Origin of the sequence: Bacillus sp. LNXM65 (assembly GCF_002998575.1) — a bacterium.
Lineage (GTDB): Bacteria > Bacillota > Bacilli > Bacillales > Bacillaceae > Bacillus.
In genome coordinates, this window is sequence record NZ_PVRB01000006.1 from 1 (window position 1) to 56,321 (window position 56,321).

General features: G+C 41.6%; 62 protein-coding genes, 1 rRNA gene, 1 pseudogene and 1 CRISPR repeat array (1 of these 65 running past the window's edge). Of the genes and pseudogenes, 19 read left to right on the top strand and 45 right to left on the bottom strand.

The genetic code is table 11. The features are described from left to right. Both C6Y03_RS12590 and C6Y03_RS12595 read right to left on the bottom strand, forming a co-directional pair. Positions 1–130, bottom strand: a 16S ribosomal RNA gene (locus C6Y03_RS12590); the annotation flags it as partial. 315 nt (positions 131–445) lie between these two features. Next, positions 446–1,324: a nucleotidyltransferase-like protein gene (locus C6Y03_RS12595; RefSeq protein ID WP_034664951.1), complete on the bottom strand. Its 879-nt coding sequence runs from the start codon at positions 1,322–1,324 to the stop codon at positions 446–448. 189 nt (positions 1,325–1,513) lie between these two features. Here C6Y03_RS12595 and C6Y03_RS12600 point away from each other — a divergent pair, with 189 nt between their 5' ends. Next, positions 1,514–1,861: a YgzB family protein gene (locus C6Y03_RS12600; protein ID WP_003217804.1), complete on the top strand. Its 348-nt coding sequence runs from the start codon at positions 1,514–1,516 to the stop codon at positions 1,859–1,861. Between the two features lie 34 nt (positions 1,862–1,895). Here C6Y03_RS12600 and perR read toward each other — a convergent pair whose 3' ends face one another. Next, positions 1,896–2,333 (bottom strand): peroxide-responsive transcriptional repressor PerR, encoded by a 438-nt coding sequence (gene perR / locus C6Y03_RS12605; RefSeq protein ID WP_012009347.1) that lies wholly within the window; start codon positions 2,331–2,333, stop codon positions 1,896–1,898. Between the two features lie 157 nt (positions 2,334–2,490). Next, positions 2,491–2,958 (bottom strand): thioredoxin-dependent thiol peroxidase, encoded by a 468-nt coding sequence (gene bcp, locus C6Y03_RS12610; RefSeq protein ID WP_066031126.1) that lies wholly within the window; start codon positions 2,956–2,958, stop codon positions 2,491–2,493. 129 nt (positions 2,959–3,087) lie between these two features. Between bcp and C6Y03_RS12615 the strand changes: the two genes are divergently transcribed. Further along, complete coding sequence (locus C6Y03_RS12615; protein WP_034664957.1) at positions 3,088–4,383, top strand: glutamate-1-semialdehyde 2,1-aminomutase; 1,296 nt, start codon at positions 3,088–3,090, stop codon at positions 4,381–4,383. A gap of 246 nt (positions 4,384–4,629) precedes the next feature. After that, positions 4,630–5,703, top strand: a complete 1,074-nt coding sequence (locus C6Y03_RS12620; protein ID WP_106039502.1) for an FUSC family protein — start codon at positions 4,630–4,632, stop codon at positions 5,701–5,703. 229 nt (positions 5,704–5,932) lie between these two features. Here C6Y03_RS12620 and C6Y03_RS12625 read toward each other — a convergent pair whose 3' ends face one another. From C6Y03_RS12625 to fabL, 10 genes and pseudogenes are all read right to left on the bottom strand, one after another. Then, entirely contained in the window at positions 5,933–6,829 is an 897-nt protein-coding gene (locus C6Y03_RS12625; RefSeq protein ID WP_003217871.1) for an ABC transporter permease, read from the bottom strand. Between the two features lie 17 nt (positions 6,830–6,846). Then, complete coding sequence (locus C6Y03_RS12630) at positions 6,847–7,848, bottom strand: ABC transporter permease (RefSeq protein WP_060595826.1); 1,002 nt, start codon at positions 7,846–7,848, stop codon at positions 6,847–6,849. 61 nt (positions 7,849–7,909) lie between these two features. Continuing rightward, complete coding sequence (locus tag C6Y03_RS12635; RefSeq protein ID WP_060595820.1) at positions 7,910–9,496, bottom strand: ABC transporter substrate-binding protein; 1,587 nt, start codon at positions 9,494–9,496, stop codon at positions 7,910–7,912. Beyond that, the gene (locus C6Y03_RS12640) at positions 9,471–10,448 is read right to left on the bottom strand and encodes an ABC transporter ATP-binding protein (RefSeq protein WP_106039414.1); all 978 of its coding nucleotides are present in this window, start codon (positions 10,446–10,448) and stop codon (positions 9,471–9,473) included. Before C6Y03_RS12640 ends, C6Y03_RS12635 begins: the two co-directional genes overlap by 26 nt. After that, on the bottom strand, positions 10,417–11,439 hold the full coding sequence (locus tag C6Y03_RS12645) for an ABC transporter ATP-binding protein (protein ID WP_106039415.1): 1,023 nt from the start codon (positions 11,437–11,439) through the stop codon (positions 10,417–10,419). Before C6Y03_RS12645 ends, C6Y03_RS12640 begins: the two co-directional genes overlap by 32 nt. 112 nt (positions 11,440–11,551) lie before the next feature. Then, a complete protein-coding gene (locus C6Y03_RS12650; RefSeq protein ID WP_106039416.1) occupies positions 11,552–13,294 on the bottom strand; it encodes an ABC transporter ATP-binding protein in 1,743 nt (580 codons plus the stop codon). 94 nt (positions 13,295–13,388) lie between these two features. After that, complete coding sequence (gene ntdP / locus C6Y03_RS12655) at positions 13,389–13,919, bottom strand: nucleoside tri-diphosphate phosphatase (protein ID WP_012009337.1); 531 nt, start codon at positions 13,917–13,919, stop codon at positions 13,389–13,391. Between the two features lie 147 nt (positions 13,920–14,066). Further along, positions 14,067–14,327: a YgaB family protein gene (locus C6Y03_RS12660; protein ID WP_106031310.1), complete on the bottom strand. Its 261-nt coding sequence runs from the start codon at positions 14,325–14,327 to the stop codon at positions 14,067–14,069. A 174-nt stretch (positions 14,328–14,501) separates the two neighbouring features. Beyond that, positions 14,502–14,651, bottom strand: a pseudogene (locus tag C6Y03_RS12665) (gamma-type small acid-soluble spore protein); the annotation flags it as partial. A gap of 75 nt (positions 14,652–14,726) precedes the next feature. Continuing rightward, on the bottom strand, positions 14,727–15,479 hold the full coding sequence (gene fabL, locus C6Y03_RS12670) for an enoyl-[acyl-carrier-protein] reductase FabL (protein ID WP_024425211.1): 753 nt from the start codon (positions 15,477–15,479) through the stop codon (positions 14,727–14,729). An 81-nt stretch (positions 15,480–15,560) separates the two neighbouring features. On the opposite strand from fabL, the gene C6Y03_RS12675 reads away from it, so the two are divergent. Further along, entirely contained in the window at positions 15,561–15,785 is a 225-nt protein-coding gene (locus C6Y03_RS12675; protein ID WP_060595815.1) for a hypothetical protein, read from the top strand. On the opposite strand, the gene mutY is transcribed toward C6Y03_RS12675, so the two are convergent. After that, positions 15,772–16,872, bottom strand: a complete 1,101-nt coding sequence (gene mutY / locus C6Y03_RS12680; RefSeq protein ID WP_106039417.1) for an A/G-specific adenine glycosylase — start codon at positions 16,870–16,872, stop codon at positions 15,772–15,774. The genes C6Y03_RS12675 and mutY overlap by 14 nt on opposite strands. Positions 16,873–17,063: 191 nt before the next feature. Here mutY and C6Y03_RS12685 point away from each other — a divergent pair, with 191 nt between their 5' ends. After that, complete coding sequence (locus C6Y03_RS12685) at positions 17,064–18,044, top strand: metal-dependent hydrolase (protein WP_060595813.1); 981 nt, start codon at positions 17,064–17,066, stop codon at positions 18,042–18,044. A gap of 1,104 nt (positions 18,045–19,148) precedes the next feature. Here C6Y03_RS12685 and cmr6 read toward each other — a convergent pair. The 9 genes from cmr6 to C6Y03_RS12730 form a co-directional block, all read right to left on the bottom strand. Continuing rightward, on the bottom strand, positions 19,149–19,928 hold the full coding sequence (gene cmr6, locus C6Y03_RS12690) for a type III-B CRISPR module RAMP protein Cmr6 (RefSeq protein ID WP_223260756.1): 780 nt from the start codon (positions 19,926–19,928) through the stop codon (positions 19,149–19,151). Continuing rightward, a complete protein-coding gene (gene cmr5, locus C6Y03_RS12695) occupies positions 19,925–20,293 on the bottom strand; it encodes a type III-B CRISPR module-associated protein Cmr5 (protein ID WP_041090765.1) in 369 nt (122 codons plus the stop codon). The genes cmr6 and cmr5 overlap by 4 nt, the downstream gene beginning before the upstream one ends. Next, the gene (gene cmr4, locus C6Y03_RS12700; RefSeq protein WP_189318326.1) at positions 20,290–21,159 is read right to left on the bottom strand and encodes a type III-B CRISPR module RAMP protein Cmr4; all 870 of its coding nucleotides are present in this window, start codon (positions 21,157–21,159) and stop codon (positions 20,290–20,292) included. The genes cmr5 and cmr4 overlap by 4 nt, the downstream gene beginning before the upstream one ends. Before the next feature lie 13 nt (positions 21,160–21,172). Further along, on the bottom strand, positions 21,173–22,405 hold the full coding sequence (gene cmr3, locus C6Y03_RS12705) for a type III-B CRISPR module-associated protein Cmr3 (protein WP_106039420.1): 1,233 nt from the start codon (positions 22,403–22,405) through the stop codon (positions 21,173–21,175). Then, the gene (gene cas10, locus C6Y03_RS12710; protein ID WP_106039421.1) at positions 22,398–24,209 is read right to left on the bottom strand and encodes a type III-B CRISPR-associated protein Cas10/Cmr2; all 1,812 of its coding nucleotides are present in this window, start codon (positions 24,207–24,209) and stop codon (positions 22,398–22,400) included. Before cas10 ends, cmr3 begins: the two co-directional genes overlap by 8 nt. Beyond that, the gene (gene cmr1, locus C6Y03_RS12715; RefSeq protein WP_106039422.1) at positions 24,200–25,516 is read right to left on the bottom strand and encodes a type III-B CRISPR module RAMP protein Cmr1; all 1,317 of its coding nucleotides are present in this window, start codon (positions 25,514–25,516) and stop codon (positions 24,200–24,202) included. Before cmr1 ends, cas10 begins: the two co-directional genes overlap by 10 nt. 15 nt (positions 25,517–25,531) lie before the next feature. Then, positions 25,532–26,374 (bottom strand): DUF6602 domain-containing protein, encoded by an 843-nt coding sequence (locus tag C6Y03_RS12720; protein WP_106039423.1) that lies wholly within the window; start codon positions 26,372–26,374, stop codon positions 25,532–25,534. A gap of 1,394 nt (positions 26,375–27,768) precedes the next feature. Next, a CRISPR array of direct repeats spans positions 27,769–28,129; the repeat unit is 32 nt; unit sequence ATTTCAATCCACGCACTCATGTAGAGTGCGAC. Positions 28,130–28,941: 812 nt separating this feature from the next. After that, positions 28,942–29,163 carry a sigma-O factor regulator RsoA gene (gene rsoA, locus C6Y03_RS12725; protein ID WP_148666385.1) on the bottom strand — a complete coding sequence of 74 codons (222 nt, stop codon included), beginning with the start codon at positions 29,161–29,163 and terminating at the stop codon, positions 28,942–28,944. After that, positions 29,111–29,713, bottom strand: coding sequence for a sigma-70 family RNA polymerase sigma factor (locus tag C6Y03_RS12730; protein ID WP_106039424.1), 603 nt, complete (start codon positions 29,711–29,713; stop codon positions 29,111–29,113). Before C6Y03_RS12730 ends, rsoA begins: the two co-directional genes overlap by 53 nt. A 166-nt stretch (positions 29,714–29,879) precedes the next feature. Here C6Y03_RS12730 and C6Y03_RS12735 point away from each other — a divergent pair, with 166 nt between their 5' ends. The 3 genes from C6Y03_RS12735 to C6Y03_RS12745 all read left to right on the top strand — a co-directional run bounded on the left by C6Y03_RS12735 (position 29,880) and on the right by C6Y03_RS12745 (position 31,792). Then, complete coding sequence (locus C6Y03_RS12735) at positions 29,880–30,044, top strand: YvrJ family protein (protein ID WP_003217819.1); 165 nt, start codon at positions 29,880–29,882, stop codon at positions 30,042–30,044. A 94-nt stretch (positions 30,045–30,138) separates the two neighbouring features. Then, complete coding sequence (locus C6Y03_RS12740; protein WP_106037160.1) at positions 30,139–31,302, top strand: oxalate decarboxylase family bicupin; 1,164 nt, start codon at positions 30,139–30,141, stop codon at positions 31,300–31,302. A gap of 67 nt (positions 31,303–31,369) precedes the next feature. Further along, entirely contained in the window at positions 31,370–31,792 is a 423-nt protein-coding gene (locus C6Y03_RS12745) for a regulatory YrvL family protein (protein WP_106039425.1), read from the top strand. A 4-nt stretch (positions 31,793–31,796) separates the two neighbouring features. On the opposite strand, the gene C6Y03_RS12750 is transcribed toward C6Y03_RS12745, so the two are convergent. The 4 genes from C6Y03_RS12750 to C6Y03_RS12765 form a co-directional block, all read right to left on the bottom strand. Further along, the gene (locus C6Y03_RS12750) at positions 31,797–32,291 is read right to left on the bottom strand and encodes a DinB family protein (RefSeq protein WP_106039426.1); all 495 of its coding nucleotides are present in this window, start codon (positions 32,289–32,291) and stop codon (positions 31,797–31,799) included. Between the two features lie 48 nt (positions 32,292–32,339). Next, a complete protein-coding gene (locus C6Y03_RS12755) occupies positions 32,340–34,931 on the bottom strand; it encodes a YfhO family protein (RefSeq protein ID WP_106039427.1) in 2,592 nt (863 codons plus the stop codon). Between the two features lie 87 nt (positions 34,932–35,018). Next, entirely contained in the window at positions 35,019–36,002 is a 984-nt protein-coding gene (locus C6Y03_RS12760; RefSeq protein WP_034665005.1) for a glycosyltransferase family 2 protein, read from the bottom strand. Between the two features lie 290 nt (positions 36,003–36,292). Beyond that, positions 36,293–36,565: a YfhJ family protein gene (locus tag C6Y03_RS12765; RefSeq protein WP_034665009.1), complete on the bottom strand. Its 273-nt coding sequence runs from the start codon at positions 36,563–36,565 to the stop codon at positions 36,293–36,295. Positions 36,566–36,681: 116 nt separating this feature from the next. On the opposite strand from C6Y03_RS12765, the gene C6Y03_RS12770 reads away from it, so the two are divergent. Both C6Y03_RS12770 and C6Y03_RS12775 read left to right on the top strand, forming a co-directional pair. After that, positions 36,682–36,831, top strand: coding sequence for a small, acid-soluble spore protein K (locus C6Y03_RS12770; RefSeq protein WP_003217849.1), 150 nt, complete (start codon positions 36,682–36,684; stop codon positions 36,829–36,831). Between the two features lie 25 nt (positions 36,832–36,856). Next, on the top strand, positions 36,857–37,030 hold the full coding sequence (locus C6Y03_RS12775; protein ID WP_003217811.1) for a YpzG family protein: 174 nt from the start codon (positions 36,857–36,859) through the stop codon (positions 37,028–37,030). A gap of 132 nt (positions 37,031–37,162) precedes the next feature. Here C6Y03_RS12775 and C6Y03_RS12780 read toward each other — a convergent pair whose 3' ends face one another. Both C6Y03_RS12780 and recX read right to left on the bottom strand, forming a co-directional pair. Next, entirely contained in the window at positions 37,163–37,477 is a 315-nt protein-coding gene (locus tag C6Y03_RS12780) for a YfhH family protein (RefSeq protein WP_060595807.1), read from the bottom strand. A gap of 3 nt (positions 37,478–37,480) precedes the next feature. Continuing rightward, positions 37,481–38,272: a recombination regulator RecX gene (gene recX / locus C6Y03_RS12785; protein WP_060595806.1), complete on the bottom strand. Its 792-nt coding sequence runs from the start codon at positions 38,270–38,272 to the stop codon at positions 37,481–37,483. 94 nt (positions 38,273–38,366) lie between these two features. Between recX and C6Y03_RS12790 the strand changes: the two genes are divergently transcribed. From C6Y03_RS12790 to C6Y03_RS12800, 3 genes are all read left to right on the top strand, one after another. Next, positions 38,367–39,263 (top strand): TIGR01777 family oxidoreductase, encoded by an 897-nt coding sequence (locus C6Y03_RS12790; RefSeq protein ID WP_060595805.1) that lies wholly within the window; start codon positions 38,367–38,369, stop codon positions 39,261–39,263. Positions 39,264–39,315: 52 nt separating this feature from the next. After that, positions 39,316–39,426, top strand: coding sequence for a YfhE family protein (locus C6Y03_RS12795; protein WP_017358836.1), 111 nt, complete (start codon positions 39,316–39,318; stop codon positions 39,424–39,426). Positions 39,427–39,487: 61 nt separating this feature from the next. Next, a complete protein-coding gene (locus C6Y03_RS12800) occupies positions 39,488–39,643 on the top strand; it encodes a YfhD family protein (RefSeq protein ID WP_034665021.1) in 156 nt (51 codons plus the stop codon). Between the two features lie 39 nt (positions 39,644–39,682). Here C6Y03_RS12800 and C6Y03_RS12805 read toward each other — a convergent pair whose 3' ends face one another. Continuing rightward, complete coding sequence (locus C6Y03_RS12805; RefSeq protein WP_060595825.1) at positions 39,683–40,270, bottom strand: nitroreductase family protein; 588 nt, start codon at positions 40,268–40,270, stop codon at positions 39,683–39,685. Positions 40,271–40,543: 273 nt separating this feature from the next. On the opposite strand from C6Y03_RS12805, the gene C6Y03_RS12810 reads away from it, so the two are divergent. After that, positions 40,544–41,800 carry a transcriptional regulator gene (locus C6Y03_RS12810; protein WP_066031145.1) on the top strand — a complete coding sequence of 419 codons (1,257 nt, stop codon included), beginning with the start codon at positions 40,544–40,546 and terminating at the stop codon, positions 41,798–41,800. 36 nt (positions 41,801–41,836) lie between these two features. On the opposite strand, the gene C6Y03_RS12815 is transcribed toward C6Y03_RS12810, so the two are convergent. The 3 genes from C6Y03_RS12815 to mprF all read right to left on the bottom strand — a co-directional run bounded on the left by C6Y03_RS12815 (position 41,837) and on the right by mprF (position 45,851). Continuing rightward, on the bottom strand, positions 41,837–42,304 hold the full coding sequence (locus C6Y03_RS12815; RefSeq protein ID WP_034665027.1) for a thiol-disulfide oxidoreductase DCC family protein: 468 nt from the start codon (positions 42,302–42,304) through the stop codon (positions 41,837–41,839). A 336-nt stretch (positions 42,305–42,640) separates the two neighbouring features. Continuing rightward, entirely contained in the window at positions 42,641–43,189 is a 549-nt protein-coding gene (locus C6Y03_RS12820) for a thioredoxin family protein (RefSeq protein ID WP_034665029.1), read from the bottom strand. A gap of 91 nt (positions 43,190–43,280) precedes the next feature. Next, entirely contained in the window at positions 43,281–45,851 is a 2,571-nt protein-coding gene (mprF, locus tag C6Y03_RS12825) for a bifunctional lysylphosphatidylglycerol flippase/synthetase MprF (protein ID WP_106039429.1), read from the bottom strand. 168 nt (positions 45,852–46,019) lie between these two features. On the opposite strand from mprF, the gene C6Y03_RS12830 reads away from it, so the two are divergent. Continuing rightward, complete coding sequence (locus C6Y03_RS12830) at positions 46,020–46,499, top strand: MarR family transcriptional regulator (RefSeq protein WP_003217817.1); 480 nt, start codon at positions 46,020–46,022, stop codon at positions 46,497–46,499. Between the two features lie 22 nt (positions 46,500–46,521). On the opposite strand, the gene C6Y03_RS12835 is transcribed toward C6Y03_RS12830, so the two are convergent. From C6Y03_RS12835 to C6Y03_RS12850, 4 genes are all read right to left on the bottom strand, one after another. Continuing rightward, positions 46,522–46,812, bottom strand: coding sequence for a hypothetical protein (locus C6Y03_RS12835; RefSeq protein ID WP_060595804.1), 291 nt, complete (start codon positions 46,810–46,812; stop codon positions 46,522–46,524). Positions 46,813–46,824: 12 nt separating this feature from the next. Continuing rightward, positions 46,825–47,352, bottom strand: a complete 528-nt coding sequence (locus tag C6Y03_RS12840) for a YfiT family bacillithiol transferase (RefSeq protein ID WP_106039430.1) — start codon at positions 47,350–47,352, stop codon at positions 46,825–46,827. Between the two features lie 15 nt (positions 47,353–47,367). Further along, positions 47,368–48,375, bottom strand: a complete 1,008-nt coding sequence (locus C6Y03_RS12845; protein ID WP_106039431.1) for a zinc-binding alcohol dehydrogenase family protein — start codon at positions 48,373–48,375, stop codon at positions 47,368–47,370. 78 nt (positions 48,376–48,453) lie between these two features. Next, positions 48,454–48,957: a hypothetical protein gene (locus tag C6Y03_RS12850; protein ID WP_106037170.1), complete on the bottom strand. Its 504-nt coding sequence runs from the start codon at positions 48,955–48,957 to the stop codon at positions 48,454–48,456. A 15-nt stretch (positions 48,958–48,972) separates the two neighbouring features. Between C6Y03_RS12850 and C6Y03_RS12855 the strand changes: the two genes are divergently transcribed. Then, on the top strand, positions 48,973–49,083 hold the full coding sequence (locus tag C6Y03_RS12855) for a YnfA family protein (protein WP_106037171.1): 111 nt from the start codon (positions 48,973–48,975) through the stop codon (positions 49,081–49,083). A 59-nt stretch (positions 49,084–49,142) separates the two neighbouring features. Here C6Y03_RS12855 and C6Y03_RS12860 read toward each other — a convergent pair whose 3' ends face one another. The 4 genes from C6Y03_RS12860 to C6Y03_RS12875 form a co-directional block, all read right to left on the bottom strand. After that, complete coding sequence (locus tag C6Y03_RS12860) at positions 49,143–50,183, bottom strand: NAD(P)/FAD-dependent oxidoreductase (RefSeq protein ID WP_060595800.1); 1,041 nt, start codon at positions 50,181–50,183, stop codon at positions 49,143–49,145. Positions 50,184–50,335: 152 nt separating this feature from the next. Continuing rightward, a complete protein-coding gene (locus C6Y03_RS12865; RefSeq protein ID WP_034665049.1) occupies positions 50,336–50,965 on the bottom strand; it encodes a rhamnogalacturonan acetylesterase in 630 nt (209 codons plus the stop codon). Between the two features lie 151 nt (positions 50,966–51,116). After that, on the bottom strand, positions 51,117–51,581 hold the full coding sequence (locus C6Y03_RS12870) for a DUF6884 domain-containing protein (RefSeq protein ID WP_106039432.1): 465 nt from the start codon (positions 51,579–51,581) through the stop codon (positions 51,117–51,119). Further along, positions 51,578–52,126, bottom strand: coding sequence for a VanZ family protein (locus C6Y03_RS12875; RefSeq protein ID WP_106039433.1), 549 nt, complete (start codon positions 52,124–52,126; stop codon positions 51,578–51,580). Before C6Y03_RS12875 ends, C6Y03_RS12870 begins: the two co-directional genes overlap by 4 nt. A 173-nt stretch (positions 52,127–52,299) precedes the next feature. Here C6Y03_RS12875 and C6Y03_RS12880 point away from each other — a divergent pair, with 173 nt between their 5' ends. From C6Y03_RS12880 to C6Y03_RS12890, 3 genes are all read left to right on the top strand, one after another. Further along, positions 52,300–52,878 carry a TetR/AcrR family transcriptional regulator gene (locus tag C6Y03_RS12880; protein ID WP_060595824.1) on the top strand — a complete coding sequence of 193 codons (579 nt, stop codon included), beginning with the start codon at positions 52,300–52,302 and terminating at the stop codon, positions 52,876–52,878. A gap of 73 nt (positions 52,879–52,951) precedes the next feature. Continuing rightward, positions 52,952–53,296: a DMT family transporter gene (locus C6Y03_RS12885; protein WP_017358819.1), complete on the top strand. Its 345-nt coding sequence runs from the start codon at positions 52,952–52,954 to the stop codon at positions 53,294–53,296. Next, a complete protein-coding gene (locus tag C6Y03_RS12890) occupies positions 53,297–53,611 on the top strand; it encodes a DMT family transporter (RefSeq protein ID WP_003217878.1) in 315 nt (104 codons plus the stop codon). Between the two features lie 53 nt (positions 53,612–53,664). Here the strand turns inward: C6Y03_RS12890 and C6Y03_RS12895 are convergent, their stop codons facing one another. The 3 genes in view from C6Y03_RS12895 to C6Y03_RS12905 are tightly spaced (at most 21 nt apart) and all read right to left on the bottom strand, a layout consistent with a single transcriptional unit that may run on beyond the window. Further along, positions 53,665–53,991, bottom strand: a complete 327-nt coding sequence (locus C6Y03_RS12895) for a hypothetical protein (protein ID WP_060595798.1) — start codon at positions 53,989–53,991, stop codon at positions 53,665–53,667. Next, complete coding sequence (locus C6Y03_RS12900) at positions 53,984–54,586, bottom strand: class D sortase (RefSeq protein WP_066031777.1); 603 nt, start codon at positions 54,584–54,586, stop codon at positions 53,984–53,986. The genes C6Y03_RS12895 and C6Y03_RS12900 overlap by 8 nt, the downstream gene beginning before the upstream one ends. A 21-nt stretch (positions 54,587–54,607) precedes the next feature. Continuing rightward, positions 54,608–56,321, bottom strand: the 3' portion of a protein-coding gene (locus C6Y03_RS12905) for a SpaA isopeptide-forming pilin-related protein (protein WP_106039434.1). 4,430 nt of this gene lie beyond the right edge of the window; the window shows 1,714 of its 6,144 coding nt (coding positions 4,431–6,144); the start codon falls outside the window, past its right edge; its stop codon occupies positions 54,608–54,610.

Genomic DNA, 56,321 nt, shown 5'->3' on the forward strand with positions numbered 1-56,321 from the left:
AGGTTACCCACGTGTTACTCACCCGTCCGCCGCTAACATCCGGGAGCAAGCTCCCTTCTGTCCGCTCGACTTGCATGTATTAGGCACGCCGCCAGCGTTCGTCCTGAGCCAGGATCAAACTCTCCGAGGTATGCAGGATGCATATCACACATGCGTTGCTACACGAAGTAGCGAACTTAGCATGTGATCATTTCCTGCCTCGCCAGTTTGACTGACTACCTATGATGTATCATAGGATTTTTTATAAAAACTCGAATTAACAGGTACGTTTTGTCTTGTTTAGTTTTCAAAGATCATCTTCATTGTCGCTCAGAGGCGACTTTCTCAATATAACATTTCGGCGCTGTGTGCGTCAAGTGTTTTTTACAATTTCTTTTTGTCAGCTTTTCTTTCGAAGCAACTTGGTTGCTCGTTAGCGACGTATAATAATATACCATCATAATATTCATGCGTCAATATCTTTTTTCACAAAATATCCTCGATGATAGATTTTTTGTCCCTTTGTCTCAATCGGCTCCACCTGAACAATTCCTTTTTCCACAAAGAAATCAATCATGACGCTAAGGTCAGGCGTGAAATACTTGAGATCAGGATGCGCGAGAAGCTCGCCAAAAAGCCATATATCTTGCTGTTCCATGACATGACGCAAATGAGCGGCACCAATTTCTGCTTTTGAATGGATCAAAAAATCATTTGCTAAAAATAAAAGTTCCAAACGCTTATGCAGACTTTCGTGGCTTTCAATGAGTTCTGAATAAAGTTTATATACTTCCGGTTCCATATGACGCACCTGATTCCAAACCGTCACTTCTGGGTGGAAGCCTTTATCGATCACTTCAATACGTGCCAAATGATGCAGAGCATGCACAATTGAATTATATGCATCAAGGAATTGATTTGACTCAAAAAATGCTTTTCCTTCTATATATCTGCGAATGAGCTTGCCGTATTCTAAACCGATTTTAAGTTTGCGGTTTGAAAACGGGAATGTACTCAGTTCATCAATCAAGTTGAAAATATATTCATTTCGATCAAATAGGACTTTCCCATTTAAAATCCAATCAATGATTCGGCGGTTAGTGCCGAGGGTAATCCATTCCTTCAGCTGATCATCTGTGACAACATTTAAAGAAGCTGTTTGGTGATCGGATTCATAGTGCTTGATAAATAACGGCTCTTCCGCTTCTTTTACAATGACTAGAAGTGCTGCATCAAAGTTATCCGTCTCAGAAGATACTTTGTGTCTTCTTTCTACTATAATCACAGCTAATGTGTCTGGATGGCTTGCTCTCTCTTGATAAATAGGACGGAGAAGATTTTCCATAGTGATTCCTCCAATACTCGGGTGTAAAGTTCTTCTCTAATGCTATGTATTTCTCCTCATAGAATCAAAATTCCTTCAATACAAGAAAAAAGATCATTGAATCATTATAAGCAATTTATTCACAAAACTCTATAACTAATTCAAACGGAAAGGTAAAATGTGCTATATTGGAGACAAGGGGGACTAGGGATGGCGAAATACTCCAGTAAAATTAATAAAATCAGAACATTTGCACTTAGTTTGGTTTTTGTTGGCTTTCTGATCATGTATATCGGTGTGTTCTTCAAGGAATCGATTTGGCTGTCGACTTTCTTTATGCTGCTCGGCGTCTTATCGATCGGATTGAGTACAGTAGTTTACTTTTGGATCGGTATGCTTTCTACAAAGGCAGTGCGTGTTGTTTGTCCAGGCTGTGAGAAGGAAACAAAAGTGCTTGGGCGGGTGGATATGTGCATGCATTGCAGAGAGCCGCTTACACTCGATCCAGCATTAGAAGGCAAAGAGTTTGATGAATCCTACAATCGAAAAAAGTCATAAAAAAAGCTGACCATTTAACCGGTCAGCTTTTTCATTAATGATTTTCTTTTTTCGCACATTCTTGACAAGTTCCATAGATCTCCAAGCGATGATGACTGACCTTAAAGCCCGTCACATGGGATGCAAGCTGTTCAACTTCATCAAGGCCAGGATAATGAAAGTCCACTATTTTTCCGCAGTTTTCACAAATCGCATGGTAATGGTCAGATGTCGCAAAATCAAATCGGCTTGAGGAATCACCGTACGTTAATTCCTTTACTAATCCAGATTCCCGGAAGACTCGTAAATTGTTGTAAACCGTTGCGACACTCATGTTTGGAAATTTTCCTTCAAGTGCTTTATATATATCGTCCGCGGTTGGGTGAGTCATAGAATTTACGAGAAACTCCAAGATGGCATGGCGCTGCGGAGTAATTCGAACACCGGTTTCTTTTAAAGCATCTAAAGCGTCTTTTAGTTCGTGAGCAGCCATTTCATCATGCACCTCTCTTCAAAAATATTCTTATATTATAATCTTTATAAATAGTGTACCCCCAGAGCCGAATCTTTGTCAATTACAATCCTCTTTTTTACCTATTCTTCTTCACAAAAAAGACCGGCATGTCTGCCGATCTCATCCTGTGATGATATTAAGCGTGAGCTTTCAGTTCCTCAAGCGCTTCTTCTACGTGGTCTTTCACCTTGACTTTTCGCCATTCTTTCACAAGCGTTCCTTCTTTATTAATAAGAAACGTTGAACGTTCAATGCCCATGTATTCTTTGCCAAAGTTCTTTTTCAGCTTCCATACCCCAAAGGCTTCAGACAATTTCTGTTCATCGTCTACAAGAAGCAGGAACGGTAAATCATGTTTTTCTTTAAACTTTTGGTGCTTGTCCTGACTGTCTGGGCTTACGCCGATAATGACAGCATCTAATTCTGCAAAGCTTTGATGGCGGTCGCGGAAATCACATGCTTCTGTTGTACAGCCTGGTGTCATATCTTTTGGATAGAAATAAAGGACAATATGTTTTCCTTTAAAGCCAGAAAGCTTTACTTTCTCCCCATTGTCACCGGTTAATTCGATTTCAGGTACTTGCTGGCCTATTTCGATTGTCATGACACAATCCCTCCAACCTATTTTTTAATTAGCCTATCCAATTTTGAGAGGATATTCAACTAAGGACGCTTGCATCGGCATGTTAAAATAATGATAGACGACGTGATACGTTGAGATAGGAGGCTATTTATGAAATTCACAGAATCAGAAAAATTACATCAAGAGGCGCTGGAGCATATCGTTGGAGGTGTCAACAGTCCGTCTCGTTCATATAAGGCAGTAGGCGGCGGTTCACCTGTGGCTATGGAAAGAGGAGAAGGCGCTTATTTTTGGGATGTTGATGGAAACCGCTATATCGATTATCTAGCAGCATACGGTCCAATTATTACAGGACATGCTCACCCGCATATTACAAAAGCTATTACAAAAGCGGCTGAAACAGGTGTCCTTTACGGAACGCCAACGAAGCATGAAGTCACTTTTGCTAAAATGCTGAAGGAAGCCATGCCTGCTTTGGACAAAGTTCGTTTTGTCAATTCAGGAACAGAAGCGGTGATGACAACGATTCGTGTCGCGCGCGCATATACAGGCAGAACAAAGATCATTAAGTTTGCCGGATGCTATCACGGCCACTCTGATCTTGTGCTTGTGGCAGCTGGCTCTGGTCCTTCCACTTTAGGAACCCCTGATTCAGCAGGCGTACCAAAGAGCATCGCCAATGAAGTCATTACCGTTCCATTTAATGATATTGACAGCTACAAAGAAGCATTGGATCGATGGGGCGATGAAGTCGCAGCTGTCCTTGTCGAGCCAATTGTCGGGAACTTCGGCATCGTGGAGCCTAAGGACGGCTTCTTGCAGCAGGTCAATGACCTCACTCATGAAAAGGGCGCACTTGTGATCTATGATGAAGTGATTACAGCTTTCCGCTTTATGTACGGAGGAGCACAGGACTTGCTTCAAGTAAAACCTGACCTCACTGCATTAGGAAAAATCATTGGCGGCGGACTTCCGATCGGTGCTTACGGCGGTAAAAAAGAAATTATGGAGCAAGTCGCTCCTCTTGGACCAGCCTATCAAGCTGGCACGATGGCAGGAAATCCTGCATCCATTCTTTCTGGTATTGCATGCTTGGAAGTGTTAAAACAAGATGGTGTTTACGAGCGCCTTGATCAGCTTGGCGCTATGCTAGAAGAAGGCATTTTAGCCCATGCAAAAAAACATCAAGTAGATATTACGGTGAACCGCTTAAAAGGGGCTCTCACGATTTATTTCACAAAAGAAACCATTGTAAACTATGAACAGGCGGAAAATACGGATGGCGAAATGTTCGCCCGCTTCTTCAAATTAATGCTTTCTCAAGGGATTAACCTCGCTCCTTCTAAATATGAAGCTTGGTTCTTAACGATCGCACATACTGAAAAAGATATTTCTGAGACGCTGCAAGCAGTAGATCATGCGTTTGAACAGTTAAAACAATCATAATAGGGTCAAAAACAGGCGAAAAAAAATGCGCCTGTTTTTTTATTTATCAGCTCTTGTTTGTCAAAAGCGTGCGAATCTGTTACATTTCTTCTCAATACCTTCTTTTGATGTTTTCATGAACTTTCAAAAATCACTTGAATATTTCGGAAGACCGCTGTATATTACTTAGTTGTTCATCAAAATATTGATGATAAATGACGAGTGATCATCTATTATCAAAAAGAAAGGAATGCAGGGACAAAACCAATGAAACTTGGAGCCCGTATTTTAAAAACTGGTATTGCCATTGTACTCGCGCTTTACCTGGCAACATGGCTTGGGTTGCCAACGCCCGTCTTCGCGGGAATTGCAGCTGTATTTGCTATCCAGCCATCTATTTATCGATCTTTTTTAACGATTGTTGATCAAGTGCAAGCCAATATTATTGGAGCAGCACTTGCCATTACGTTCGGTCTGCTTTTTGGCACTGGGCCAGTCATTATCGGTTTAACCGCCGTCATGGTCATCGCCATTAATTTAAAGCTGAAGATTGAACACACGATTCCAATTGCACTTGTAACCGTCATTGCGATTTTAGAAAGTGCTGGGGATCATTTCCTTTCCTTTGCCTTAATCCGAACAGCTACTGTGGTGTTAGGGGTTCTTTCTTCATTTTTAGTGAATTTAATCTTCCTGCCGCCAAAGTATGAAACAAAGCTTGTTCATCACATTATGGAAAATACGGAGGAGATTTTAAAATGGATCCGTCTGACCTCCAGACAGTCTACTGATCATTCCACTTTAAAGGATGACATCGATCAAATAAAAGAACGCATGATCAAATTAGATCACATTTACTTGTTATACAAAGAGGAACGAAGCTATTTAAAGAAAACAACCTATGTAAAATCAAGAAAGCTCGTTTTGTTCAGACAGGCAATTATGACATCGAATCGTGCTCTGTACTTGCTGAAAAAGCTTCATAAATTAGAAAATGAGATTCATTTGATGCCAGAGCATTTCCGGGAAAGCTTAACGGATGAGATTGATTATTTACTGTATTGGCATGAGCGGACCTTGATGAAGTTTGTCGGAAAAATGAAGCCGCAGGATGATGAATTTCAAAACGAATGCTCTCTTCGCCTTGAAACGTTAACGAAATCATTTATCCAGCATCAGCAAAACCAAGAAAACGACTTGCTCGATTACAATATGCTGAATGTCATGTCCAGCATCATCGAATACCGTGATGAACTAGAGCATTTAGATACATTGATTACAAGCTTCCAGACGTATCACCCAAAAGACAGTGAAATTGAGACAGATGAAAAAGAAGCATAAAATGAGAAAAGACCGATTCCTAGAATCGGTCTTAGATTGTTGACAAAGGGCTAAAATGATCTTTATTTTAGCCCTTTGTCTTCTTTTCAGCGTGATAGAAAACCTTTGCAGTCTAGGAAGGACGAGTACCGGAGTGGAGCGAATTGAACATTCGTGAGCACCGGCACGCAGGACTGACACCGAATGCGAGGGTTTGTCTGCGCGCTGAGACCGATTCCTAGAATCGGTCTTATTTTATTTTCTTCATTTTAGGATCCAGTGTGTCTCTTAATCCATCTCCCATCAAGTTAAAGCCCAAAACTGTCAGCATGATCGCTACCCCTGGGAAAATTAATGTCCAGGGGGCTTGAACGAGATAAGGTCTCGCATCGGCGAGCATTTTCCCCCACTCTGGGCTTGGTGCCTGTGCACCCAATCCTAAAAAGCCTAAAGCGGCTGCCTCGATAATCGCCGTTCCGATCGCAAGCGTCGCCTGTACGATGACTGGCACCATACTATTTGGCAGAATGTGACGTAGCACGATGCGGCGGTGTGACATCCCAACCGCCTTTGCTGCTAGCACGTATTCTTCTTGTTTAATACTCAGCACTTTTGAACGAACGAGCCGCCCAAAGGTTGGGACATTAATAATCGCAATGGCAATAAGGGCATTTTGTAAGGAGGGGCCTAAAATGGAGACGATCGCAATCGCTAGTAGAATACTAGGAAAAGCGAGTAAAATATCAAACACTCTCGAGATCACAGCATCTAGCACTCTTCCGCCATAGCCTGCAATCAATCCAAGCAGTGTGCCTAAAATGACAGACCCGAGAACCGAGAAGAAACCAACCCATAAGGAAATCCGCGCGCCATGCACAACTCTTGAAAATATATCTCTGCCGAAATCATCTGTACCAAACCAGTGCGCAGCTGATGGTGCACTAAATCGCTGACCGAGAGATTGTTCATTGATTCCAAAAGGAGCAATGAGCGGTGCAAATATCGCTAAAATGAGAAATAAAAAGACAATCACACTGCCAATGACCGCCAGCTTGTGCTGAAAGAACAGCTTCATCGATTCAAGAATCAATGATTGAGAGCGCTCTTCTTTTCGTTGAGGTGGTTCAAGCTCTTTTTGCGCTTCCATGTTATCACTCTCCCTCCCTAATATTTAATCCTTGGATCAATGACCGCATACAAGATGTCCACAATGAAATTGATCAGGACAAATATGAGCGCAACGACGAGAATGCCTGTTTGAATGACTGGGTAATCACGATAGCTGATGGCGTCATATATATACCGCCCAATGCCCGGCCATGCAAAAATGGTCTCTGTTAAAATGGCCCCGCCTAGCAAGAGGCCTGTTTGAAGACCAATAATCGTTAAGATCGGAATAAGCGCATTTTTCAACCCATGCTGATAAATGATGAAAAATGAACGTACTCCTTTTGCTTTTGCTGTTCGAATAAAGTCTGAATGAAGCACTTCCAGCATACTTGCCCTTGTTATCCTTGCAATAATCGCAGCAGGAATTGTCGCAAGAGCTGTACTTGGTAATATCAAATGCTTGATGCTGTCAGTGAATTGATCAAACCGGCCTTGCAAAAGCGTGTCCAGCGTATGAATATACGTGATCGACTCCACTGGATTCCTTACGTTTTCTCGGCCCGTCGTCGGCAAAATACCTAATTCGATCGAGAACAGCCACTGCCCCATTAAGCCTAACCAGAAAATCGGCATAGACACTCCAATGAGTGCAATAAACATTGCGACATAATCAAAGATGGAATGCTTAAACCAAGCACTAATGATTCCGGCATTCACTCCCACAACAATCGCCAGCACCATGGCAAAAAAGGTCAATTCTAACGTCGCAAATAAGTAAGGCTTCATTTCCTGGGCAATAGCCGCTCCTGTTCGTATCGAAGTCCCTAAGTCCCCTTTTAAAAGACCCAGCATGTAATGTCCGTATTGAACATACCAAGGCTGGTTTAAACCGAGCTGGATGGTTAATTGTTCTACTGCCTCTTTCGTTGCCCGCTGTCCTAAGATGACCTGTGCTGGGTTCCCTGGAATAAACCGAATAATTGAAAACACGACCAATGTCATTCCAATCAATACTGGGATGAGCATTCCTGCCCGCTTCATACAATAAGCAAACAAACAGCTTTCACCGCCTTTATCTTTGTTTGAATAAGGGAGATACAAGATCTCCCTTATTTGCTTATTCGAAATACACGTCAGTTAAAGCTTCTGAACCAGTTGGATGCGGCTGATAGCCTTTTAAATCATTAGATGCTGCAAGCATTGGGATCGAATGCACCAATGGAATCCAAGGTGCTTCATCATGAATGATTTCTTGCGCTTTTTTATACAGGTCATTTCGTTTCTTTTGATCTGTATTTGTTTGCGCTTCAATGAGGATGTCGTGCATTTTATCGTTTTCGAAGAATGTATAGTTGTTGCCGCCAATGCTGTCTTTGTCCAGCAGTGTGTAGATGAAATTATCAGGATCACCATTGTCCCCTGTCCACCCTAATAAGAACACATCTGCTTCCCCTTTACTTGCCTTATCTAAATAGGTCGCCCAGTCATATGTCACAATTTCTGCTTTGACGCCGACCTTTTCAAAGTTTGATTGAATGACTTCTGCTACCTTCATCCCATCTGGCATATATGGACGCGGTACAGGCATCGCCCAAAGCTTGATGCGAAAGCCGTCAGGAAAACCCGCTTCTTTCAAAAGTTCCTTCGCTTTTTCTGGATCATACGGATATGGATCAATGTCGTCATTGTAGCCTTCTAAAGCTGGGGGAAGGGGATTTTTTGCTGGCTCGGCAAGTCCGCCATAAAATGACTCAATGATGGATTCTTTATCGACCGCGTAATTGAGTGCCTGACGAACGAGCTTGTTATCAAGCGGCTTTCTTGTGACGGTCAGTCCGATATAGCCTACGTTCATTGATGGTCTTTCAATAAGCTGGAGTGCTTTATCAGTTTTAATGCCATCTAAATCTGACGGATTCACGCCATCCATCAAATCGATCTCACCTGTTTTCAGGGCATTTAAACGAGCCGAGTTTTCTGGAATAGAGCGGAAGATGATTTGATTCAGTTTTGGTTTATCCTTCTGCCAGTAATCTTCGTTCTTTTCTAACACGATACGGTCGTTTTGCTTCCACTCTTTAAACTTGAATGGTCCTGTTCCCACTGGATTCTCACGAAAAGAATCACCGCTTTTTTCAACAGCCGCAGGACTTGCGATACCAAACGGTGACATAGCAATGTTTTTAAGGAATGTCGCCTGCGGGCGCTTTAGCTGAAATTCAACTTCATGCTCTCCTTTGACGATGATGTCTTTAATCACATGTCCTTTATCTTTTTTATAGCCGCCAAACATGCCATAGTAAGGAAATTTTTCTGCATCACCATTCATCCAGCGGTCAAAGTTGAATTTCACTGCTTCTGCGTTAAAGTCTGTGCCATCGTGAAATTTCACACCTTCTCTTAAGTAGAATGTGTATGATTTTCCGTCCTTTGCAACATCCCAGTCTGTTGCGAGACCAGGATGGATGGTCGTGTCTTTCTCACCATAATTCAGTAGCTTTTCAAACATATTCTCTGTGACCTTGAAGGTTTCGCCTTCTGTCGTTGTGATCGGATCTAGTGAAGTGGAGTCTCCTCCTCTGCCAAATACGAGGGTGTCTTTTGTTGCTTTTTCTTCTGATGACGGTGCGGACGAGCATCCCCCCAAAAACAGTGCAAGTGCCAGCACAAAAATGAAACTACTGAACAACCATGTCTTCTTCATTGTGTTCCTCCTTTTGATATAAGTAACACGCCGCTGCGTGCCCCGGTTCCTCCTCATACAAAGCAGGTACTGCTTTTAGGCATTTCTCCCACCTTTTTGGACACCTTTTGTAGAAAGGACAACCGCCTTCTATCGTCATTGTGGACTCTTCTGCTGACACATCTTGCGTCTCCAGCACGTGGTCCATATGTGGAATGGATTTCAGAAGCAGCGATGTATAAGGATGAAGCGGGCTGTGAAACACGTCTTCGGCAGGCCCCATCTCAACAATGCGGCCAGCATACATGACTGCGATTCGGTCGCTCATATATTTGACAACGCCAAGATCGTGAGAAATAAACAGATACGTCAGAGAAAACGTCTTTTGCAATTCAAGCATCAAATTCAAAATTTGTGCTTGAACGGATACATCTAAAGCCGAAACGGGTTCATCGGCAATGACAAGACTTGGATGGGTAATGAGTGCTCTAGCGATACCAATGCGCTGCCTTTGTCCGCCGCTAAATTGGTGCGCATAACGCTCCCCGTATGAAGGGTCAAATCCGACAATATGCAGCATCTCTTTGACCCGCTTTCGTCTATCTGCTTTCGTCCCATGTTTATGAACAATGAGCGGTTCCTCTAAAATATCTTTGATTTTCATTCGTGGATTTAATGAAGCGTATGGATCTTGGAAAATCATTTGAATGTCTTTTCTTAAAGAACGCATCTCTCTTTCTTTCAAAAGAGTGACTTCTTGCCCTTTCAGTTGAATAGAGCCTGACGTCGGTTCAGTCAATCTCATTAAGCTTTTGCCAAGTGTTGATTTCCCGCAGCCTGATTCACCGACAATGCCAAGCGTTTCCCCCTCCTTCACGTGAAAGGACACTTGATTTAAAGCCAGAGTCGAATGTTTGTGTTTAGAAAAAAAGGCGGCTGTGTCATACCGTTTTGTCAGCTGATTCACTTGCAAGAGTGGGCGACTCAGTGTCTTCTCCTCCTTCCATTAGAAAGCATGCCACGCGGTGGTCCTGTTCAATGGATTGTAAAACTGGATCTTCTTCAAGACATTGCGCCATTTGATAAGGACAGCGTGGTGCAAATTGACAGCCGGATCGAATGGTTCCCGGCTTAGGTACATGACCTGTAATAGAGATGAGCTTTTCTTTTTTCTCTTTAAATGATGGAACTGAGGCGAAAAGACCTTTTGTGTAGGGATGCAGAGGTTTTTGAAAAATACGGTCAACGGTTCCTTCTTCTACAATTCGACCGGCATACATAATCATGACTCGCTGGCATATTTGCCGCACGACGCCTAGATCATGGGTTATAAATAAAATAGCGGTGTCCATCTCTTCGTTTAGCTTTTTGAGCAGGCGAAGGATTTGCGCTTGGATGGTCACATCAAGTGCAGTTGTTGGTTCATCTGCGATCATGAGCTTTGGGTGACAAAGCATCGCCATCGCAATCATCACACGCTGGCGCATGCCGCCTGATAATTCATGCGGGTATTTTTTAAGCAACGATTCGGCTTGTTTCAATCCGACTGTCTGAAGCAGATCAACCGCCTTCGCTTTTGCTTCTTTTTGACTGATTTCTTGATGTGTGAAAAGGGCTTCTGTCATTTGTTTACCGATGGTCATTAATGGGTTCAGAGAGGTCATTGGCTCTTGAAAAATCATCGAAATGTCATTCCCTCTTATCTCTCGCCACTGTTTTTCTGAAAGCGACAGCAGATTTTGCCCTTCGAATTGGATCTCTCCCGTTGTATCTGTTTGCTGGTTCAGCCCCATCAATGACATAGATGTGATACTTTTCCCACAGCCAGATTCGCCAACAATTCCTAAGGTTTCTCCTTTTTGAATCGAGAACGATATGTGATGGACGATGGGTACTTTTTGCTTTTTTTGCTGAAATGCAATGGACAGCTGTTTGACATCTAGCAGCACGTCTTGTTCTTTCACATATTCACCACCCCGTCATACTTTTTAAAATTGTATTGAGACAAGCTGGGAAATATGTCATGTTTTTGACAAGCATAAAAAAGCCTATCCGCTAGAATCGGATAGGCTTTTACTAATTTAGTGTTTGAATGGTAAATAGATGGCGATAGTGGCTGTCTCGGTTCATTAATTCTTCGTGTGTTCCTTTTTCCACAATTTCGCCTTGTTCCATGACGACAATGAGGTCAGCATGTGTAATCGTCGATAAGCGGTGCGCGACAATAAAGGTTGTGCGGTCATTCGCTAGCTTTTGCATCGCTTCTTGAATGTAATGTTCACTTTCTAAATCAAGTGCAGACGTCGCTTCATCTAAAATCAAAAGCGGTGGATTTTTAAGAAAGACCCTAGCAATTGAAATTCGTTGTTTTTGACCGCCTGACAGCTTCACGCCCCGTTCTCCGACCTTCGTGTCATATCCTTCAGGAAGAGACATAATAAAATCATGGGCATTTGCCGCTTTTGCAGCCGAAACGATTTTTTCAAAAGATGCTTCTGGGTCTCCAACCGCAATATTTTCTTTAATCGTGTCACTGAATAAGAATGTATCCTGCAGCACCATTCCGACTTGATTTCGAAGGCTTCTTGCTTTGTACTCTTTTATATCGATGCCGTCAATTTCAAGTGACCCGTTTGTGACATCATAAAACCTTGGAATTAAGCTGACGAGTGTCGACTTCCCTCCACCGCTCATTCCTACAAGCGCAACCGTTTGTCCTTTTTCTACTTTCAAGGAGATATTGTGCAGAATCTCTTCCTGTGTGTGTTCATAACGAAACGACACATTTTTAAATTCGACCTCACCTTTTAAATGATCAGCTTCTGTTGCATTCGGCCGATCTGTGACCTCATACGGCTCATCAATAAATTCAAAAATACGATCCATTGACGCCACTGACTGGGTTAAAGTCGTGGATGAGTTAATGAGACGGCGAATCGGGTTGTACATCCGGTCAATATAGCCGACAAAGGCAATCATGGTTCCAATCGAAAGCGATCCATTAATGACGGTGTAGCCAGCAAATGCAATGATTAATAGCGGTGCGATGTCAGTGATGGTATTGACGACGGCAAATGTTTTGGCGTTCCAATTCGTGTGATTGATCGCTTTGTTTAAGAAATTTTTGTTTTCATCATGAAAATGTTCTTGTTCATATTCTTCAATGGCAAAGCTCCGAATGACTGGCATTCCTTGTACCCGCTCATGCAGATGCCCTTGCACCTCAGCCAGCGCCTGCGACCGCTCTTTTGTCAGCTTGCGAAGCCTGCCGTAAAAATACTTCACAGCAAACGCATATAGCGGAAAAATAATGACAGACACGATGGTGAGCTTGATGTCCAGTGTACACATAATGGCGATCACGATCAGCACGGTCATCAAATCAAGCCAAATGTTCATAAGACCTGTGATGACAAACTCCTTTGTCTGCTCCACATCGTTGATGACCCTTGAAATAATTTCCCCAGTTCTCGTGTTGGCATAATAACGAAGACTGAGCTTTTGAATATGCGAGAACAGCTTTTCCCGAATATCAAATAATACCTTACTGCCTGTCCACTGTGCGTAGTATTGTCTATAGTATTCAACAGGCGGCCTCATCACTAAAAATAAGACGAGCATGATTCCCATAATGATTAATAGAGATGATGTCTTTTCTTCAGCCGACCCCGAGCCTTGAATGACATCATCAATGACATACTTTAAAAGCAGAGGCAATGTTAAGGGAATCGAGAACTTGATCATCCCGATGACCATTGTCAATGCAATCTGTTTTTTATACGGTGTAACAAAAGCCATGTAGCGTTTAATGACCCCCATGTAAATCTCCTTCCCAATCTATCAGTGCCTCTTATCCGTACGCAGTCAAAAACCTGTTAGCCTAAAAAGCCAAACAGGTTTTTGCTGCTCTTGCTTATTTTGTATAATGTAAAAAACGTTCATACCACATATCCACAAATTCAGGAGCAAACGGACCTTTCCGCTGGTGAATCCAATGCAATAATGTATTCAGATGCTCTCTTAAGATACTATCGATTTCCTTTGGATAATTCATCTGCCTCTTATGATCTGCATATTCATCCTCATCCAAAATATTGTACGTCATGTCTGGAAAGACTTTGACATCTAAATCGTAATCAATATACTTAATTGCTTCTTCATCTGTCGCAAAAGGAGAGCTGATGTTGCAGTAATAATATACCCCATCATCTCTAAGCATCCCAATCACATTAAACCATTGTTTTGCATGGAAATAGCAAATAGCCGGTTCTCTCGTCATCCAAGTACGGCCGTCGGATTCAGTCACCATTGTACGGTCGTTTGCACCAATGATACACAATTCCGTTGCTTTCAGAATGGTGGTTTCATTCCAAATCCTGTGGATCAAACCATTGTGTTTATAGCTTTGAATTTGGATGGTTTCTCCTTCCTTGGGATAGCCCATATTTTCTCCCCTACTTTCTATAACAAACAAACCTAACAGTCCAAAGACCTAATTTCCCAACTAAACATGTCTCTATTATATTATACCGTTACATCATTAAAAAATGAAATGAAAAAGCCATTCAACCCAATTGAACGGCACACTGTCTTACATCACGGTTGAACTCTTTTCCATCTGCTTGTATGAATTGATGACCTCTTCTGTCTGTTTTGTAAATAAGGTTTGGACTTTTTGCAGTTCCTCCCGTTTCTGTTTGATTTGATCACAAAGCCTATGCCACTCTTCTTTTTTTTCATCCTGCAGCAATTGTTTTTCTGTTTCTAAGCATAGATCGAGTTCTCCCTGTACATCGAGCAGTTGATCCATGAGCTGCATTTGTTCTTTTACAAGCTGATCGAAATCAGACATCTAACTCCTCCCTTTTATTCGAATCCACTTTTTGTCTGTATACCATTTCTTGAAAGAACGAGGAAATCCTTTGACTGTTTATGTAGAGGTTTTACAGGTTTTGTCGGATGGTGGTGAGAGGCAAAAAGAAAAGCACTTCATTCGTATATGAAGTGCTTTCCTCTGTTTCAGTGATTAGCTGTTTTGTTGTTTGTTTTGCTCAGCTTTTTGGTTGTATTTTTTTACTTGCTGTACGTCAGTCTCGCTAGCAAATTCAGTACCAAATTGACCGCCTTGTGCAGAAGCTTGGTTTTGTTTCTTCACTTGTTGAGCGTTTGTTTTGTTTTGTTGTTGATCCATCATTATCACCTCCACGCACATTAATTTGTGCAGAAGGTGTACATCCTATTCATGATTTTTTTAAACTAGCAAAGAACGTCCGCCATCCACAATAATGGTCTGTCCTCTAATCATGTCTGCCTTGCCTGATACAAGGAACTCCACGCTGTCGACCATGTCTTTAATTTCTACCATTCGGCCAGCAGGTGTATTTTTCTTCGCATCTTCTAAAAGTTCTTCCCGGTTCGGGAAATGTTTTAGTGCATCTGTATCGATCGCACCGCCTGATACTGCGTTCACGACAATATTTTTTTGTGACAGCTCAACGGATAGGTAACGCGTTAAAGCTTCTAGTGCCGCTTTTGATACGCCGACCACTGTGTAATTTTCAAGGTAGCGGATGGAGCCTAGTGAGCTAATGCTGACGATATGTCCGCCGCCATTTTTCTCCATTAATTTCGCCGCTTCTTGTCCGCAGAATAACAAGGCCTTCGCATTGATATTCATCGTCCAGTCCCAATGATTTTCTTCAAGGTCCATGATTGGACGCTGAACACCTGATGCCGCATTGTTTACAAATACATCTAAACGGCCAAAGGTTTCGTCGATTTGCTGAAACATGTCTTTGATTTTCTCAGGCTGGCCTACATTGGCTTTTACGACCAATGTTTTGACGCCCATCGCTTCAATTTCTTCCGCTGTTTCAAGTGCGGCTTTTTTGCTTCTCGCATAGTTAATGACAATGTCATATCCTTTTTCAGCCAGGCGAAGGGCTACTTCTTTCCCTACCCCTCTGCTGCTGCCTGTAATTAATGCACATTTACGTTGACTCATTATGGTTCATCTCCTGATTTGAATAGTTTTCGTTCATTCGCTTCACACTAATAGGAAAATTCCTATTAGGAGGTTACATTCATGTATGTCGGACGCGATTTAAGCCAGCTTGGCATGATGTCCAAGGATCAATGGAAAGATACTGAGCTTGCTTTCTTTCATCATGCTTTCCAACAAATTTTACCTTATTTGAACGAAGAAGGGCAATCTAAGTATCGAGAAATCATTTCTGAAATTGAAGACCGCGGGGGTCTGCACAGAAATGAAGCCGATTATACTCATGGTACAACGGTTAAATACGACTAGGCTCTTCAAGTGCCAGCTTCCAAATTTTTTGGTGTGAGACTGGCAAAGCATATGCCTCAAATTCCTCTGTTGTGACTTTTTTCAGCATCGTGTCATCAGATACAGAGGTAACTCGTCCAAAGAAAACAGAAATATTCCAGATGAGGTGGGTAAATACGTGCTGAATGGTGCCTTCTAAATCACCAAGCTCCGCTTGTACACCCGCCTCCTCTTTTAAGAAATCAACCAGCTGCTCTTTTTCCGTTTTTCTTCCCTTCATGGTTTCCATGTTAGGGAATTCCCATAAATTCGCAAGAAGACCTGTACTTTGCCTCTTATGAATATATAGGTTGCCTGCATCATCAAATAACACCGCTGCTGCCATTGATTTTGCAGTCGGCTTTTTCTTTTTGCTTTTCACTGGGAGCTCATGCTGAACGCCCTCCTCGAGTGCCGAGCAATGCATGTTCACAGGGCAAATGAGGCATGCAGGGGATGTTGGGGTGCAAATGAGCGCACCTAGCTCCATCAGCCCTTGATTGAATTCTGAAGGCTTTTCCCGGGAAATGAGCTGATCGACCGCAAACTCGAAAATATTTCTCGTTTTTGGTTTTGCTATATCATCCCATACAGACAAAATACGGGAAATGACCCTCATGACGTTGCCGTCTACCGCAGGGTACGGCTTGTTATAGGCGATACTCAGCACTGCACCGCTCGTATACGGACCTACACCTTTAAGCTTTGAAAACTGCTCTTTCGAATCAGGGACAACGCCCCCGTAGGATTCATATACTTCTTTCACAGCTGCCTGTAAATTACGCACTCTTGAGTAGTAGCCAAGACCTTCCCATGCTTTCATGACCTTTTCTTCATCAGCTAAAGCAAGATCTTTCACCGTGGGGAATTGCTCCATAAACCGGTTGAAGTACGGAATGACCGTATCCACCCTCGTTTGCTGGAGCATTACTTCTGATACCCATACGCGGTATGGATCTTGATTTTCACGCCACGGTAGTGTTCGTTGTTCTTTTTCATACCAATCAATTAAATCATGCTGAAATCCCGCAATATCTTTGCGGTCCAGCTTTTCTTGAATGTCTTTCATATCTATACTCCTTCTCATTGAACCGAGGGCTAACGTTCTGAAAAGAACCTTATTTGTTGTATACTGTTTGTAGATACGTTAACATGTTACATTAAATCAAGACAAAGCAAAAGTGCTTTTGCACATAGTCTTGAAAGAAGGCGTATACTTTGTATGATTGTTCCTAAGCATGACAACTAGGAGGTAATCAATTGGATACTGGTACTCATGTAGTAATGGGCATTTCTCTTGGGGGACTTGCACTTTTAGATCCAGCCGTCAGCGCAGATCCACACATGGCACACGCCGTGATGATCGCGACCATCGCCGGCTCCCAAGCACCAGACATTGATACTGTGCTAAAACTAAAAAATAATGCGGTTTATATAAGAAATCACCGAGGATTTACACATTCCATTCCTGCTGTACTGTTTTGGTCATTGCTGATTCCGGCTGTGATTTTCCCATTTGTGCCGGGGGCAGATTTACTTCACCTTTGGTTATGGACACTATTAGCCGTTGTGCTCCATGTGTTTGTGGATATATTCAATGCATACGGCACGCAGGCCATTCGTCCATTTTCAAAGAAATGGGTAGCGCTTGGGATCATTAACACGTTTGATCCTTTCATCTTTTTTACACACCTTGTCGCCATTGTCGTTTGGGCCATTGGCGGACATCCCGGCTATACGTTCATTACGCTGTACGCCGTGATTTTCTGTTACTATATCGTCAGGGTGATCATGCAGCTTCAGATTAAACATCAGCTGCGTGCACAATTCGATGAAATTGAAGAGATTATTATTTCGCCTACAATGAAGTTCAGACAATGGCGCATTGCCGTGAAATGTAAATCCTCTTTCCATGTTGGGCGCAGCATGAATGGAGAAATCGTCATTTTAGACACCTTTAACCGCGTGCCGGTCCCTGATACTGAAATTATGAAAATTGCCAAACAAGACGAAAACATTTCAGCCTTTCTCTCCTTCTCCCCTGTCTACCGGTGGGAAGTGGATAAATACAAGGATCATTACGAGGTACGGTTCATTGATTTGCGCTACCGCAGCAAAGGTCACTACCCTTTTGTCGCGATCTGCCATATCGACATGGACCACCAAATCAAAAATTCCTATACCGGCTGGATTTTCAGTGAAGAAAAACTGCAAAAAAAATTAAGACTCGGCTCTGTGTGAGCGAGTCTTTTTTTGTTGTGTAGGGCTTGGATTTAGGGGAAAGTACATTATTTTGATTATTCATTTGTGTAGATTTTGAACTGGATAGGTATTTGACTTTATATAATTTGCAGAAATTGTGATCTATGCACTCATGGAGAGTGCGATTGATGACGTTGCGTAATTCGGTTGAAGATATGATATTTCAATCCACGCACTCATGTAGAGTGCGACAGAAGGATGTGTTAACCATGTTCCAATTACTTATATTTCAATCCACGTACTCATGGAGAGTGCGACGAGTAAGACATACACAAGTGATTATACACGGTATATTTCAATCCACACACTCATGTAGAGTGCGACTGCAATTTTCGCCCTAATTATAACATTTTTTAGGTAATGATCGTCAAAAACCTTAAGTTTCTATATAGAATTTTGTTTTCACCCCTAAAAAATATACATTTTTTCTCATTTTTGTCGAATAAAACGGTGCGAATGTTCCAAGGATTTTATGTTCACCTCACATTCGCACCGACTTTTTCTAGTCTGAAATCTATTTGAATTTTGATAATCATATTTATTATTTCAGCAACAACTTTGAATTTAATTAAATACATGACTACTGAGAGGCAGAGTCATGTTTTTCACAATTATTAATCCACACACTCATATAGAGTGCGACTTGAAGGACAAGGTAAATTTATTACTGTTGGAAATATTTCCATTTACGCACTCATGTAGAGTGCGACACGAAGAGACTGAGAGACTCCAAGAAATTCCAAATTTCAATCCACGCACTCATGTAGAGTGCGATGGGCAGCCACAAAATTCAATGCTAAGTTTTACAAATTTCAATCCACGCACTCATATAGAGTGCGACACGAAAAAATGGGGGAAGGTCAACACCTACGGCGATTTCAATCCACGAACTCATGTAGAGTGCGACTGCAATTTTCGCCCTAATTATAACATTTTTTAGGGAATGATCGTCAAAACCCTTAAGTTTCTATATAGGAATTAAGTTTTCACCCTTAAAAAATATACATTTTTTCTCATTTTTGTCGAATAAAACGGTGCGAATGTTCCAGGGATTTTATGTTCACCTCACATTCGCACCTATTCTTATGAAATGACGTCGTCCATTTTAAGTCTTCCATAACCTGCATTTGTTTTAGCACCGATTCCTTCGTGTTCTAAAGCGCCTAGTAAAAGGGTTTTGGCGAGTTCGAGCCATTCTGCTTCTTCTGGTAGATTCTTTTTTGTTTTCAATAGAAGTTGAAAGCGGCCGTTGACCACCGTTAAGAAATGAATCGGTGTTGGTGAGTCATCGTCTCGAGGGGCTGGAACACTTCCCCCTTTGTTCATCTTATCTAGCTTGACGCTGTTATAGTCTGAATGATGTGGTGTCATCACATCTACTTTGAATGCTTCTCCTACCGTCTCAGGCATCATGAGCGCATCATGAAATTCGATGATACCGGCACGTTCGTTTGTTCCAAACAATGTGTTGTAATCACTACCACCTTGTTTTAGTTCTGGAAAGTTTTCACCTAATACAGAGTGGGCATAATGAGAGGCTACGCCTTTTAAAGCGGTTCCTGGTAAATAAGGAACGCCGTATATCGGGTGTAATAACAATCCCGTTTCAAGTACACCCTCTCCTCCATGTCCAATGACTAACGGCGATATGGATTTGACTAAGCATGTGGGGCTCGTATCGGTATAATATCGCTCCACAAATTTTTCATACAACAAGTGATTGTATTTTTCCCACTGTTCTTGATGTAAACTAATCACATTTTCATAAAATGACTGCTTCTTCGAACTGTCGTTTATGATGTTCGACAATGTAGAACCATCAATCTCCCATTTGCTTTTGTTTAAGGTTAATGACAGATTCATTGGATGTCCTCCACATTTTCCGCCCCTTGTTCCACCTTTAAAATAGATTCCGCATATCTTTTTAACCAAACAGATGCACTTAAAGCTTGTCTTGATTTGATTAAGTAATCTCGATTGGAAGCTGACCAATCTCCTTGTATATCTAGTGTTTCTTTTATATCTTGAACGAATTGTTGATAAGCATTTCCTTTTTTTGATTTTGCTTCAAAAAATGTAATAGTGAGCCTTAATCCATTTGTTAAGATCATTGAGGCGAATCTGTGACAGAGTTGTCCATATTGATTTGAGAAATTCTCCTCATTCGTTTTGGCGTTCATCACATGTTGATACGCTTTCTCAGCATAATGATGTTGAATGAGTTTCATGATCCCTCCCCTCCTGTCATACGCCAGGATACTCTTCCTTTACCTACGTTTGTGTTTCCACCTAATTGAAGATACATCTGTTTTTCGAGTTGATTTAAAAGTTGATGTCTAACAGATAAATCATTGCTTCCATCGACACGATCACACCACATGAGCCCATAAAATATGGCTTCTGCTGGTACATACTCTTCATACCAGAGAGCTCCTTTACTAACTGTTTGGGTTTCATGATCAATTCTAATTCGAGGTGTCACTTCAGAATTCATGGTGACAATGTATTGAAAAACGTCATCACTTACAATCACAAATCGTTCTATCCAAAGAGTTTGTGATGGTTTATCGTCGAATAAAAGTTCGGCCATCTGTTCAGCAAAATCGGTTAGTTGTTGAGATTTTTTCGCTGCCCCTTGGAATTCACCTAGGTATAATTCGTCATTCTCTACTAATTTAGAATTCAAGGTGACTAGCGTGCTTGACTCTTCTATGAGATCAGGGATATCCAGCGATACGCCTAATGCTTTTGCATCGCGGGCTAATCTTTTCAATATGAGTGGACTTGCCACATATCCAAATGTACCGTATCTACTCGCCACCGGGAATGAAAATAACCGGCCATCTGTCATGACGACTGCTCCTGCGCTTCCATCTTGATCTCCTTGTGTACCAAATACTTTTTGTACGAATGTGTCTTGTCCTTTCGCGCGATAATATTCACGCTGCACGCCTTTGATACTGCTTCCAGGTATAATCGGCCATTCTGTTACTTTTTCTCGTTGAATGGGCATATCAATCACGCCAACTCCTTCACCCGCTCCAATATGAAGGGGGGATAAACAATGTATCCAAAACCAACGGCTTGCTTCCATCGTCTCACTCCTCTTATTCATTCGGTTTCCATGTTCCCCAAAGTGCTAACCCGCAGCCATCTTCACGATCAAACGCTTCTTTGCGCCGGTTGCGATCAGATACTGATTGAAGCCACATTTTTTCGGCCAGTTCTGCTGGATCTCCTTCTTCTACTGTAAAGAAGTAAACACTACCTGCGGGGACTAAGCGGCGTATTGCTTTTTCACGCCCTTTGTCTTTATTTGCTAAGCTCCATCCAGAGATAGGCTGCCAATGCGGAACAGATGCCCAAACCAATTTCAGTCGTACATTTGTATCAAATAGTGGTTTTGACATAAGCTGTTCATCCAGCCATCCGGGCTGCCATCCTTTACTGAAATAAGCAGGTGTCGCCAATATCATGCGAACATACGGCTTGTTTTTGAGCGATTCTTTAATCATATCTGGACATGTCCAATCTTGTTGGTATACATGTGGCCTGTCTTCTATATGAGCCAGCCGCCGTTCACCACCGATTGGGTGAAGACTTGAGAAAGGCTTTAATTCTTCTGACTCTTCAGTAGATAACTCTATTCCTGCCTCCAGTTTAAAGTCATCTGGGAATAAGAGCGATTCTGTTGAAAATAGATGCTGATCTTTTGCCTTTTTACTGCCAGTTTCCACCTCAATTTGTGTCCGTTCCTGACGCTGTAATGCTGGAATAAATGCCGGTGGTGTTTCCTTTTTGAAAGAATGATTTTCCTTCTGCATATGTTGGTATTCAGTCAAGGCTTCCTTCACCTGACTCTCATCCACTGCGTCTGTCAGCCAGTTCACCATCCACTTTAGAGATACAAAAGCAGGCGGCGATTTCATTTTTTTACGAGCACCAGCTCCAATTGGCGGCCATAATGCCTCACTAAAACGGCCTGTTTTTCCTGTACCAAAAAAGCCCTGGCCTTTCGACATCATTCGCTTCGGTCTCACTTGATACATGCCATACTCATCATCGAATAACTCAAGGTCATGAGGCATTGGCACATATAAATGATCATGGTAGCGATATAAAGGACCTCGCACAAGAGATTTCGCATAATAAGAAAGTGGTGTCGTGTGTTTGATTGATTGTCGCTTCTTCGCTAGAGCTGTACGAAGTGTTCCTGCGACCACACTTGACGGAACATCGTTTAGTGAACGCGCCCGTATACCCGGTACACTTTGAAATGGGCGTGCATCACGAATAAGCAGCGGATCAAGCGGTTGAATGTGAAACCATCTTTCAGGCATGTCCACTTACCTCCTCTAGTTGAAGAGCAATGATCATACATTCAGCGATTGTATGTAATTCTTCTAATGTATTCTTCTTCGGTATATACTTCGCAATCAATTGATCGATCCACTCTTTCGTTTCTTGCTCTGTTTTTGCTTCCGTTTTCTTTTTGAATGCAAGACGTCTTATCTCTAGTGGAATGAGTTCATCTAAAATTTCCGGCTGTTTTCTAAAAGAAGACTGTTCGTATGTTTGATACAACTCTCGTAAGCCATATGCAAAGCCAGATGTGAAATAAGACTGTTTTAACCACGCCGTCATCTCTTGGATAGAGGCCACTGGATCTATTTGAAATGAGACTGAGATATTCATTGTGTCTCCTCCGCCTCGCTTTTGGAAATGAATCGCTAATGAATTTCGCTCTTGTTTTGCATATTGTTCAGCCTGACGTGCCATACTTCTTACTTCTTCAAGAGGCTCAAGCATATGGACGATGGCGATTCCAATTGAAATCGAAGGAGGTGTCTCACTATGTTGATGAGCATTCATCGTTGAAACAAATTCTCTTTGTAATTTCCCAGCTGCTTCTAAGCATTTGTGAACCGGTACATAAGCCATGACATCATCTCCGCCGCCATAAATCAATGTACCTTCACATTCGGAAATAATCTCACTTGCCTTTGAAGCAAAAGTTGAGAGCGTTTTAGAAAATGCAATATGACTTTCTACATGCTGTATATTTCGCAGTTGGCTGCCCATCTTATCTCCATCCGCCATGAGAAAGGCATAGTAAGGTGAAGGTGCTGGTGGTTTAACCGGCTGGCCGTGATGCTTGCTGTATTCACCTTTGAAATATTTTTCGAGCAGCTGTGTGATGTTATTTTTTGCTTCTGTTTGTGCTATTCCAACAAGTCCTCGTTGTTCAAGAAAATCTTCAATTCTTCTTTCATAAAAAAGCGATGCCTCACCCCAATCAATAGGAGCTACTTTTAGATTCATATTCTCAAGATATGTTTCTACATCTTTTACATATTGTATGGCTGCTTGCTTCATCTGTTCATTTTGGTCCAACATATTTTGATAGGGAGCAAAAGCTTTATCACATACAGATGGAAATGTCTTGCTCGGATGCTTATGTAAGGACAATCGTTTGATCACTGAAATCGCATCTAATGATTCATGTTCACCAATTCCCCATTTCGCTAGTTGCTCCACTTGCTGTGGTGTTTTTTTCTTTTGGAAAACAGACTCTCGTCCACCGTCAAGTGATGATTTTGGTTCACCGAATAACGCCCCTGGCTCATTTTGTTTAAAATCTCTCAACGTCTTCCGTGCCGCCATTAAACCTTCGACTTCTTGAAGAGCCATATGATATGGGCTTGCGGACGCATTTGCCGCTTCCTCTTGAGTTTGCATCTCAGTCCACACAGCATAAAATTCTATTAAATCATCTACTTGTCGATTCCATGTGCCTATTTGAATATAAGGATCAACTATTTCTCTAACAAAGTCTGCGTGTTCCTTCCATTTGTTATATACTGCTTTTTTTACTTGTCTTGCAATGGATGAAGGCTGTTCGTGTGAGATTTCCCCCAATATTTTATTTGGTGCGTTGTTTGGTTCTGCAGAGGATTCGTTGAACACAGGGAAAATAAGCGTTCCACCCAGTTCTTGAAATTTCTTCGCACCTGCTTTACTTAATTCAGATAGAAGAAAAGAGCCAAACCATAAATCACGCGTCCGCCTTGCTTGCGCAATAAATTCTTGAACAGGCCCTATCGAAAATAGCATTAATGTTTGTTTTTGTGATTCTACTGACAAAATGTTTGCACCTCCTTGCTATGTAAAAAGGCTTGAATCGCCGATGAGTGCGTACGGCCACTCTCGTCTCGTAATGGATTGTTTGAGTAGGTGGCTGTTGGGTAGATACTTTGTTCATCTGTCACATCAGGCAAAAGCTTTCTGTCCCCTAAAAGCGATAAAGCTTTGATCTTTGGTTGCTGCAACACCATCACCATGCCCACTGATTCCTTTTGATTAATAGCTAACGGTTTTAAGATGAGTGGTGAAGCCAAACGATTTTTATTTCGCGGGACTAACGTCTTTGTATTAGGCTCCTTTTGAAACCACTTTCTTTTTGCTATTTCTTCTTCGCTTCGCTCCTTATCTTTTTTCGATTTCTTTTTAAAGTTAAAAACAATCGGCATACCAAATTGAGCCCTAGGAAAAGCGATATATCTCTTTGGTTTATTTGAAGGATATTGTAATTCGTGATCAGGATGTGACATATTCGCTAGACGACGTATGGAATCTGCCTCAGGCCAATAACTTCTCCCAGCCTCCCCATTTTGGACATTATGTTTTTTTCGAAATTCACTGTATGTTTCCATTGTTTTCGCCCAGGATAAATGCGTTTGAGAAGCTTTATTTTGTAATCTAAAATCCCAGCTTAGCGTTGCCCATTCACGAGACACTTCGGGAATAGAGATATCATATTGACATATCTTCTCTTTAAACCATTGATCAAATCGCTCCTTACTGACTTCTTGCTCTTTAGGAGAAAATGTTTCACAGTATAAACTCCCGCAACCACGTCTCGTTCTTGCTCCAAGTCCCCCAAAATTGATCCACGCCCATAGTGCAGCTTCGATTTCATTGCCTAACTTCTTTTTGTCCTGTGAAGTCATTGAAGCACTCTCGGTCAAATACACATTCATTTTGAAATATCCCATCAACATTTTATTTGGTGTTTTTTGAAAAATATATGTTGGAGGGAATTTGATCTGTTTTTTTTCTTTAAATATTTCTTCAATGATTACTTTAATTAAGCTACTTTTTTCTGTATGACCAAATATCTCTGCTTCTCGTTTAGATAATTCATTTGCATTTTTGCAGGCAGCTCCTCGAGTTGCACGCCACCAGAAACGAAGATGACCACGAATCGCACTTTCTCGAATCGGTCTGTCTTGATCAATTGAGTTTGATTGGGGCCCTCCGCCAAACATTGGCGTAACCAAATGAATAGTAAGCGGCTCTTTAAAAAGTTTTTGGTCTTCATGAATTTTCGTGTCAATCGCATGTTTCACATCATGCCAATTCGTTTTGGGTTTACTAGATTCCCTTGTCATGTCGCTCTCCTTTCTTCACTTTGTTATCTGTTTCTGAAATAGCTCGGCATATGCATAGTGAGGGAAAAACATGGGATTGTTAATGAGCATCAGCAATTGATTTAATTGGAAATTTAGTGTCAACAGATCGTATCCATCAATACGTAAATCGCTGAGTTTGTTTTCATCTAGAAATTGTTCTTCTTCCTTAGATCGTTTTTCTTGTTTGAAACAATTTAATTCGTTTGACCACCATCTTAGATGTTCATGTTCATTAGGTACTTTTAATTGAAATTCATTGCTTTTTTTCATGAGCATAAAATCAAAAGACGCCGCTAATTCAGCTGCTTTATTTGAAATTGTTTGGTCCTCTTCTCTTTTAAAGTTACTTGCCAAAATGAGTAAAGGACGCGTCCTCTTTTGTGTGTTACTTTCACTTGTAAAGTAACCTGTAGCCATTCTAGCAATTCCTGTTGTTTTTGGTGTTAGCCGTTTTATTTTTTCAGACCATTCTTCTAAACCTTTTTCTTTCAAATTAGAGCTTTTACATTCAATAGCAACCGCAACCGCCTCAATCGGTATAAACTTCAAGGAATTGTGTTGGAACACATACGGCGTATACTGCTCATCAAATACGGCAATATCGACTTCGTTAGAATGATTTCCATCTGAGTCAATAATGATGACACCTTGTGCTAATGAATATTTTTTAGGAATGATTTTCCGAAAAAACTCCAACCACATCACTTCTCTAGAATCCCCTGTCAGCCCGCCATGGTTAGAAGCAAAGTCCACTTCTTCTGATATCATGCTGTTTAATCTTTGATAATTCTCTAAGATCAGCTGCTCCACTTTACCGGTTCGCTCCGTTTCACCCAAACCAATTCCTCCTTCATCATTCATTACGAATGGATAAAATTTGAATCTAAATGACTACTTTTCATTTCGACTTATTTTGAGATTTTTTAAGGTTTATTTAGGAAAAAGAAGAAGAAAAAAACATGACTGCAAGGAGTCATGTTTTCACTGTACAAATGAACAGTATATTTGATGGCTATTTGAAAGAGGATATTGTAAGAAGATGGATTTGAGGTGGCCATACCCGTTTAAGAGACAATCATTTAAAATCGCGCACTCTTGTAGAGTGCGACTTGATGGATATAAACAACGGTTGCAGATGGAAATTTCAATCCACGCACTCATGTAGAGTGCGACCTACGTGCGGGAATCGATTGTTATATGTCTCATGATTTCAATCCACGCACTCATGTAGAGTGCGACATTGGAAATGCGCGCCGAGCAAGAACAGAAAATATTTCAATCCACGCACTCATGTAGAGTGCGACTGCGATTTCTGCCCTAATTGTAACATTTTTTAGGAAATGATAGCCAAAACCCTTAATTTTCTATACGGAATTTTGTTTTCACCTCTAAATAATATACATTTTTTCTCATTTTTAACGAATAAAAAGGTGCGAATGCACCAAGGATTTTATGTTCACCTCACATTTGCACCGAATCTTTCTTAATCCTATTTAATTAAAAACTATTACTCATGATTCAAGCTACCTACTGACAAGAATTTTATTCCTCCCACTCATATAGAGTGCGACCCTATGGGGGACTTTGTAATGGAATCACTAGCATCATTTCAATTCACGCACTCATATAGAGTGCGACTAACACAAATTTGGGCCAATATGATGTGGATTGGATTTCAATTCACGCACTCATGTAGAGTGCGACTAGTGTCTAATGGAGTTCATGTCGTTACACTCGAAATTTCAATTCACGCACTCATGTAGAGTGCGACTGCGATTTTCGCCCTAAATGTAACATTTTTTAGGAAATAATAGTCAAAATCCACAAATTTCAATATAGGATTTTGTTTTCTCCTTCATGAATATACATTTTTTCTCATTTTTGTCGAATAAAAAGGTGCGAATGCACCGGGGATTTTATGTTCACCTCACATTCGCACCGAATATTTCTTAATCCTATTTAATTAACAACTATTGCTCTAAAGGTATTTTCATGATTTCATCAACAGGTTTGAATTCATTTAAAAATATGACTACTGAGCCAGAGTCATGTTTTTCACACCTAAATCAAGCGCAACTGTCAACATTTCTTTCAAGCTACCTCAATCCATACACTCATGTAAAGTGCGACAAATAGAAGCACCTGAGCATGGTCACACAATCATTATTTCAATCCACGCCTCATATAGAGTGCGACGTTTTTGCATATCCGAGGTAGAGTGACGATACCGAATTTCAACCCACGCACTCAAATAGAATGCGACTCAAATCCGTCTCCGAAAGTTATACAGATAGTAAATTTCAATCCACGCACTCATGTAGAGTGCGACTCTTTACACTGTGAAATTCACAGGCTTCGACAAATTTCAATCCACGCACTCATGTAGAGTGCGACAGCAAAACAAACCGGAAAGGTTGTCTATGTTCCATTTCAATCCACGCACTCATGTAGAGTGCGACGCTTTCGCTCTCCAAGAAGACGGTTGGTACTTACGATTTCAATCCACGCACTCATGTAGAGTGCGACGGTTTATACTCACTTGGGAAATGATGTTAATAGAATTTCAATCCACGCACTCATGTAGAGTGCGACTGCGATTTCTGCCCTAATTATAACATTTTTTAGGGAATCATAGTCAAAACCCTCAATTTTCTATATAGAATTTTGTTTTCACCTTTAAATAATATACATTTTTTCTCATTTTTGTCGAATAAAAAGGTGCGAATGTTCCGGGGATTTTATGTCCACCTCACATTCGCACCGAATTTTTCTTAATCCTATTTAAATAAAAACTATTGCTCTTGAAAACATACTTATTTCACTGTTTCATCAACAGCTTTGAATTCATTTAAAAACATGACTACTGAGCCAGAGTCATGTTTTTCACACCTAAATCAAGCCCAACTGTCAACATTTTTTTCAAGCTATCTCAATCCATACACTCCTGTAAAGTGCGACACATAGAAGCACCTGAGCACGGTCACACAATCATTATTTAAATCCACGCCTCATATAGAGTGCGACTTGGTAAAAAAGCAATGGCGACAGACATTGATATTTCAATCCACGCACTCATATAGAGTGCGACAATTTTTCACCTTTATAATAACGAGGGACTAGGTCAATTTCAATCCACGTACTCATATAGAGTGCGACCTGCTCACGACGCCAATTGAGATCCGTTCTGATGGAATTTCAATCCACGCACTCATATAGAGTGCGACTGCGATTTCTGCCCTAATTGTAACATTTTTTAGGAAATGAAAGGCAAAATCCTCAACTTTCAATAAAGAATTTTGTTTTTCCCTTCACAAAATATACATTTTTTCTCATTTTTGTCGAATAAAAAGGTGCGAATGCACCGGGGTTTATGTTCACCTCACATTCGCACCATCAGTTCACTCTTACAACTTCGTCATATATTCCACAATAAACTCCCAAAATCCAGGCCCCTCTTGGTAAATCAGCCGATCTACTTTTTCGATTAGTTTGATATAGAGTTCTTGTTCGAGGTCTTCTCTTTCTTGATATGCCGTGTTTTGTAGTTTCTTTTTGATCATGGGTGTGAAGGTTTCAATGAGTTCTTCCATTTCCCCATTGGTCATTTTTTCTTCGTTCACGGACATCTCCCCCTGTTTCTTCTTTTAGTTTGTTGAGCGCTTTTTTGTGGATGTTTGAGATGTTTTGTCTCGTTTCGCCTAGCCGATCGGCTATTTCTTTCATTGTTTGACCTTCAACATAAATATGGGTTAAGACCATTTTTTGTTTGTCTGTGAGCTGCTGGTAGGCCTTGTACAATCTTTTGTCTTGCAGGTGCTCCCCTAAGTCTTGCTGGTTGAAGAGCACGGCTTCATACGTATCTGTTTGAACAGGATCTTTCACTTCTTGCGTATCAGGATGATCGAGTATGAGCGGAAAACGCTGCTGCTTTTTTTTGACTCGTTTATCAAAGTCGACTGAAAAGATGCGGATCATTGTGGAAATATACTTGATGATGCGGATTTTTTGATAAAACTGCTTGAACTCGGAATCTAGTTTTTTCGCATTTTCTTCGTTTGGCTCTTCCATGACTTGCCGGAGCAGCTGCTGGTTTTTAGGGTTGCTTAAAAATTGCTGAATGAGTGGGTGATCAATGATTTCATTCCATTTTGCTTTCAATAACAGCCGATAATCCATGTGCATCCTCCCCTTTGTTCTCTCTACTTGCATTAAGTGGACAAAAGTTAAAAAAAGTAAACTTTGTGAAACGGGTCTAATGATTCATTTTCTCCCCCTTTGATTTCCTATTTCTTCTTTCATACCACTTATAGAGAAGACGAGCATCCGCTGGGAGGTGAGACAAATGGAGACCTTTTTTTCGGAGGAATGGCTGAAGCAGCTCGGTCAGGCTGGCTTCCCTGCCATTTTGACAGTTTACTTGCTGACACGTTTTGAACGAAAGTTTGATGAATTAAGTAAACTCATCCAACGATTGGTCGCTGTTCAAAAAAATGATGAATCAGATTGACATCTTCTTGATTCGTTTCACCTTATGAAAACGAGGGCGAAATGAAAGGCCTTTTGTCACCTCACACAATACGATGTTGAAAGGGGATTTTATCATGAGTGAAAAGCAAAATGGTGTACCGCAGCCGATTCGAGGAGAAAAAGGAGCAACGGTCAAAATTCCACGTAATCTCGAGCGGGACAGACAAAATCCAGATATGCTCACGCCGCCAGAAACCGATCATGGAACGGTCTCCAACATGAAATATTCTTTTTCTGATACACACAATCGTTTAGAAAAAGGCGGCTACGCCCGCGAGGTAACGGTACGTGAACTGCCGATCTCTAAAAGTCTTGCCTCTGTTAATATGCGGCTAAAGCCTGGTGCGATTCGTGAACTGCACTGGCATAAGGAAGCGGAATGGGCGTACATGATTTATGGGGAAGCTCGGATTACATCGGTTGATGCAGAGGGGCGCAATTTTACAGAGGATGTGACTGAGGGTGATTTGTGGTACTTCCCTTCTGGCTTGCCGCACTCTATTCAAGCACTTGAGCCGGGAGCTGAATTCTTGCTTGTGTTTGATGATGGGTCATTCTCAGAAAATAGTACGTTCCAAGTAACGGATTGGCTTGCCCATACGCCAGAGGAAGTCGTGCTCAAGAACTTCGGTATGACAAAGGAGCAGTTTGACAAGCTGCCAGAGAAAGAAAAGTATATTTTCCAAAAAGGAATTCCTGGTTCCCTTGAATGTGACAAGGTGAAAACAGAGCAAGGAGAGGTCCCGAATTCCTTTAAATATGAGCTGTTAAAACAAGAGCCGATTACGTCAAGCGGTGGACAAGTGTGGATTGCGGATTCTACCAATTTTAAAGCATCTAAAACAATTGCCTCTGCTCTTGTGAAAGTCGATCCAGGCGCCATTCGTGAGCTGCACTGGCATCCAAATACGGATGAATGGCAATATTTCATTTCTGGAAAGGCACGAATGACCGTATTTGCTTCTGATGGACATGCGAGAACCTTCAACTATCAGGCGGGAGACGTTGGATATGTGCCATTTGCGATGGGGCATTATGTAGAGAATACAGGCGACGAACCGCTTTATTTCTTAGAAATCTTTAAGAGCGACCATTATGCAGACATTTCACTCAATCAGTGGCTTGCGGTCACACCGAAACAGCTTGTTCTTGATCATTTAGATCAAGGTGAAGAATTCTTGAAATTGCTTGATACTGAAAAACACCCTGTCATCGCTGCACCTAAAAAAGAGGATTAATTCCACCTTCCTGCAAAAAGGCTGTCCTTTTTGCAGGTATCTTCATGTAAAGGAGTGTTGTTTATCCATGCAGCAATCTGTTCACGCTTTATGGCAAGGGGTGAAGTGGCTGATGGCGATATCGGTTGTCTGTTACATATTTTTGTTGTTTTGTGTGCTGTTCTTTCATTTGACGGGTGCTTTTTATCAATCAATTTTATCGCTACTACTGTTTATGGGCATCTATGTTGTACTCGGGATCTCTTTTGAACATCTGGAGCACGTGCTCATGCAGTTTGTTCGAAAGTGCCGGTCTAAAAAACGATCCATCGTTTTCTATGCCATTTTATTTCACCTTTTGTTTATTTGGGGTGCTGTTTATTTATCAGACGAATTGGTCGACGGCATTTGGCTGTCTACTTCTGAGGAAATTCTTTTTGCCCTTAGTCTTTGGTTGTTTCATTTTTTGTTTGATTATGCGACGTTTCCATTTGATAAGGAAGCTTCGTGAGGCGCTATCGTCTTTCTGTAGAGAGCGCTTGTTTGACCTGCTCCATATGATGAAGATCATGCTTAATTAAACCTTGAAAATAACTTGATAACGTCAGCTCGGTTTGACCGATCAAAAAGGTTGTAGTCCAGCGAGATGCTTCGATTTTCTTCATTTCTTGAAGCAATTCTGTTCTGACAGCAATAAATCGTCCAATCGTCTCGCTTCTCTCTTCGTGTCTCGCCCTTTCGGCTGACTGTCGATTCATTTCATGCACATCAGGTGCCTGCGGTAACGCTTGATTGTTCCAAAATTCCTTTAGACGATCGTGTAAAATAAATTCATCCCATGGAACGAAATGTGCGATGATCTCAGCAATGCTCCACTTTCCATCAGCAATGGCTCTGCGCCATTCTTCGTCTGTTATTTCCGCTAGTGACTGTACCCATTCAAGGGTGTGTTCATAATGATCAGTAATGGATTCTTTGTTTAACGTCAAATGGTTTTCCCCCATTCTCATGCTTTTATGTTGATTGTATCAATTTTGAGAAAGATAAAAAAACACCACTTATGATGAAAAGTGGTGTTTCTTGTGTTTTCTCCGTGCATAGAGGATCGCACCAATCAAACTGATCAATGAAATCAATGCGAGAATTCTGATATAAGGCGGATAGTAGGTTAGCACAATCTCGTTTTTTCCTTTTTCTATTGGAAAACCAATAAAAGTGTAGTTGGCTTTTTCAATATCGGTTTGGTGTCCGTTCACCGTGAGCTCCCAGCCTTTTTCATATGGAACAGGCAGAATCATATAATTATCGCCGAGCTTGTTATCATATGAAATCGTAAAGCGGTTATTTTTAAGCTTTACTTTTTGGCTGCCATCATCCTGTTTTTCTTTTTCATATGCTTTTTCTAGGACGCGGTAAGGTTCTTGATACAGCTTCATTTGATTGAGCTCATATGTCCCTTTTGGTACTCGAATGGAGAGGATCTTTTCCGCAGGGACTCGAATCGTCACTTCATTTACGCCTGTTTTGTAGATGGATGTATTGCTTTTTCGTGAGGTGACGTAGTCGTCAACGGATAACTGAAACCCTGCGTTACGGTCGGTCCGCTTCACATAAAAGCTCACATACACATCCCCAGCGCGAGCGATGTCATCTGGCAGTGTGATATTCAGGCCGCCTGTTTCTCCGTATACATCAAGCACGCCGTGTTCGTATATCGCCTGTTCGGTATGAATATTTGTATCCTTGACTCGATTTGGCGTGCGCTCAATTTCAGCGTTTCCTTTTTTGTCTAAAATCACACCTTGCAGCATCGCATGCTCTTTATCAAGTGCTGAGGCATTCTTTAAGGATCTTTCTGAATAAACGGTGCTCGTTGTTCTTGCAAATGGCAGCGGCCGAGTATTTTCATATACCTCATAATGCTCACTTTTCAAAATTGGCTTAAAATAAGCTGGTGGTGAGTAAGGCATCATGTTGTTTCTCATATAATACTTTCCGTAGGTCAGGCTGTATAAATTCGCCCTGTCCCCCATTGTTGCATAACGGCTGACACTTTCCCTTCCCATATCGATTTGCAGGTCATTCCAGTAGAAATTGAGCAAATGCTGATTCAATATACTTGAATACACGCTCATGCCTTGGAAGCCTTCAAATAATGGGGTATTGTTTCGCACGCCATTCATCCAATCAATCCGGGCGAGCGGATCTTTTGAGCGGCTTTGAATCTGCTGAATGAGCTTCATTTGCTCATGTCCAGCATATGCCTCACTATTCAGATACGTATCTGATACGCTCTTTATATTGCTTCTTTCAGATAAGTATTCCTGCTGATACACGCCTGCTGTCAGTAAGCTAATGGCAATAAGTACAGCTGAAAAGAGACGAAGGTGCTGACGTTTTTCCGCATGCATCCATAGGAAGAACAAGCTGATGACAAGCAGTCCTATGCCTGTATACACAACGACATCCATGTTTCCCTTTGCTCGTTCTGAAAGAGCGACTGCGAGAAGGAACACGATCCAGGCGCCTAAGACCGCACGCTTTTTCCACTTCCACTCGACTTGTGAGAAATGCTTGATCGTGATGGCAACGACCGCTCCAACTGTAAAGGCAAGAATATATTCAAACCTGTACTGCGGTGCTGAAAAACCATTAAACACGCTCGCCATCTTTGGGCTAAAGTGAAAAGCAATGAGCAGCATACTGATGGATGTGAACATGAAAAACCATCTGTTTCGGTAAAGCGGAACGAGGAACATACAAATCAGAAAAATCACAGGTAATAAATACACTCTGCTTGCAAACAGCAGATGATCATGCAGCTCGAACCAAGGAATGGCCTGTTCATACGGTGGTCTTACATTATTGAGAAAGCCATAAACAGACGGGATAAAAAAAGCGGCACTGATCCCAAAGGATAACAGCGTAGAGATCGCAAGCGTCCAGAACACCTTCCACCCGCGCTCCTCACTTCGCAGCTTGATCATATATCTGAAAACAAGATAGATCGCTAAAAAGATAAAATGAATATAAGCAAAGTAAAAGTTGTTGATGAGCATCAGGCTGCACGCCAAAATAAACCAAGCCGGCTTACCCGTTTTGAATATCCGTTCAACCCCAAGCACAAGCAGCGGAAGCCACATCATGCTGTCGGTAAAAAACTCCCAAAATGTTTGATGCCGAAAATACACAATAGACAGTCCGTAAATTGCGGCACCTGTCAATGCACTTAGTCTATTTTGAACCATTGAAAGAAGCACACGGTAAGCGATGATTAGAATGAGCGTCAGCTTGATCACGCTCAGCCAAATCACAGCATGTGCCCAGAAATGAATGTCCGTTGACTGTATGAAATGAAGCGTATTCATCAGCCAGACGACAGCGACTGTCACCATAAAGACCGTCGACGTTGTGAAATAATACCCTAATTGCGTGTATGTACCGCCGCCTAGACCGAATTGATAGGAATAAAAGAAATTCCCTTTGACATATTCGTCGTAAAGCAGCTTTTTAAATGGGAGCATTTGCGAGATGCCGTCCCCATCTCCTGTCATGTACCGGCCTTGCGTATATTCATATAAGAAAAAGGAGTGTCCTAATAAAGCAAGAATGAGGCACATTCCAATGATTATCCATCTACGTTTCATCATCTAAATCCTTTCCACAAAAGATCCACTGTTCTTTGAAACAAAACAACCCAGCAAGCGATTCGTGCTTGCCGGTTATTTGACTCCACGTTATTTAAATAACTGTGTTAACACTCGGTCTTGTTCCTTTGAGCTTGTCTCTTGCTGCATGACATTTGATTCTTGGATCAAATAATGCGGCCTCTTTTTCGTTTCATAATAAATACGGCCAATATATTCTCCAATCACACCTAGACTCAAAAGCTGGACACCTCCGAGGAAAAGCACAGCCGATATTAAAGTGAAATAACCCGGTACCATCACGCCCGTTCTGACAATTTGAATAAAGGTGGCCACGATGTAAATCAAAGAGAGGAATAAGATCAGTATGCCAGTATAAAAACAAATACGCAGCGGGCGGTTGTTAAAAGAAATGACGCCATCTATGCCATAGTTAAATAACTTCTTCAGTGACCATTTTGTATCACCATGCTGTCTTTCTACATTTTCATAATAGATGACCTTTTCTTCAAACCCAATCCAGCAAAAAAGCCCTTTTGAAAAACGATTTCCCTCTTTCAGCTGAAGCAATGCATCGATTGCTTGGCGTGAAATTAAACGGAAATCCCCGACGCCATCACGCAAGTCCACTTCTACTACCTTGTTCATCACTTTATAGTACATGGATGCTAAGTAAGAGCGAAGCTTGCTGTCTCCTTTACGGTTCCGTTTGGCAATGACTTGATGATAGCCTTCTTCATACCCTCTGACAAAATCCTGAATCAAATACGTTGGGTGCTGCAGGTCGGCGTCCATGATGATCGCAGCTACTCCCTTCGCATATTCAAGTCCTGCCAGAATAGCGGCTTCCTTCCCAAAGTTACGCGAGAAGGAAATGTATTTGACCTTTGCACTTTTGCGAGAGAGCTCTCTCATGTATTGAAGTGTGTTGTCCTTGCTTCCATCATTCACAAAGATGATTTCAAAGTTATAATGAAAATCGCGAAACTCTTCCTCGAGTGCCTCAAAGATTCGTCTGATGTTTTCACCTTCATTGTAAGAAGGAATTATAACAGAGAGCAATTCTCGTTCCATATCGCACCTTCTCTTCACTTTTTTCACATAGTCTGTTATGTTCATTATTCCTTTTTTGTCAGAAAACGAAACCCTTTTTTATTATCCATAAATTACATGTCTCTTTAATCGTTCCATTATATCAAAGTTTTATTTCCAGTGATTTTCAGTAAGATGAATTTAATGTAATTTTAAGTTTAACCATTGTAAAAAGCCTGTAATTTCGATCACAGACTGGGTATTGTATCATAAAATTGTTTGCTTATTTATATATTTTCCTATTTATTGAAAAAGATGAGCGGGCACTTCTTTTAATGAAGCAGCCCTTTGTTCTGCCCTTGCAGATGCTCGTTTGCCTTTGATTGTTTATTTTGAAATAAATGCAGCTGTGCACCGTAGCTCTCAATCCATTCTTGGACAATCCGTTCTGTTGTTTCCTGTCCTTTATACTTGCGGCCAGCCTTTGCATAGGTCGTTTCAAAATCACTCCAAAGCAGCTCTACCCATGTACGTGCTTCTTCATATGTCAGCATATTGTTTTTTTCCATGAGTTGTTCTGTTAGTCGCTCAAAGTATTGTTCCATGTCGGTTCCTCCTTCATCTAGCAGAAAGTGCCTTTTTAAAAAAACCTCTTTTTTCATATACTACCCTTACGTCTTCAAAAGACGCAAATGATTTGTATTGTTTGGAGGGAATCGAGATGCGTAATAAAGCAAAAGGCTTTCCAAATCAAGTGAATCACAAATTTGAAGGCGAGCCAGGCGCCACAGATGCTTATGCGTCTAAAAGGCCGAATGGTGAGACGAATACACGTCCACAGGAACGTATGAGGGCATCAGGGAAACGCTAATTTTTCCAAAGGGAGTGCTTGAGATATGAGTTCAAATGGGAAATCGTATATGGAAGACTTTGTTCAATTAAGGACAACCGCTTACCCTCAACCATGGGCGAATGCAAAGCATTCTGCCTCTCAGGTCAACGGAGAAACGCAGCAAACGCAGCACGACATCGTACTTCAGAACAACGTCCGTAAACAGCGTTCGAAGTAAAGAAAAGGACTGATCTCTAGGATCAGTCCTTTGTCTTCTTTTCAGCGTGATAGAAAACCTTTGCAGCCCTAGGAAGGACGAGCACCGGCGTACAGACCTGACACCGAATGCGAGGGTTTGCCTACAGCTGGATCAGTCCTTTTTCGTAAGCATTGAAATCGGCAGGGCATCTTCCTTATTTGGAGCCGATACTCTGTATCCCCACGCAAATACGCCATTTAAATATTCCACGTAAAATTGCTCGTCTGTATCTTTGATTTGATAAGTCGTTTTGGTTTGAATGAGGGCGGGATCTAATAAGTAGGCTTTGGCCATATCGATTTTCCGTTCTAAGACGGCATATTCATTGACAATGCCAAGCTGCTCAGCCTTTCGTGCTTTTTCAGAAAGAGAGGCAATTTCCTGCTTCAATTCGTATTCCGTCATCTCACTATAACGTTTTTCCATCTGTCATTCCCCTTTGTCTAAAACGTGATCAATTGTATCGAGATCAAAGCCTTTTCTGAATAAAAACTGCTTCACTTTCATCTTCTTTTCAAATGATCCGTCATATCCTACCTTGCGTTTTGCCTTCTCCAGCATATAGAGGAGGGCTTCTTCTTCCTTTTCCTCTTCTTGTCCATCATAGGCTTCTTGAAGGGCTTTATCAATGATCGCAAACGAAAATCCCTTTCGCTGAAGCTGAAGCTTGATGCGCTGCTCGATCTCTTTTGCAGAACGATTCTTTTCTTTTCTCACAAGCTTGAGAACCTGATTGACGGCTTCCTCCAGCTGTAAGTCATCAGGATATTGCGATAGCGCTTGTTCAATGGTGTCATCGTCTATCCCTTTAAGCTTTAACTCTTTTTTCAGGACGGACGGCCCTTTGCTGTTCGTTTTACGGTGGGTACTTACATAGGCTTCCGCAAATTCAAGATCATTTACATACTTGTAATGCTTTAATTTGTGTATAATTTCACTAATAGCAGGCGCTGGAATTTCTTTTTTCGTCAAATAATCGGTCACTTCTTTCACCGATCTCATTCGGTAGGATAAATAATCGACGGCCTGCTGAAATCCTTTTTTCACAGCATCACCGAATTGAATTTCAATGATATCTGCTTCGTCCAGCTCTTTCCCTTTTTTTAAGTCGTGCTGGACGAGCACATCTAGATCAACGCTAAAGGCGTACTTTTCATCAAGAAAGATGTTCACCCGCTCTGTATTGTTTTTCTGAGCGGAGATTTTTGTAATATAGGGCATCCTGTGATCACTCCTTTTTTAATACAGTCAGGATGTTTCTTCTGATTCAAAATCGTGAAAGGTATAGGTATGTATATGAGAGGAGAGATGTCAATTGAATATCGCCATCACCGGAGGAACCGGTTTTATCGGCCAGCACGTCACAAAAGTGCTCGCTGCTGAAGGACATCATCTATATATTTTAACAAGAAATCCAAAGGAATCCGAACAAAATCATTTACACTATGTGCAGTGGCTGACAGAAGGTGCTGCGCCTGAGCATGAACTGCCTGCCATTGATGTCTGGATTAACCTTGCTGGAAAATCCATTTTCACCCGCTGGACAGACAAGGCAAAAGAAGGCATCCTCTCTAGCCGTATTCAATCCACACAAGAAGTGAGACGCATTATAGAAGCGCAGGAATCGAAACCATCTGTGCTCATTCAAGCTAGTGCTGTCGGAATTTATGGCACGTCTCAAACAGGAGATTTTACGGAGGAATCACCTCCTGCGGATACTGATTTCTTAAGCCATACCTCAAAGCGTTGGGAAGCTGAGGGGCAAAAGATTGAAGCACTTGGCATTCGTACCGTCTACACACGCTTTGGTGTCGTGTTAGGAGAAAATGGTACACTGCCACTGATGACTCTGCCATATAAGCTGTTTGCCGGCGGGACGATCGGCTCTGGTTCGCAATGGGTTTCATGGGTTCATGTCGAAGATGTGGCACACCTTATTGCTTATGCGATACACCATGACGACATCTCAGGTCCACTCAATGTCACATCACCGAATCCTGTGCAAATGAAGCAGCTCGGACAAACGATTGCGTCTGCCCTTCACCGCCCCCACTGGCTGAAGGTCCCATCCTTTGTCATTCAAACGGCACTTGGCGAAATGTCATTACTTGTTTTAGAAGGCCAGCGTGCGCTGCCGAAAAAGGCATTGCTTTCTTCTTATGACTTTTTGCATCCTGAATTAAAAGAAACCATTTTGCATTCAGAGGAATAAATTTTGTCAAAAACACCCATCCTATTAGAAATGAGATGAGGGGGCAATTTTGATGAAGAAAAAAGAACACCAGCCAACTTCAAAGCTGAAGAAAACCCAGGAAGTCCTGTATCAGCAGGAATTCAAAAAAGCGGAAAGAGCAGCAGAAAAAAGAAACAAATAAGATGGATATTCCACTCCAACAAGCACATAACTAAAGTGATCTTGTAAAGGAGGGAAAGGCTTTGAAAAAAGACCAACACCAAAAATCCAATCATGAGCTTGCAGCACAAGAGACGGATGGCGAATATGTTGAATTTTCCAAAGAACTTGCAGATCCGAATGACGTAAAAGCAATGGCACGTATGAAAGCAGCCGACCAGCGCGCCAAAAAACAATAAGTAAAAAAGCAGACCCTTTAGTAGCGGTCTGCTTTTCTTTTATTGAATTTCAGTTAAAAGACTTGATGCTTTCTGACGTGATTTTACCTCAGGCACCTCTTCTGGATAACCAATGTGAAGGATCGCAGCAAAACGCTCGTTTTCCTTTAAGCCCATGTCTTGTTGAAAGCCTTTGTCATATAAAATGCGGCCGCTCTTCCAGACCATACCGATCCCTTGATCCCACGCAAGCAGCTGGAAGTTTTGAATAAGCGCACTCACGGCGGCAAAATCATCATTTCTCACCACAGGGTTCTCGTCTTCTTTTAGCACGACAAGTAAAAGCGCTGGGACCTTAGAAAAGTAATCTCTATATTGATTGATCTTTTCTTCCTTTGCATCTGGGTTGTTGCGCTGAAAGAACGCAATGAAGCGATCAACAAAAGTTGCTTTGGCCTCATCCGTCACCGCATATAGAAAGCGCCATGGCTCCGTGATTTTATGGTTCGGTGCATAGACTGCATCCTCTAATAACGGCTGAAGCTGCTCAATGGTCACCGGCGTCTCTTTGAATTTTCGAATGGATCGTCTATATCTGACAGCGTCTCGAATCGTTAACGCTTCTGTTTGTTGTTTGATTTCTGGCATATCTGTCATCCTTTCAATCAATCTTAATTGAAATTGATTCTCATTCACATTATAAACATCATTTAGGGTAATTTGCAAATGGTGTTTCCCTTCCTGTCTGCTAAAAAGTTGTTTGACTTTTTCAAGTAATGTTACAATCATATTACGTTTTAAACAAATTTTGATAAAAAAACCAGGATGATGAAATGGTTTCAGGTATTCCCATTTTGTCTGATTCGGTTATTTTGTCAAAAGGCTTTCAACCCATGATTGGAAGGGAGGCTTCTGGATGGAATGAAAATCAATATCGGGCAAATCATCAAGCTCTACCGTTATAAACAAAATATGACCCAATCTGAATTGGCAGAAGGAATTTGTTCTGTCTCTCATTTAAGTAAAATCGAAAATGGCTCAAAGGAGGCCAATCAAGATACCATCAATTTACTGCTTGAACGGCTGGGCATCAGTCAAGAAACGCTGTCACAAAAGGCGCGTCACCTGCTGTCACTCTTGGACGAGTTTCAAATGAATATGTATTTCTATGCACTCGATCAGGCAGAACAAAATGCAGAAATGATCATTCAGCACGAGGAACAGTTCTTTTCGCTGGATTTAGGCATTCAGTATCATCTGTCCTTATTTCAATTTTATTTATTAACGGACAAACAGCCGCTTGCCTTAAAAACACACCGCGTGCTTAAAAAGTTTGAAAAAACCTTTATTGAAACAGAAAAAGAAATTTTCGAATATTTAGATGGCATTCATCTAATAAAAAATGGTCAGCTTGAAGAAGGCTTAAAAAAACTTGAGAGCTGCTTTTCTTACGCGTCTGTTGAACAAAGTGACCTATATTATCACTATGCAAAAGCACTCGGAAATATGGGACATCTTGGTGATGCGCTTGAAGCGACACATCAAGCGATGGATTTATATAGACAAAAGAACAATTTCAAGCGGATTATTCACTGTACACTCATTCATGGCGTGATCTCACTGGAACTAAAAGCCTTTCAAACGGCGAAGAAATATTTAAAAGAAGTGATTATGCACACGTCCCTTTATCCTGATGCCTATATTAAAATGACGGCTTATTTTTATTACGGGGTGCTCTTAAAACGTGAAGGCGATTTCTCTTCAGCTGTGCCTTATTTACTAGATTCACTCAATTACTTTAATCAAGAACAGATAGAAGACCGTTACTGTGAAACATTGTATGAAATTGCGACATTATATGCTGAATACGACCGCAAAAAGGCACTTCCCTACATACACGAGCTCTTAAAACAGCCTCGTATTCAGCCAAATTGTTTATATATGATCAAAATCTATAAATTGATGATTGAGGAAAACCCTCTTGATTTGAAAACCTATTTGATCGAAGCAGCCCTTCCTTACTTTAAACAAAATGAGCTGCACAGTGAGTACTTGTTTGCTCTTAGAACCTTGCTTTCCTATGCGGCTTCTGAGCTTGACGAACGTGCATATATGTCCTATACGAGAACGCTGCTTGATCACTTAGCATCATATGTTCCCTATTACAAAAAAGCATGACCTTCTGCCGATCGAAGGTCATGCTTTTCCAATTCATTAAATGGTCTTCTGTTGATCTGTACCAGGACGAGTGACTTGTTTGACAGAATGAATGTACCGTTTTCTCGCAAAATAATCATACGCATGCTGTCCAAAGCCTAACCAAATGCTAAGCACGATGAATGGGATCGTTCCCCATAATGCAGGGATATTGCAGGCAATTCGCAGCCACGTATAGATCCCCGAATTTTTTTGGTTTTTGGCTAAGGAAATAGACACGATTCGTTTTTCTGCCTTCTCTTCACTTATTTTGTTCAGCTTGAGCAGTTGCGAATGCCTAAAGGATTCAAAATGAATACGGTTCTTCCAATCGAGAGCTTTCAACAAGTCAATCGCTTTTGCACATGAAGGACTTTGCCCGTCATAAAACACAAGCAGCCTAAGTGATTTGATGGAACGCTGTTCTCTTTTTTTCGATTCAGCGAGCTTCTTTTTTTCTTGATCGAGATAAATGATTTTTTTCATAGATTGATCGCCAGCCCTTTTCCGTCATTTGTTTTTTAGTTCGTTCAAAGGAGATTACAACTAGATTACTATAGTTGCTGGGCCTCTTGTATTGGGAAAAAGCAAACCAACGTGCGTTATATGAGCCTTTAGATAAGGGCAAAATTGAGGTTTTCATGGCACATATGAGGTTTTTCAACTAAAAATGGTTGGGAAAATCGTGATGCTTTGCGGTTTTCTGCGGTTTTTTGTAGAATTCTGCGGTTTTTCTACATCTTTATGCGGTGTTTTGTAGGTGAGACGCAAAAACAAGATAAAAAAAGACTACTTCCCGTTGCGGCGAAGTAGTCTTTTGGTTTATATTTTTTCCAAAACTTCTACTATTTCTTTCTCAATATCTTTCCATAAGTAACGATCTGTCGTATAGTGATGTGCGGCTTCTTTCGCAAATACTTGAAAAGCTTCTTCAAAATCAGGTGCATCCTTGTCTGGTTTTTTCTCATCAACAAAGCGCTGTGCTTCTGTTGAGCGTGGCCCCCATTTTCCTACTTCATTCCCGTCCTGATCAATGATCACGATAATCGGAATCGATCTTGCGGTCCCGTTCGTTAAATACTGATCCATCAGGTCTAGATGCTCGTCCCGAATGAAATAGCGCGCATCAATGAGTGCTTCACTCGCGATACGCATGAAAATTGGTACATTGACCATCGCATCCCCGCACCAATCCGCTGTGATGACAAGCGCTCTGAGCTTTTTCTTTTGCAGCTTTTGAAGCAGCTCTTTTTCTTTTTGATGAATTGCGTACTGATTGTACACCGTGAGCAGATTTTCTCGGTTTTTCTCCATGTTGTGTACATATGTACGTTCAGTTAATCCCTTAGTAAACCATTCATTTAATGTCATATTTACATCCCCCTTACCCTTCAACTTTACCACTTTTGCTATTCTTTTGTCTAAAAAAACCTTCACCTAGTGAAAGGTAAAGGTTTTTGATCTATGGACGCCGGTTGCGATTTGGGTCCATCCCAATCAGCTTGGTGACAAGCACCATTGTGACAGGTAATGATGTATTCTTTTTATACGCTAAATATTTTCCGCGCCACTCGGGTTTATATTTCTGTTTAAACGACCTCAATCCACTGAAGCTGTACATAAATCTGACGTTGTTGAAAATGACACTCGCCAAACGCTCCGTGAGGAAGGACTGATGAAACGTCCCTACATTTGATAAAGGCGCCATTCCCATGTTAAAGGATTTGTAGCCTTTTTCTTTCGCCCATTGAAAAAGGTGGATAAACAGCGCATCCATCATCCCGTTCGGTGCATCATGCATATGACGCATTAAGTCGATGGAAATCTCCCCTTCTTGATACATCGGCATTAGTGACACAAAAGAAATGATCTCCCCTTGTTCATCCTTCAGAATCGCAACCGGTGCTTTTTGAAGATAATCTTCTTGAAAATAGCCGAGCGAAAATCCTTTTTCTTTTTTCTTTCCGAGCCAGCTGTCAGAAATCTGTTTTAAGGTTGAAATGAACTCATCTGAAAAAGGCGGTTCCAGCATTTCAAACGTATAGCCTTCTCGTTCAAACTTATTGGCCACAGCCCGTAAATTTGATTTTTTCTTACCGGAGAGAGAGAACGTTTCTAAATCGACCATGGCTTCTTCTCCAAGCTTAAAGAAATGAAAGCCTAAGTCATGATAAAGCGCCATCCCTTCCCGTTCTACTTGATAAAAAGCGACACGATAGCCTGCTTTTTCGGTCTGCTGTAAAAACTCCTCAAGCACAAGTGGATAGGACGCTTTACGTCCAGAGGGATCTCCGAGCACAATGACGCAGCGGCCAATTCGTCCAAATTGAAGCATCGCCTCTCCATCACTTGAGAAAAATAATTTTTTATCGCCTAAAAAGCCAAGATGACTGAGGGCATTTCCGCCCTTTTCCTCTAAAAACGTTTTTAATTTTTCCTCATCTGCTATTTCTCCAATAGGAAATGCTTTTTTATTAAAAATCAATTTACTAATGAAAAAGAAAAGTGGTACACCGATGAGAGCAATCATGCTCGTCATCGTGATATGCCGTTCATTATGCACCAGGTAATCCTTACTCAAGAAATGCCCAATTTTTGTCCAAATAAAGTTGCCGATGACATTATAGTTAAACAGCACGAGTAAATATCCAGCGGCGGCCGCCACAAACTGATACAACGAATAAGGGGCCTGCTGCTTCACAAATTGATTTCGAAGAGAGAAAAATACAGCCATGATGACTGGCAGAATAAAGATGAGACTCAGGTTAAATCCTTTTAACAAAGTAAACACAAAGCCGCCTGCTAGGGCGATCATCGTCAGCACGTACGATCTTTTTGTTCGTTTATACACTTCAATGGACAATATCATCAGAATGATTCCGAACATTAAAGAAAGACCATTAAATCCTGATAACAGAAAGCGTGGAATGCTGGTAATCACGCCTAATCGATCGACAGGAAGCACAACAGACGCCATGATGAGCAAGCCGCTTCCGAAGGTTAAAATTGATAATGATCCGTACAATAAACGGATTAATAAAGCACGGTGCAACACAATTAAGACGTTCGTTGTTTCTATGGCAGGTGCCATTCTCGGATTGCCTTCAAGACGTCTAAGCGTCGTTCCCGTTAAATCGTAAGCAGCTAGACAAAGCCCAAGGATAAACGGGAAAATCGAGTACACGAAGCGGTACAAAACGAGCGCCGTCAGCACCATCTCTTTATCAAACCCAATGTACTGCATGCTGAGTAAAAAGATGAGATCAAACGAACCAAATCCGCCCGGAACCATACTGATTAAACCACCGATTGACGCAATCGCAAATACGCCTAATACAATCCGGACATCGACATTCATCCCCATAGAGACGACAGCCATGTACATGGCAAGACCAGCTGCCAGCCATTCTAAAAACGATGCACCGATATAAGCGTAAATTGGATGCTTCAGTCCATTTTCACCGCTCTCAATCGAGCTTTTTCGAATTGATGCCATGATGATATATATCGGTACAATACAGGCAAAGATGATAACAAAGGCCCATAGCCACGGCTCTTGGCTGATAATACTTTCAACAGGAAGCACCCTCACCAAGATCAGATCACTGAAAATAGATAAGCCCAAAAGGACCGAGGAAGTCAAAAGGGCAATGCCTTTCAGCAGTTTTTTCGTATCGGTTATGTACTCCTTGTATAGAAGCGTTCTAAGCCCTGCTCCTGATAGACCGCCGAACCCAAGGACACTGTTAAAGGAGTTCGCAATCCAGGAAATGCGAATCGTTTTCCAGCCGCTGATAGGCATATTAAGGCTTCTTCGTAAAATAAAATCATATAAGGACATCGATAACACTGCGACAAGTCCAAGAAAGACAAGAATAAACAAGTCCATTCGATTCAAGCTGTCAATAATATAAAACGTCTTTTTAATGGAAAGGCCGCTCAGCTCCTGCTTGGCGACAAAAATTAAGACAAGGATGATCACGATCGGAAAAAGCATTTTTAAGATCGTCATACCCGTTTTTTTGTTCCACATGTTTTCCCCAACTTTCTAGGTTGCTTCATTTATTTAGACTGAACATTATTATACAACAAATACCACTTGATTCATGCAGTTTAACATTCAAAAGCTTGACGAACCTTTCAATTAGAAGTAAAAATCAGTAGTATAGAGAAAAGAGCCGCTTAAAGGAAGTGAACAAGCGTGGAATATAATATTCATGACACCACTGTATTAAAAGAAGAGATTCTATCTCCAGAGGAAAAAAAGACATGGGTGCTTTATATGAAAGTACTCACAGCTGCAGGTCTTGGAGATGTTTCAGAATGGATGAAGCTCGATATGAGTATGCCTCAAATGAAGGTGCTCATGCTGCTCAATAACCATGGCTCTCTCAAAGTATCCGAAATCGCTGAAAAAATGGGCGCTTCTCTATCCAATATGACAGGTCTGCTTGACCGGTTAGAACAGTCTCACTTTGTCGAGCGAAAACACTCTGAGCGCGACCGGAGAATCATTGTGGTAGAACTAACGGAGGAAGCGAAAAATATTTTCAGAAGCATTTATCAAAAAGGACACGAAAAAATCAAAAATTCCCTGCAACGGCTCAATGACGAGGAAAAAGAAAAAGTCAACGAAGGTCTGGCTATTTTAGAAAAAGCACTGCGTCCTGAACGCGGCTAAACATGAAAAGGAAAAAAGACGGTCACTTGAGGTCCGTCTTTTTTATTTCTTCTTCTACTTGTTTATCTGAGAGGATAAACGTTTTTTGAATAACTCCCCTGTCATCCCATAAAAGATAGGCTAAACCGATGATGAGAAAAAGGATGCTGATCCACGTACCGCCAGGCAGCACCTCTTCAAGAAGTTGGAATTCATTTACATCCTCAGCGAAACTCGTTCCAGAATAGTGAATCTCGAAAAGTACGTATTTCGCTAGATAAAACAATGCCGCCATGCAAATAAACATGGCGCCGACAATTCTTCTACCAGACATGTGATGACTCCTTTAATTCCAGTGATTTTTTTTCATTAATTCCGTGATATGGGCAAGGTGATGCTTTGAATGCCAGACGTACATTCCTGTTGCATCATATAAGGACACCGTTTGTTGATCGGCTGGGTGATAATAGGACGCAGTGAAGTCTTCCTCTGACATCCCTCGAAGTAATGTAACCCACCTGCGATGCAGACTGCTGATTAAGGGCAGTGATAGGCTGATGGGCGCTTTGGTGTCTGGAAGCTCGGCGAATCCCGTCTGATCATATGGACGTATGTGCGGTGTTTCTTCTGTGAGTGCAAGCTTGAATCGTAAGTATGCATTCAGATGACTGTCTGCTACGTGATGAATGAGCTGACGGACGGTCCATCCTCCAGGCCGATAGGGTGTATCCAGCTGAGCATCTGTCAATTGATTGGTGACCGTTTCATATTCTTGTGGAATCGCAGCCAACTGATCAATCCATGCCTCAAGCTGTTCTTTCGTTTTTTCTTCAACCGGTTCATATAAGCCAATCGGATATTGTAATGACGTCATACGCTCTCCCCTCTCTTAAAATCCTTCTAGCACAAATTTGCCAATCATTTTTCCTTGCTCAAGCGTTTGATGCGCCTGCTTCAAATGAGCGGCATTGATCGGACTGAGAACCTTTGTTAAGGTATGCGTTAATGTTCCCTGTTCAAATAACTCAGCTACCTCTGTTAAAAGCTCATGCTGTTTGATCATGTCCGCTGTTTTGTACACAGGGCGTGTGAACATGAACTCCCATACAAATGCGGCACTTTTATTTTTGAGTAATTGAATGTCTAGATTGTGCTGATTCTCGACAATGGTACAGATCGTGCCTTGGGGTTTTATGGCTTCTGCCATGCCTTTGAAATGTCCATCTGTGTCATTTAAGCATAAAATAAAATCCACTTCGCCTATTCCTTTTTCCTGAAGCTGCGCGAGAAGCGGCTCATGATGATCAATGATATGATCAGCACCTAATGACAGACACCACTCTTTTGTTTCAGGTCTTGATGCGGTGGCGATCACAGTGGCATTCGCTAATTTGGCTAGTTGAATGGCGATAGAACCTACCCCGCCTGCACCACCGATGATGAGCAGTGTTGCCCCTTCTGCATTTCGCTTCATATGCATCCGGTCAAATAACGCTTCATATGCCGTAATCGTCGTAAGAGGCATCGCGGCTGCTTCTGCAAAGGAGAGATTGGCAGGCTTTTTCGCCACAATCCGTTCATCCACAAGCTGATACTCACTATTTGAACCTTGACGCGTGATATCTCCCGCATAGTACACGTGGTCACCAGGCTGAAATAATGTACACGCTTCACCGACTTCAACAACTGTGCCGCTTGCATCGTAGCCAAGAATTTTCAGTTCTTCTTCCTTCTGATCCTTCGGTGATCTCACCTTTGTATCAACTGGATTCACTGAGACTGCCTCTACCTTCACCAGTATATCCCTGCCCATTGCTTTAGGCTTTTCTACTTCCTGATCCATCAGGCTTTGCTCATGCTCAATCGGTAAGTACTCCAATAGTCCAACGGCTTTCACTCGCTCGCACTCCCTTTCTCCATGCTTCTTTTCCACATTTTATCATAATTTTCTGATGTTTTTGGATAGTTTGCACATTTAGGATCTCTTCAAAGCCTTTCGCTCCCTCGCTATATAAGAAGGACGTGCCTTTTGCAATGAAGGAACATAGGAGAACCAGCTTTTGGATTTAAAGAATAGCTGGACGTAATAAAACTGAATGTGCTGTAGGAAAAAAATCATCAATAGAAAAACAGCTAGTGAAAGAGTTTGGAGATCAGCCGCTCCCTGCATCCATTCAGTGATAAAGAAAACAACAAAACCGATCATGATCAGCTGTTCCAGCCTTTGCATGAGCTGAGTAAAGACATGTCCTCGTTTCGATAGATCACCAGACTGGTGCTTCCTGATCTTTCTCGATTTGTAAAACCAAATGATACATTCTACTAAGTTATGAGTCATAAAAAGAGCGATGAGGGCGATCAATAAAGGTGATGGGGTATAAAGGACTTGTGCAGCAAACGGAAATACTAAAAAATAACATGCAATACATGCGTGTCTGACTGATAAGAGAAATAGTTCTTTTTCTATGTATGATTTCATCTGTTTCACCTCCATATGTACTACGTCTCATTTGCCAAAAAGTTCCCTTTTTCTTACGACTGGATAGGTGCTTTGATCTATTTAGCCGGGGTCAGTGTGATGTTATTTGCGCCCCGCAGTTCATAGTCCCACATAAAAAGTGCTGCCACATGCGGGCAGCACTTTTATGATGTGATTTGAATGATTTAACGAGCTCCAGCCGTTTGCAATTCTTTGTTTTTCTCTTTAAAGCGTTCATTATGTGAGGACACGTACGCCACTTTTTCGGCTTCTGGTTCGATATAAAGCTTTGCGCTATTGAGCGCATTGACTCCGTCAACAAATGTCCCAGCTATTAAGCGGACCTTGCTTTTATGTGTACATAAATCACCTACCGCATAGACACCCGGTAAATTGGTTTCCATTTTTTCATTGACCTCGATCAGTCCCCATTCACCTTGCTTGAGTCCCCATTCTGATAATACACTTAAATCACCTTTCATGCCGTGATTGACGATGACAGCGTCTGTTTCCATTCGTTCGATTTCACCTGTCTCTATGTTTTGGATGGTGACAGCATCAATTTTATCGCCTTGACCATGAAGTTCTGTCAGTTCATGCGGGGTTAAAATTCGTGTGCAAGATGCCTTCATGTTGGCGACGTTTTTCTCATGTCCGCCAAACATGTCACGGCGATGCACGACGGTCACACTTTCAGCAATCGGAACAAGCGCATTTGCCCAGTCAACCGCTGAGTCGCCGCCTCCAGAGATAACAACCCGCTTTCCTGCAAATGTCTTAAGCTCCTGCACTGTGTAATAAAGGTTTGTCACTTCATAGCGGTCTGCATGCTCGATTTCAAGTTTCCGCTGGACAGGAATGCCGTGGCCCATCGCTAAAATGAGGGTCTTCGTCAAATGGCGATCACCATTTTCAGCCGTCAGCAAGATGTGATGATGTTCATCTCGTTCAAAAGACGTGATTTTCTGATTCAGTGCAATCTCTGGTTCAAATGTTTTCGCCTGCGTTTCCAGCTGCTGAATCAGCTGTTCTCCTCTTGTTGGCGGCAAACCCCCTACATCCCAAATGACTTTTTCAGGATACAGAAGGATTTTTCCACCAAGGCTTTCGTTGTATTCAAGTACCTTGGTCTTTAAGTCTCGCATCCCACTATAAAAGGCGGTGTACATTCCTGCTGGACCGCCGCCAATAATGGTGACGTCAAACAATTCAAGCTGCTCTGTCATTTGAGTCCCTCCAGTTTTTCATCGATTGATCTATTTGTCAGTGATATTGATTCTCATTATCATATGTATCTATTGTAGTCTACTCTAGTGAAAGGAATCAATAGCTTTCTGCAAAAAAGAACAGGACGAGCGCTTACTCGTCCTGTCATCCATCACACAATCGTTAATCCAAGGTCTTTTAATTCAAGCGAAACAAGTCGTGCGATCGCATCTGCTCCTTCTTTTGTAAAGTGCGTGCGATCCTCTATGCCTGTTGACAGCATAAAGTAAGAGGTCGTTTTCTCTATGCCGGAAATTTGATAAAACTGAAGGCTTGCCGTATTCAAATCAACGAGCAGGACCTCTTCTTCATCGGCTAGTTCTTTCATAGCGGCACAGTAATCAGGGAAATCATTGATATATTCACCGTCTTTTTCATGAAAGCGGCCGACTGGCGTTAATAAAAGCGGTGTTGCTCCTTTCGCTCTTGCTCCATGAATATATTGAGACAAATAGCTTTTATACGTCGTGAAAGGATCTGTATGCCGCTCGGGCTTCTCCGTTGAAGCATCATTGTGCCCCATTTGTGTGAACAGCCAATCCCCTGGCTGAATGTCAGCCAATATGTCATCAAGCCGTCCTTCTTCAATGAATGTTTTTGAGCTTCTTCCACCGATTGCACGGTTTTCGACGCTCACGCCTTGCGCTGTATAGCGATGTAAAAACTCTCCCCATCCTCCTTGAACAGGACGGTCTGGGTAAGATGAAACGGTTGAATCACCAGCTAAATAGATGGTTGTCATGTTCATACGCCCCCTTTTTCAAATAGCCACCTCTTCTAAGCGATGCGGACATCCTAGTGGCTGCTGAAAAGATATGAAACAATCAGCATCGCTACTTCATTCATTCTCTTTTTGATGATCAAAACCCTGCCTACCAGTAGATGTGAATGGTTTAAATATGCGGCGGAAGTTCTACTTTTGTCTCAACGGCTTGCTTTAACGCCTGAAGCATGTAGCCAATTCCTTTATATGGAGCCAGCGGATAAATCGCTGTTTGATGAGGAAGTAACAAAGGATCGATCACCTTTCGATATTTCTTTCCACCTAGAATCACTAGTTCATCATATGCAGTGAGATGTTTTTCATTAAATTGTTGCCTTAGTGCTTCTCGTGTCATTTGATCAGCATGCGGTGTACCAAAAGCCACATCATAATTTTCATGAATGATCTCATCTGCCTTTAAGAATCCATGCTTCGCTGATAAGATCAGCCAGTCTGAAAAGAACGTTTGGGCATAGCTTTTCGTGCACTGATGCAGCGGACTTAAATAAACAAGATTCGCCGGCTGGCTCCCTGCCTCTGGATGGACGTCCCAAATTTTCTTCGCCCCACATGGAATGATACAAACTCGCTTCACTTGATTTTCTCCTTCCTTCGTCGATACATCCGATACAAGATACAACCTAGCGCTGTGCCAAGTGTATTTAAGAGGATATCATCAATATCGCTGCTTCTTGTAATGATACCAGATTGCGAGAACATCCATTGAAGCACTTCAATCATTGTTGACAAGAAAAAGCCAGCAAGAATCGCCTTTTGCCAGCGCATGATACGAAATGCTTGATATAGAAAAAAACCAAGTGGCACAAATAACAAAATGTTCCCTGCCAGATTTAAAAAAACAAGATTGGGATAGCCGTGATGGTAGGCGTGAAGATTTTGATAAATGGACTGCAAAGGCATGAGGTTGACACTCACCTGATCCCTTGGTGCGGAAAAACGATTTGGAAAGACCGTCAAATATAATAAAACATTCGTATAAATAAATAGACAGGCAAGAACTAATTCTGTACGTAAATAGATAAATCGTTTTTGCTTTTTCGCCTGTCTGTATCTCATATGTAGATAGAGCGGGACGAGCAGGAGAAAATAAGCAATGGAAACTATAGCACTGGAAGTCATACGGAGAGCTGCCCCTTTCTCACATGATGCTTGACCATATTTACAGCTTATTCAGGCCTCCCCGCATCTATTCATCACTTATTCTCATATTCAATGACGAGAATACCATATTGACAAATCGTCATTTTTCAGCTAAACTGACTGACATTCAGTCATTTAAGGTCGGTGAAGATGTGTCGAAACGAGAAAAGATTATGCTTGCTGCCATTGACGCGTTTAAAGAAAAAGGAATTGAAAAGACGACCATATCGGATATTGTGAAAGCAGCAGGAGTGGCGCAAGGGACGTATTATTTATATTTTCCTTCAAAGCTGTCTGTCATGCCTGCTATCGCAGAATATCTGATCTCACAGATGGTCCCCGCTATTGAAAAGGAATTAACTCAGCATGCGGATGTCCTCGATCAAGCAGATGCGCTTGTTGAATTCATCTTCTCTTTTACAAGACAATACCGTGATGTCCTTGCTCTGACCTACTCAGGTTTAGCTGCCACGGAGCATTTAAAGGAATGGGAAGATATTTATGAGCCGATTTACAAATGGGTCGCTGCTTTTTTAGAAAAAGCAAAGCAAGACAAAAGAGTCCGTGCGAATTTGAACTGTCAATATGCAGCCAAATTCATTATCGGTTTACTTGAATCGTCTGCTGAGCAAATGTACTTATTTACAGAAACAGATACAGAAGAGGTTCTGATTCAAAAGCGAGAGGTGAAGCAATTTCTTCTTTACGCACTTGGCATAGAGACACCTTAACTTAGTACAGCACTTGCTGTACGCTCTTTTTTGGTTTCAAAATGACGAATCGTCAGTTTTAGGAGGAAATAGGATGAAAAAAAGCTGGATGTATGTCGCACTCACTTGTTTATTCGAATTACTTTGGGTGTTTGGTTTAAATAAAGCTGATGCTGTGTGGGAGTGGGCGATCATTATATGCCTGATCCCAGTTGATTTTTACTTTTTAATGAAAGCCTGCGAGAAGCTGCCGACAGGGACCGTATACGCCGTGTTTGCCGGAGTTGGAACGATTGGTACGTCTTTGATGGATTATGCGCTGTTTGGCGGTTCATTTTCATTAGAAAAGCTCTTATTTATGGGCATTTTAATTCTCGGAATTATTGGACTGAAAGTGTCTGATGGGGATGCACATGAGCAGAAAGGAGAAGCGGTATAAATGGGCTGGTTTTTTGTACTGTTAGCCTCTGCCTGTGAAATTGGCGGAACCATTGGCCTCAATATGTTTAGTAAGAAAAAGCAAATCACGACAGGCATTTTATTTGTTGGCGGATTTGCCTTATCCTTTTTGTTTTTATACGCCTCGTTCTCTTCCGTTCAAGTATCCGTTGCCTATACGGTCTGGATTGGACTTGGAACGGCGGGCTCTGTCTTGTTTAATATGATTCTATTTAAAGAGCCGAAAAACATGATTCGTATACTCAGCTTGCTGCTGATCGTGATTGGTGTGGTCGGGCTGAAGTTGTTTGCATAATTGAATGACAAAAAAGGAAGGGAGTCAAAGCCCCTTCCTTTTTTATTTCTCGTTTAATGTGGATCATGCTGCTCGAGCAAGAGATCCATTGCGTAAATCGATTCGCCTTTTTCATCTAATAAAAAGTACACAATCAAAGGCTCTCCAAAAGCTGCTGTTTGCTGCGTGAACAAAACACAGGTGAATTTTTCGATACCAATTGGAAGCTTTCTTTTTAATATAGGATGAAGAATAGGCGAAGTCCGAATTGTATCTACATCAACATCCCAAAGTTCGTTTTTTAATGTTGGATAATGCTCTGATAATAATTGGTGTAACATGTCGGTCGTGAGCGCTGCTTTTCCATCGTACCCATCATCTATTATGTTGGTGTTATACATCCGACGGTTGCTCACCCTTTGAAGCATTGACTCGTATTCCTTTTAAGACAAATCGTTTCTGACCATCAAGAGTACAAGTGATCAATGTCAGTTCATTTTTCCCGCGATCCTTTAGTACATCAACATCCGTCGGTTCAATCGTAGCTGAGCTGACAATTTTATATTCATATGTTTCCGCTTGATGATGTAAGACGACTTTTTCTCCTTTCGGCACCTCTGGCAGCTGCCTGAAAAGACGATCACCTCTATACCCTCTATGCCCTGCAATCGTGAAATTCCCTTTACCTGGCATTTGATGAGATTTGATTTGAGTCAGTGCAATACCTAAATTTTCTTTTGATGTAACTGGAAGCACTTTTTCGTTTAAATCAATTGACGGGATCTCTAGCCCCATCACATCTCGTAGGTCTTCCTCTGACACAGTTAAATGTGGAATAGAAGAAAGGGCATCACTGTCATTTTCTTCAATCATCTTTAATGCCTGTTCCATTGCCGCTGTCTCTTGAGAAGTTCGCCACTCATATATAAAAGGAATGGAGATGAGCATCAGCCCTGTGAACACCAAAAAGCTGCCTAATAAGGTTCTTTTTTTCATCAATACACTCGTTCCTTCCTTTTACTGAATGGTTCTTCTTCTGACAACAAGAAGAACAGTTCCAGAAGCTACTAGTAAAATCCCTGCATACATCAAATAACGCAGCCATTCTTCTCCAGTCTTTGGCAGCTCACCGTTTGAGTCATGAGGCGGATATTGATCCCATTTAGATGAGGCTGGAGGATTCGTGTGTTCCTCTTCATTCTTCACTGGTGCATTTTTCACAATCATTGTCTTGATCTCCACTTCTCCCATTTGAATTGTAAAGATGAGCGGTTTCTTTAAAGCTACATAACCATTTGGAGCTTTCGTCTCTGTGAGTATATACTCACCAGGTTTAAGCCCTTTGACAATGGCTTCTCCGTCTTTTCCTGTTGTCACAGATTTTATGGTTTTCCCAGCTTTTGTACGAATGTCAAAGGCTGCACCTTTTAAGGTTCTATCTGTCTGCTGGTCTACCTTTATGATACGCAGACTTCCTAAGATCAAGTGATTCTTCGCTGTTAATTGAAGTGGCTTCTGCTGATTTTTCTCAATTGTAAACGGGATCGGCTGATCATCCAATTGATAGCCGTGAGGTGCTTTCGTTTCAACGAATTGATATTCTCCCGGTTTTAGATGGTTGATGTGGAGCTTTCCTTTTTGGTCCGTTACAAGTGATGTCTTCAACGTTTTCCCTTCTTTACTCAGAAGAGCAAACTCTGCATTTTCCAGCGTATATCCCTCATCATCCACTTTGGTCAGTTCCACTGCCCCCGGCGTCAGTTTGTTGATCATTTCTACTTTTGCTGGTTTGTCTTGACCTAAACGAATCATAAATGAGATAGGTGTCTGATCCAATTCATAGCCGGCAATGCTTGCTGTTTCGACAAATTGATAGGTTCCTGGTTTCAGTTGATCGACTGTCAGTTGACCGTTTTTGTCTGTCTTTAAGTCTTTCTGAATACGCTGATCATGCTCATCAATCAGGTCAAAGGTCACCCCAGCGAGCAACTGTCCATCCTCCCCTTTTTTCTGAAGCTTCACAGCACTTGTCGTCCGAATATTTTCTTTTGTCACTTTCACCAGTTGATTTGGGTTGAAATCAATCTTAAAGTCTACTGGTTCTGCATCTAGTTTATGTCCAAAAGGTGCTTTCGTTTCAACCAATTGGTAAGCGCCTGGTTTCAAATCGTTTACAGTGATGATGCCTTTCTCGTTGGTTGTTAAACCTGACATCAATTCTTTACCATTGTCATTGAAAAGTGTAAATTCTGCACCTTTCAATCTTTCTTTTTCTTCCCCTATTTTTGTTAGTTCTACAGAACCTTTCTTGAGCTGATTGATTGCCTCCACTTGAATCAACTTTTTTTGACCTAATTCAACTTGAAAGACAAGTGGTTTCGCATTCAATTCATAGCCTTCAAGACTCTTTCTTTCAACAAATTGATAGGTTCCAGGTTTTAGACCTGTGAAGGTGATTTTTCCATCCTGATTGGTTGTAATCCCTTCTCCTCCTGCCACTATCTTTCCTTTAGCATCAGATAGATCAAAGACAACCCCTTCTAAAGATTTCCCATCTTCGCCTTTTTTGTGCAACAGCACTCCGCCTGTTGTGCGGCTATTTTCTTTTGTGACACTGACCAGCTTCTGTGGGTTAAATGGAATAGCAAAAGTGACAGGTGTTTCGTCAAGCTCATGACCGAATGGAGCCTTCGTTTCAACAAACTGATAGGTTCCAGGTTTAAGATCGCTG

Excerpts from the sequence above, each read along its gene's own strand:
- C6Y03_RS12795 (WP_017358836.1), top strand. The coding sequence starts at position 39,316 with ATGAAGAAAAAAGAACACCAGCCAACTTCAAAGCTGAAGAAAACCCAG.
- C6Y03_RS12875 (WP_106039433.1), bottom strand. The coding sequence starts at position 52,126 with ATGACTTCCAGTGCTATAGTTTCCATTGCTTATTTTCTCCTGCTCGTC.
- fabL (WP_024425211.1), bottom strand. The coding sequence starts at position 15,479 with ATGAGTCAACGTAAATGTGCATTAATTACAGGCAGCAGCAGAGGGGTA.
- C6Y03_RS12820 (WP_034665029.1), bottom strand. The coding sequence starts at position 43,189 with ATGACATTAAATGAATGGTTTACTAAGGGATTAACTGAACGTACATAT.
- C6Y03_RS12660 (WP_106031310.1), bottom strand. The coding sequence starts at position 14,327 with ATGTCTGATTTCGATCAGCTTGTAAAAGAACAAATGCAGCTCATGGAT.
- perR (WP_012009347.1), bottom strand. The coding sequence starts at position 2,333 with ATGGCTGCTCACGAACTAAAAGACGCTTTAGATGCTTTAAAAGAAACC.
- cmr5 (WP_041090765.1), bottom strand. The coding sequence starts at position 20,293 with ATGAAACTCATTCAACATCATTATGCTGAGAAAGCGTATCAACATGTG.
- C6Y03_RS12620 (WP_106039502.1), top strand. The coding sequence starts at position 4,630 with ATGAAACTTGGAGCCCGTATTTTAAAAACTGGTATTGCCATTGTACTC.
- C6Y03_RS12815 (WP_034665027.1), bottom strand. The coding sequence starts at position 42,304 with ATGAAAAAAATCATTTATCTCGATCAAGAAAAAAAGAAGCTCGCTGAA.
- cmr3 (WP_106039420.1), bottom strand. The coding sequence starts at position 22,405 with ATGCCTGAAAGATGGTTTCACATTCAACCGCTTGATCCGCTGCTTATT.
- C6Y03_RS12835 (WP_060595804.1), bottom strand. The coding sequence starts at position 46,812 with ATGTCTGGTAGAAGAATTGTCGGCGCCATGTTTATTTGCATGGCGGCA.
- C6Y03_RS12760 (WP_034665005.1), bottom strand. The coding sequence starts at position 36,002 with ATGGAACGAGAATTGCTCTCTGTTATAATTCCTTCTTACAATGAAGGT.
- C6Y03_RS12750 (WP_106039426.1), bottom strand. The coding sequence starts at position 32,291 with ATGAGAATGGGGGAAAACCATTTGACGTTAAACAAAGAATCCATTACT.
- C6Y03_RS12600 (WP_003217804.1), top strand. The coding sequence starts at position 1,514 with ATGGCGAAATACTCCAGTAAAATTAATAAAATCAGAACATTTGCACTT.
- C6Y03_RS12650 (WP_106039416.1), bottom strand. The coding sequence starts at position 13,294 with ATGGGGGTCATTAAACGCTACATGGCTTTTGTTACACCGTATAAAAAA.
- cmr1 (WP_106039422.1), bottom strand. The coding sequence starts at position 25,516 with ATGACAAGGGAATCTAGTAAACCCAAAACGAATTGGCATGATGTGAAA.
- mutY (WP_106039417.1), bottom strand. The coding sequence starts at position 16,872 with ATGAAAGACATTCAAGAAAAGCTGGACCGCAAAGATATTGCGGGATTT.
- C6Y03_RS12675 (WP_060595815.1), top strand. The coding sequence starts at position 15,561 with ATGTATGTCGGACGCGATTTAAGCCAGCTTGGCATGATGTCCAAGGAT.
- bcp (WP_066031126.1), bottom strand. The coding sequence starts at position 2,958 with ATGACAATCGAAATAGGCCAGCAAGTACCTGAAATCGAATTAACCGGT.
- C6Y03_RS12895 (WP_060595798.1), bottom strand. The coding sequence starts at position 53,991 with ATGTATAACACCAACATAATAGATGATGGGTACGATGGAAAAGCAGCG.
- C6Y03_RS12770 (WP_003217849.1), top strand. The coding sequence starts at position 36,682 with ATGCGTAATAAAGCAAAAGGCTTTCCAAATCAAGTGAATCACAAATTT.
- C6Y03_RS12885 (WP_017358819.1), top strand. The coding sequence starts at position 52,952 with ATGAAAAAAAGCTGGATGTATGTCGCACTCACTTGTTTATTCGAATTA.
- C6Y03_RS12780 (WP_060595807.1), bottom strand. The coding sequence starts at position 37,477 with ATGGAAAAACGTTATAGTGAGATGACGGAATACGAATTGAAGCAGGAA.
- C6Y03_RS12730 (WP_106039424.1), bottom strand. The coding sequence starts at position 29,713 with ATGGATTATCGGCTGTTATTGAAAGCAAAATGGAATGAAATCATTGAT.
- C6Y03_RS12635 (WP_060595820.1), bottom strand. The coding sequence starts at position 9,496 with ATGAAGAAGACATGGTTGTTCAGTAGTTTCATTTTTGTGCTGGCACTT.
- C6Y03_RS12805 (WP_060595825.1), bottom strand. The coding sequence starts at position 40,270 with ATGCCAGAAATCAAACAACAAACAGAAGCGTTAACGATTCGAGACGCT.
- C6Y03_RS12855 (WP_106037171.1), top strand. The coding sequence starts at position 48,973 with ATGTACTACGTCTCATTTGCCAAAAAGTTCCCTTTTTCTTACGACTGG.
- C6Y03_RS12740 (WP_106037160.1), top strand. The coding sequence starts at position 30,139 with ATGAGTGAAAAGCAAAATGGTGTACCGCAGCCGATTCGAGGAGAAAAA.
- C6Y03_RS12840 (WP_106039430.1), bottom strand. The coding sequence starts at position 47,352 with ATGACGTCATTACAATATCCGATTGGCTTATATGAACCGGTTGAAGAA.
- ntdP (WP_012009337.1), bottom strand. The coding sequence starts at position 13,919 with ATGGGCTATCCCAAGGAAGGAGAAACCATCCAAATTCAAAGCTATAAA.
- rsoA (WP_148666385.1), bottom strand. The coding sequence starts at position 29,163 with ATGTCCGTGAACGAAGAAAAAATGACCAATGGGGAAATGGAAGAACTC.
- C6Y03_RS12860 (WP_060595800.1), bottom strand. The coding sequence starts at position 50,183 with ATGACAGAGCAGCTTGAATTGTTTGACGTCACCATTATTGGCGGCGGT.
- cmr4 (WP_189318326.1), bottom strand. The coding sequence starts at position 21,159 with ATGGAAGCAAGCCGTTGGTTTTGGATACATTGTTTATCCCCCCTTCAT.
- C6Y03_RS12755 (WP_106039427.1), bottom strand. The coding sequence starts at position 34,931 with ATGATGAAACGTAGATGGATAATCATTGGAATGTGCCTCATTCTTGCT.
- C6Y03_RS12900 (WP_066031777.1), bottom strand. The coding sequence starts at position 54,586 with ATGAAAAAAAGAACCTTATTAGGCAGCTTTTTGGTGTTCACAGGGCTG.
- C6Y03_RS12625 (WP_003217871.1), bottom strand. The coding sequence starts at position 6,829 with ATGGAAGCGCAAAAAGAGCTTGAACCACCTCAACGAAAAGAAGAGCGC.
- C6Y03_RS12865 (WP_034665049.1), bottom strand. The coding sequence starts at position 50,965 with ATGACAACCATCTATTTAGCTGGTGATTCAACCGTTTCATCTTACCCA.
- C6Y03_RS12595 (WP_034664951.1), bottom strand. The coding sequence starts at position 1,324 with ATGGAAAATCTTCTCCGTCCTATTTATCAAGAGAGAGCAAGCCATCCA.
- C6Y03_RS12850 (WP_106037170.1), bottom strand. The coding sequence starts at position 48,957 with ATGAAATCATACATAGAAAAAGAACTATTTCTCTTATCAGTCAGACAC.
- mprF (WP_106039429.1), bottom strand. The coding sequence starts at position 45,851 with ATGTGGAACAAAAAAACGGGTATGACGATCTTAAAAATGCTTTTTCCG.
- C6Y03_RS12775 (WP_003217811.1), top strand. The coding sequence starts at position 36,857 with ATGAGTTCAAATGGGAAATCGTATATGGAAGACTTTGTTCAATTAAGG.
- recX (WP_060595806.1), bottom strand. The coding sequence starts at position 38,272 with ATGCCCTATATTACAAAAATCTCCGCTCAGAAAAACAATACAGAGCGG.
- C6Y03_RS12810 (WP_066031145.1), top strand. The coding sequence starts at position 40,544 with ATGAAAATCAATATCGGGCAAATCATCAAGCTCTACCGTTATAAACAA.
- C6Y03_RS12615 (WP_034664957.1), top strand. The coding sequence starts at position 3,088 with ATGAAATTCACAGAATCAGAAAAATTACATCAAGAGGCGCTGGAGCAT.
- C6Y03_RS12765 (WP_034665009.1), bottom strand. The coding sequence starts at position 36,565 with ATGGAACAATACTTTGAGCGACTAACAGAACAACTCATGGAAAAAAAC.
- C6Y03_RS12890 (WP_003217878.1), top strand. The coding sequence starts at position 53,297 with ATGGGCTGGTTTTTTGTACTGTTAGCCTCTGCCTGTGAAATTGGCGGA.
- C6Y03_RS12735 (WP_003217819.1), top strand. The coding sequence starts at position 29,880 with ATGGAGACCTTTTTTTCGGAGGAATGGCTGAAGCAGCTCGGTCAGGCT.
- C6Y03_RS12745 (WP_106039425.1), top strand. The coding sequence starts at position 31,370 with ATGCAGCAATCTGTTCACGCTTTATGGCAAGGGGTGAAGTGGCTGATG.
- cmr6 (WP_223260756.1), bottom strand. The coding sequence starts at position 19,928 with ATGAATCTGTCATTAACCTTAAACAAAAGCAAATGGGAGATTGATGGT.